Consider the following 51,822-nt stretch of genomic DNA (forward strand, 5'->3'; position numbering starts at 1 on the left):
ATTATTTTTCGCCAGGTTAAAACTCTCTTTCAACTCGCTGATACACTCCATATCACCTTCTTTGGTCGTTCGAGATGATCTGATTTTTAGAGTAAATCAACGAATTATCTCAACGTATTGCAGTGCCAAATGATAAATGGTTGCCCGCCTGCGCGGGCAAGACAGTTTATTTTGTCCTGTACGCGGTCTTGCCCGCGCAGGCGGGCAACCATTCATAAAACTAAATTGATGTTTAAAAGCCAGTCGGGATTATTTTTCTCCAGGTTAAAACTTTCTTTCAACTCGCTGAAACACTCCATATGACCTTCTTTGGTCGTTCGGGATGATCTGATTTTTAGTGTAAGTCAAGGAGTTATCTCAACGTACTGCAGTGCCAAATGATAAATGGTTGCCCGCCTTCGCGGGCAAGACAGTTTTTTTGTCCTGAACGCGGTCATGCCCGCGCAGGCGGGCAACCATTTAAAAAACTAAATTGATGTTAAAAAGCCAGTGGGGATTATTTTTCGCCAGGTTAAAACTCTCTTTCAACTCACTGAAATACTTCATATCACCTCCTTTTGGCAATCGAGATGATTTGATTTTTAGAGTAAATCAACGAGTTATCTCAACGTACTGCAGTGCCAAATGATAAATGGTTGCCCGCCTGCGCAGGCAAGACAGTTTATTTTGTCCTGTACGCGGTCTTGCCCGCACAGGCAAGACCGCTTTTTTGTCATGTAGAGAGTGCGATTCTATTGTTCAGGAATATTATTTTGCTCAACCTACGCCTCTAAATGAATTATTAGACTGGATATAGGCTCACGAGTTGGTATTAAAAATGAAGCAATCAAAAGACGAGAGTGATTCTTCGTAAATGGCTTAATAAACTGAATAATTTTCGCTTATTCCACTTGCTCTGAAATAAATGCAGAACTCTATACTATAATAAAATGAACCCATTAAGGATTTAGTACGCAGTTACCTTAATCAAGGAGTTTTGCTGCATTAACGGACTGCCTGGAATACGTATGGAAAAAATAATACTCTCATTACAACAGTGTAGAGCCATTAGTAAAACCTTGTCGTTAGGCGTTATTGTTCTTGGTTGTATTGGTGCATGTGGCTGGGTATTTGACATTCCGGCACTTAAGACCATATTACCAGGCATGTCTTCAATGAAATTTAATACCTCTATCTGCACTATTTTGATGGGTATTGCCTTGTATTTGGTCGTTTCCAGGAGTTTCGGCAGGCTCAATCGCTTTATTACATTCAGTATTGCGGCATTAGTATTGATTATCAGTTTATTGACTTTATATGAATACATCTTTGCTGCTGATTTGGGGCTTGATCAGCTTTTTTTTAGTGAAATCCCCATTAATCCTTTGTATTTTCCGGGGCGCATGGCCTTTAGTACTTCTCTTAATTTTGTTTTTGCCAGCATGGCTGTGTTGTGTATTGATTCAAAATCGCTCCCTGATTGGACTTATCAGGTTTTTATGTGTCTGGTTTTTCCGATTACCATGTTCAGTGTTTTATATACTGTAGCGAATGTTGAACCTGATTATGTGATCGTAACTTATATTAATCTGGCCATACATACCATCCTTGCTTTTTTGCTGATCAGTGCGGCTTTATTGTTTGCCCGACCTAATGTTGGTGTCAGTTTTATTTTATTGGCGGATAATATGGGTGGGCGATTAGCCCGAATTTTATTACCAGCGCTGTTTATTGCATCTATTGTGATCATTGAGTTAATTACTTTAGGAGTTAAATACCAGCTTTATGGTAATACTTTTACCATGGTTGTTGCGATCATCGTTTTTTTAATTATGATCACTTTTCTTTTGTTTATCGGTATTTTAATCATGAGCCGGCTTGAACACTATTCCGATGAACTCCAGCAACAACTGATAGCACGAGAACATTTGTTTACTGAATTTACTGAAAATATTGATCTGGTTTTATGGCGAATGCCTGTTGATTCAAATGAATTAACCTATGTCAGTCCAGCCTTTGAAAAAATTTGCGGCCAGTCTGTTGATTCGTTATATCAGGCGCCGGATAGCTGGTTGAATATGATAATTCCTGAGGACCGCCCCAGGATTCTGGATGCAATAGAACAAATTAAGCGCGGTGCTTCTAATATTATTATAGAAATTAAAATTTTGCGTGCAGATGGAGTTATTCGCCAAATCTCAGATCAGATTTTTCCCCTAAAAGATTCTAATGGAGAGGTGTTGGCCATACTCGGCGTTGCTACAGATGTGACTGCTAAATACAATCTGATGATGCATCAGCAACTGTTGGATGAGTTGCATAAAAATCTGAGTGAAACTCAGGACATCAGCATTTTTTCACAAAATATTTTAAAAGCAATTTGTCAGGCTATTGGCTACGATATTGGTGAGTTTTGGTTGTTGGATGATAAAGACAATACCTTAACTTGTCTGGCTCATTGGCTGAGTGAGGATTTGGCCATAAAACCTAACTCATTAAGAACGTTGTATTTGAGCGCTGATTCAGAACAAGCTTTTCAAATCAGGTGCTTAAGACAGAATACAATTCAATACAGTATTGATCCCGTTAATTTGAATCATCTTTACCAAAACATGAATGGTCAGGAGTTAAAGCTAAAAGAAGTTGTCGGAATTCCTTTAATGGTGTCCGATCAGACTATTGGGGTTATGAGTTTTTATAATCGAATGGAGCTGAATCTGAATATTGATGTATTTAAAATTCTCATGGAATTTGCTGCCAACTTTTCAAAATATATTCAAAATGTCTTATTGATCAATAAAATGAAATTTATTGATAATTACGATCCTTTGACAGGATTATATAATCGTTATTCATTTATTAAAAAAATTGATGAATTTATTGAACATAAAGTTTCATCCTTTGTGGTTATTAAATTGCAAGTAAATAATATTCAGCTCATTAATAATACTATGGGTTATGATGTAGGTAATAAACTGTTCCAGAGTTTGGCTAAAAAATATTTTGATGCTTCATTATCAAATGTTGACATGATTGCCATTCTTCAGCCTGGTGTTTTTGGCTTTTTATCCCACACGCTCAAAGAGACAAATTCGATAACTCTCTTTGTAAAAACATTACTTGAAATCACTCTCAAACCTTTTAGAGAAAATAATTTGGAATTATTTTTAACCACTAATATTGGCATCAGCCAATATCCAGAGCATGGTACTTCCAGTTCTCAGTTATTGAGCAATGCGATATGGGCGCTTATTGAATCAACCAAGGAAGGAAGTCATCAGTTCAAATTTGCCACTTCAGAAACGCTCACACTTCCTGCACGGCAGCTAGAAATTGAAAGCTCCATGCATGCGGCTATACTAAATAACGAACTGGAGCTTTATTATCAACCGCAAATTTCGTTGAAAACTGGCAAAATTACTGGTGTTGAAGCTTTAGTGCGCTGGAATGATCCTACTAACGGCTTACGAATGCCTGATTATTTTATTCCTATTTGCGAAAAGTCCGATTTAATCGTGGATGTGAGTGATTGGGTTTTACGTGCAGCGTTTAAAGATATTGTCAGAAGTGAACATCCTGTCCGAACAGCGATTAATTTAACAGCACGCCAATTCACCACTTCCTATAATCTGGTGGAAAAAGTGAAGGCATTATTGGCGGAATTTTCTATTAACCCTCGATATCTTGAATTTGAAGTGACTGAAACTATATTGATGACTAATACGGTACAAACAGTAAAAATAATTAATGAATTGCAGCAGTTGAACACTCATATCACTCTGGATGATTTTGGAACAGGTTACAGTTCATTTGAGTATTTAAGAGATTATTGTCCTGAAAGTCTTAAAATTGATAAATCGTTTATTGACGAACTTCCCGACAACGTTCAAAGCATTAAAATAATAAACGCAATCATTACTTTGTCCCATAGTTTGAATATCAACGTGGTTGCAGAAGGGGTAGAAACGGCTGAACAAGTTAATTATCTATTAGGCATGAGCTGTGATGAAATTCAAGGATTCTATTGTTCTAAACCATTGCCGTTCGCTGAAATCCAGGCATTAATAAAAGCGGATAAATCTTTTAAATTGCATACACAACGAAGAAAAAAAGCCTCTTTTTAACGTGTGGTTTCATCCCTTCTCAGGGGTTAAACAACCAAGAGATATTTCCGACCAGTAAATAATCGTAAGGTTCTTGATCTCCGTTTAAATGTTGAACCAGCGGTATTCCTATTTACAGATTGATCCAGAAAGCGGCTCAATCTGTAATATCTGGGTTTTTGTAGACAATAGAACCAGTGCTCAGCCATTCCTCTCTATTGTGAGCTTGAAAAATAATCCCCTCTGATGTGTTGCTGTGTTGATGAGCTTGCTTCTAAAGACGTTCTGAAAAAGGAATGATGATCCGGAGCGGAAGGCGTTCTTTGGGTTGAAGTACTTCTGCGTTCCGTTTCAAGAAACGTATTGATCTCTTGGTAATGAGCCACTTTACTGTTACAAAATGGTAGAAATCCATTTTGAGTCTGAATTCTAAGTGCTCTGGCATAGCCTTCTAATCCAAGTTCCTTTTTGAGTAGATCGGTGAAGCAAATTAATAAATCCATAGAGCCAAGTGCTGCAATTTGGTGTAAAAAGGTAAATCCTGATTTCGTCTGACAAACAAGGAATGAGTGGAACTGTTGAGTATTTGTTCCATACAATGCTTTAATTTCATTAAGATAAGCAATCAAGTTACTCTGATTATGAAATTGTTCATTACATAGCGCATTATGTAAAGGCGTTTTGCCATGCATAGGATTGGTTAAATATTGTAGATAATAATCAGGTTGATCCGCCATTTTTTGTTTTGTTGTGTCAAGAAAAATAGCAAGCTCATCGGGTGTTGCACTGATTAGCGCACTCGTGATTGAGTGAAATGTTCTGTTGCCGCTGGTTTGGCTTGAGCTTGAACTAGGACTTGAAGAAGTTGCCTTAGTACTTAAGGTTCTTCCCCGGATCCCATTTTCCATTTGATCAATAAATTGTGCTGAAACAAACTTGGCTTCTCTCAAGTTGGCCATCCATTTGTTTACCAGTTGCTCAATAGCACAGTCCATTGATTCTGGTGGAATGTAAATCGCTATTTGGCTGACCAGATTCGATAGAATGTGTTTAAATTGATCTTGAGTTAACGTTTCAGTTGCTCCGGTTTCATTTTGGTGTTGCACACTGAATTTTTCATAATCGTTTAACTGTCGTGCATAGCGTTCTTTGAGTTTTCCTAATTGAACATTAAGGTGATCAAGTAACCTTGGTTCAGTATCTCTACACAGCCTGAGAGCACGCTTGATTAAATCATAATCCATGATAATTTTGTTACTGTTATCCAGGTCTTTAATTGACCAGATTGCTCGAGCCAGAGCGCCGAGCATTGCAGCAGTAAATTTTCTCGAGGTAGGTTCTTCTGGTTTCAGCACTGAGGATAAAATGTTAACAAAAGATGATTCCATCAATGATTGAGGATGCTCGGTGGGGTCATCATCTCTCAATCTGGGCTTTTTGGAAGTATGGGTTGCTGTTTCTTTGCTGGAGGAAGAAGATTCTGTTTGCTCCACTTCACTAAAATGAACCCGTTTCTTTTTGAGAATTGAACGTGCTGAATTAACAGTGTCTCGAGATTGAGTTATAAATTGAGTAATTGGCAGTAACTGTTCCGGTTTATCACTGTAGAATAACTTAGCGCATCGGGCAAGAAGTTCTAAAAAATCATCATCGCGACATAATTCATATCCGGCATGCAATTGGTTAATGTAGTTTTTTTTGTCTTCATCTGACCATTCGAGGAGGGGGAATACGTTAAGTACTTTATTAAGCGGACTGAGGATATTGAAGTACCATTGTTGTTTATTATATACCGTGGCCCATTGATTTCTTTGGATCTGTTCAATGGTATTATCCAGCTGTCTCTTCATAAAGAGCGCTACTTTTACATCGATTTGATGTAATACCACGGAAATCATGGCGATTGAGTCAACAACCTGTTCTTTTTGTGCTTCCTGATTTAAGGCAATTAATCGCTCCTTGATAGGGTTAAGCGCTTCAATCAAGTCATTGTATTCAGTAAAAGCCTCCAGTTTCAAAGAATTAAAACGGTTAAGTTCTTCATCAATTTTTTGTCGAAGCTCTCGAGAGAGTAAAATACCACTGAGTGTTTTTAGTGCTTCTTTAACATCAGCTGCTTTAGCTGATGGCGTCGTTCCAGAGGTTAATTGATTATGGAGTTTTAAAATTCTTCCGAAGGTAATCCAGGCGTGATCTAACGGAAGCTCACCGCTTTCATGCAGTGCCTTAGTTGCTATGTTGAGCAGCAGAATAAATTCACTATCAACTATCTTAGTAATCAGAGGATTGTGAAGTTCAGATAAATAGGACTGTATTGTGCTTTGTATTTTAATGATTTCAGCCAGATAATCGAGAGTAGTGTGTGCTGTTTTGATGTTTTGTAATGTCGGGCTGTTAAGGCTTTTTTGTATGGCATTCAATGCGGTGCCTAATATGAAGGGCTTGAATGATTCCTCGGCCTCGTGAAATTCTTTTTCTCTTAATTGAATGTAGGCGATTAATTGATTTAACTCTTCGTTAAGAGCAATGCTGTCACTTTCTTGAGGAATCAGGGTAGAATCATGTTGTGCTATCATTTGTATTTATGACCATAAAGGTTAAAAAAAAGCCATGCTAGCACAGGGTGAAATTTTAATCAATTAGTTGTGGATTTGACTTTGAATAATCCTCAAAGGCAGAGGATTATTCAGTTAGTTTAAAGAAAAGTATGCTTATTAGATGGTTGCAGTATTGATTAGTTCAGATTCATTGCGCTCAGCTTCTGAAATATGCTTGAGTAAGCTGTTAAGCCAAAGATCTTCATCATTTGTAAATTTATTGTTTGGAAAGAATCCAAATGGCTGGGCTGGTTTTGCGGCGCTGACCTGAGGACGATCATCAGTTTGGCTTTCAATGGGGATTAATGCCTGCGTACTGGATTCATTCTCTAATTGCTGTGTTGGTTTGATTTTCGGACGCAATGAATCCATTATAGAATCCAACTCTGTATTCAAACTTGATTGCATTGAACTTAGAGGGCTTTTGTTGCTCAGTATAAAAATAATCGAATCCAATATTTCAATTGCTATATTTAGGCTTAATCGCACCATTAAATTAAAGCTGCCTTCAAAAAGGGAGAATGCTGCATGAGTAGGGGATGTGTTGCTGTTTGGCAGCAGTGATAATAATAGATTTATACCTGAAAACAATAAAATAAAACCATTGGTTAGGAGTTGATAGGTTGCCTTTAAGCCAATCCATGCAAGAGGCAGACTCAGTTGAAGCGCAAGGTTAACGGGGAGCATTAAAGTACTGAGCAGCAGCATGGGCAGGGCGGTTAATAAAAACTGAATCCAGCCTTTGTGTTGAATGATTGTCTCAGCAATTACTTTTAGTGCATTAAAGAATTTGGGCAAACTGGTCGCGGTAAACAGGGTTGAGATGAAAAAAACACTCATAATGTTGTTCCATGTGGGCATATTCGCAATAAGTTGTGGCCAAAATCCGAAGATGTATTGAATCTTATTAATTAACTCATCAGTCAGAGTGGTTTTTAATTCTTGACCGGCTTCTGCTATCGCCAGAAGCAGTTCATCCAGTTTTTTCTGTTCTACAATGGAATCAAGAAGTTCTGGCGACAGTTCTTTGATATGGGTAAGAATTTCATCCATGTTGATTTGTTCGGCACTGCTAATATAATCTCTAAGAATCAGTAAAAATACCGCAACCGAACTGCCATCTAAATCCTTTATATAGGGGCGAATAGCAGCCAATTGTTTGGAAAAGGTATTAATATAACGAAAATTTAATTGCCCATCCGAATAGGTCGACAGCGGTATGGTTACTAACAGACTGCTGCTGAAGAAATGCAGCCAGCTTATTGTCTGTGTCAGGGTAGCTGAACTGTTTTTTGTTGCTTTCAGCATATCTGTAAGGGCACTTGCCCAGTCTGAAGGGGTAAATTTAGCAAGATTGTCTTTAAATGCTTTTCCTGGAATGTTGTCTTCACCTGCTAGCATATAATCTCTGGCTAATAAGATGTCTCCCATGAGTGCATTACAGATTGGTTCCGGAATGGGTTGTGCATATCTGCTTTGTTGGCCATCCGGATGAAATCTTATCGCTCTCATTCGATACGCTTTATTAATTTCGGCTGGGCTAAAGCTAAGATTGGGTCTTGATAAATCAAGATTTAATAATTCGCACAAATCTTTTTTAGTGATTATGTTCGGGCCATCAAAAATACTGTTGTAGATAAAGGGCATTAGAATCACCTTGAAATAGAAGTTTCTGTTCTAAAAGAGGGCATAGTATATAAATCGAGAATCAATAAAGTCAAATGTGCTATGATGATGGTGTGCTATTGAATCAAGAGGATTTATCGGAGCTTATTCATTCATTACTCATAAAAAGCAGGTACCCTTTGCATAGGGTACCTCGTCTTTCTACAATAAAGCATATTACGGGCTAAACGGTATATTGTACACCAATTAACAGAGCGTTCAGTGTTGGATTTTGAGTATCCATGTTGATATTTCCAGTAGAATTATTCAGATTAAAGGTTCCTGTTGTTTTAGGACTTGCCCCTAACGCGAATAGATAAGAACCGGTTAAAGCCCAATTTTCATTAAAGTTATAAGCCGCACCTAATTTTATTTCAGGTAATACCGCTGTCTGATTGTTCTTCTCACTGTAACTATTGATTAGCGGAGATGCAAAGGCAGGAGAGTACAAAGAGGTTGTATGTGTCTGCATGTTTTGTATCATGGCGCCTGCCTTGACGGATAAACTGTAGTAAGGTTGCATGTAGGCAACACCTAATAACACATCAAAGCCTGATATTGTGTGACTCATGGTAAAGGATGCGGGAAGTTGAGTGGTTACACCGTTTACTGCGGGATTAATCGTGGTTTTTCCATAATATCCCCAGCCTAACTCTCCAGTCGCTCCAAATTGATCTTCAAACATACTGACCATTCCAACTGCTAGACGGCCAGTATATTGATCGTTGGTTATAGCAGAAGTGATCACTGTATTGGCGCCAATCAGTGCAAAGTCATATCCATCAATTGTATTCCAGGTATATCCACCTTCAAGCGCAAAAAAAGTAGAACAGCAGGAATTAGAATCGCCCATACCACCGGCATGGATAGTAGAACTCAAGGATAGTGCAGATAATAAAGAGAGCAGGGTTGATTTTTTCATGATTTAGTAACTCGTTCCATGTATATTATTATTTTAAAAACAGCGATAATTTAAAACAGTTGGCCTTGAATTGCCAGTAAAATTATTTAAGTTTTGTGAACTCTCTGTACATGACAAAAAAACAGTCATGCTTGCGCAGGCGCAGTAGTATCCGGGGAAAATGAACTTCTTTCGATCAAATCTCCTCTCCACTGCGAGCAGCGTGGGGGCGAGTTTAGGGTGAGGGGGGTAAAATACTATCGCGCAAAAGCGCGCTCCTTACTTACTCAACACCTTTCATTTTAAAAGGAGTATTATGAATCACCTTGATTGGTTAGCTAAATTAATTGCTTTCGATACAACTTCGCGCTATTCGAATTTATCACTCGTTGAATTTTTGGCCAATGTTTTAACTGATCATAAAATCAATCCAATTTTAATTCATGACAGCAAGCAACCCAAAGCCAATTTATTCGCTACTCTTCCAGGTAAGAATGGAAGGATTAATGGTGGAATCGTCTTGTCCGGTCATACCGATGTTGTTCCCGTTGATGGGCAAAATTGGGACAGCAATCCTTTTGAGGCAACCATTAGAGAGAACCGTGTTTATGGAAGGGGGGCTTGCGATATGAAAGGATTTATCGCTGTTGTTATGGCTTTAATTCCGAAATTGCAAGGCATGAATTTAGATTTTCCAGTTCACTTAGCCTTTTCATATGACGAGGAAATAGGTTGTTTGGGTGCCCCTTATCTAATAGATAAAATTTTAGAGCTGAATTACAGGCCTGATGCCTGTATTGTTGGTGAGCCTACATTGATGCAGCCGGTTATTGGGCATAAAGGGAAACAATCATACCGCTGTCAGATACATGGGGTTGCCGCACATTCTTCTTTAACGGATCAAGGATCCAATGCTATCGAACATGCGGCCACTATGATCAGCTATTTGAGGGGCATTGCTACTGAGTTTAAAAACAAGGGATTTCGGGATCCTGCCTACGATGTACCCTATACCACATTAACTACCAATTTGATTCAAGGGGGAAACTCCTATAATACCTTACCCAGTTTATGCGACTTTATTTTTGAATTTAGAAATTTAGCTGTAGATAACCCCATTGATCTGGACCAAAAAATCAATTCTTTTGTTGATGAGCATTTAAGACCCACTTTGAAACAGGAACATGCAGAAGCCGATGTGAGCCTGGAGACTATTGCAAAAGCACCCGGTTTGGATACTAATCCATCTGAGCCAATTGTTCAGGCAGCACAACAGATTTGTCATAGTGATAAATTGCACAAGGTTGCTTATGCAACAGAGGCTGGATTATTTCAACAAGCACACATCTCAACCATAGTCTGTGGTCCTGGCAGTATCGAGCAGGCACATCGTGCCAATGAATACGTTGCTATAGAGCAGTTGGTATCTTGCGAACAGTTTATAATCGATTTGTTGCAATCGCCATTTCTTCTGAACATCCCGTCTGATAAGTGACTAAGCAGAGCTGTTTTCTTTGTTTATACAAGTACTTTTACAGGCTATTCACAAAGTTATGCACAGAATTTGTGGATAACCTGTTCTGCAAGGGGATGGAACATATCTTTTAAAATCTGTTATTTATCAATAAATTAATTTAAATGTATATTAATGATTGATCTTGCTGAAAAAGTATGAATCTAATTTATCCACATCAGAATTATTCAGTTATTTGTTTATTTGGGCATCCCGATTAAACATTTTGTACGGATTCAAAATAGTCTATTGTAATTTATTTTAGCAAGAATATAATGCCTTCTTTTTGTCCAAAAGGGATTGTTATGCCTAAATTTATTTTTGTAACTGGAGCAACGGGATCCGGAAAATCAACGGTAGCCGATGAAATGGAATTCTTGATAAAAGAGAAAGGATTCAGTGTTGCTACTTTGAATCTGGATCATTATTATCTTCCTCAAAGCAAACTGGATCCTGATAAGCCAAAGAATTTTGATGTTCCGGAAGCTCTGGAGCAAGAGTTGATTATTGCCCATCTAATTGCTTTAGAATCAGGCAACGCTATTGAACGACCTACCTACGATATGACAGTCAGTGATCGAGTCCCTAGGGGTGAAGTTACTTTTTCTCCGCAGGATGTCATTATTGTTGAGGGAATTTTTGCCGGAGAATACAAACGTTATCTTAAAAGAGATACAGAACGATTAAGTGTTTATTTACACTCTCCACAATTAAATGATAATTACACTAGAAAAGCTGATCGAGACAGTGTTGAAAGGAAAAAAACACCTGAGCATATCAAGGCTATGAGAGCGAATCAGATGTTTTGTTTATTTCATTATGTAGCGCCACACATGACTTCATCTGATATAGTAATTGATAACAGTTGGCAGCCAGTGGCCAGTTCGAGTGACAGTCCCTCTAAAGTACCAATGATTATTGAAGATAAATTGGACCGGCTGATGAGCTTTTTATCTTTAGAAAAGTCATCTACTTTGGGTTTTTAATTTATTTTTAAGGACATACAAGTCAAAGGATTGATTTATGGCAAAGCATTATGCTTTTCGTACACTGACTCAAATCCCATCAGGAATATGGATATTGGGTTTTGTGAGTATGTTGATGGATATTTCCTCGGAAATCATCCATAGTCTTTTACCTCTATTTATGGTGACTGTGCTGGGAGCGAGTATGGTCACTATAGGAGTTATTGAGGGTATTGCTGAAGCCACCGCATTGATTGTACGCGTGTTTTCAGGGGTACTAAGCGATTATTTAGGTAAAAGAAAGGGTATCGTTTTATTAGGTTATGGCTTAAGTGCTTTAACTAAACCATTATTTGCTTTGTCTTCATCGGTGGGTTGGGTTTTTGCTGCTCGTTTTATGGATAGAATAGGTAAGGGAATAAGAGGAGCACCCAGGGATGCATTGATTGCTGATTTGGCTCCAGCGGATTTGCGCGGTGCGTCTTTTGGTTTGCGGCAATCGCTTGATACGGTCGGTGCCTTGCTCGGCCCATTGCTTGCTTTCGGCTTGATGATTTTGTTTGCTAATCAATTCAGAGTCATTTTCGCTTTCGCTTTAATTCCAGCTTTAATTGCTGTTCTATTAATTATAATCGGTGTTGAAGACGTTCAAACGACCTCTGAGCGTGAATCGGCTAATCCTGTGAGCATGAAGTACATAAAAAAATTACCTGAGGCTTACTGGTGGGTTTGTATTGTGGGAGCCGCAATTGCACTGGCTCGATTCAGTGAGGCTTTTCTGGTTTTACGGGCTGTTCAGGGTGCGATGCCCCTCGCAATGGTTCCATTGGTTTTGGTTATCATGAATCTGGTGTATACCTTATCTGCTTATCCAGTAGGGTGGTTGGCAGATAGAATGCGGCACGTCAATTTATTGGTCTTGGGATTAATTATTTTAATCGCTGCGGATTTGATATTGGCTCTTGGTAATCAGTGGTATATTGTTTTGATCGGTTCGGGTTTTTGGGGACTGCATATGGGATTTACTCAGGGATTACTTGCCGCGATGATTGCAGAAACATCCCCTTCATCTGTACGCGGAACAGCTTATGGGGTCTTTAATTTATTAAGTGGAGTTGCTTTGCTTTTGGCTAGCATTATTGCCGGGCTTTTATGGGAGCAATTTGGGGCGCCCTATACTTTTTGCGCAGGAGCTGCATTGTCGTTGATCGCTTTAACAGGATTGCTGTACGTAAAATATAAAGTAGTGTGAATAGTGCTTCATCTATTTAACTTGCGATTTATTTACCCAGCTTATTGATTGCTCAATTTGCTTAAAGTATAATTTTTAATCTCTAAGTTCATCGGGGTTCAAAAATGTCCAAAAATGCTCTTTTTAATTTAATCAATGCTCGAAAACAGTTTGCGCATTTTGCAATGCCTGATAATGTTCATTTATTAGAACGAACTCATAAATCGGGCACTCCATATTTCTTGTTCGAACTGCCTTTAAAGGAACAGTTGGTAATAGGGGGCTATCGTTTAACCAATCATCACCTGAGCGTGTATTCGGATGCTGTTGGAAAAATAGATTATAAAAGCCAATATCACTATACTGCTTATTTCGAAAAAGAAGGAATTGAATACCGATTACATGTTTTTTTTGATTCTCGTGATTATTTTTTTTCTCACCCCCATTTTGCGGAAATTAAATCGGAAAATGAATTCGTAACTGTAAATTGTCAAGAGCACGATGCTGCATTTACCTTACTGGCTGACACAGCTACCCGTGAGCTTGTTGAGAAATTAAGAGCATTTCAGGCCATGGTTATTAAATCATTGGAAGCGCTTTACGAAGAGCTGGAAGCCAGGATTCTGGTTTTATCTGAAAACATACATCTTAATAAGAAAGCATATATTGAAGCCATCAAACGGCAAAAAGAGGTCTTAAATCAAATAGTCCTTTATTCGAATCATCCTGGACCAGTATTTCGTAAAATGAGCTGGTTAAACATGACACTAGCTAATGTCATGACTATCGATGCACCTTCTGCTGCGTCGAAGGAAGAAGCGACGTCCAGTGATAAAGCGGAGCGCGTTGAACGAAAATCACGTTCTGCCAAAAAAGGCACTGGTTATCAAGCCACCCATTTTAAACAGCATGCCGTCCAAAAATCAGCACTTGCAGAAGACGTCGCCAAGCATAAAGTTGCCCCAAAAGAGAGTTTCGCAGCAGCAATTCAGCAGTTAAAATTGCGTACTGACGCCTATCAATCGATGACTGATGAAAAACTGATAACTCAAATAGAAGAACTCTATCTTGATGTCTTGGGACTCGAGTGGACTTTGGAATCCAGACACAATTATGAGGTTACTCTAAAGGATTTAACTAATTTAAGAGTCCTCGAAGATCGAGTCAAGCAATTGGGTATTGGTTTATTGCAAAGAGCGTTAATTCGAGAGCACTATGAGCAAGCTGCTCAATTAAACTCGTTTCACTCGATGTTGCCAGAAACTATCGTTTTATTAGCGTTACAAAACTTTAAAGCTGAATTGTTGGACTTTTTGCTGAAACATAAAATTATGCCTATTAATTTCAAAGGATTTGTAATTGCGCACAAAGAATACCCATCTTTAGTTGATTATTGTTTCAAAAACTCAACTAAAGAGGTTCCGGCACTAAAGTGTCTTAATATTTTGGTTAAACATGGTGTTTCCCTGTTGGATATAGAGAGTAGTTCTGGTTTGCCCTACGCGGCAGTTCTTCTTTTGAAACCCGGCCATCCTTTGCGAGAAGTACTGGAACAAAATGCCGGACTTACGATTAACAATCCTTTATTTTATAAACAGCTGAATCAGGTTCTGCGTCTGGTATTGGATAAATCAACCTGTGCCCCTGAGTTAAAGAGTCAGGTAGCTGAGTTAATCCTGTCAAATCAGCACAAAATTGAATTATTAAAACATCACATTCATTCAACTGAACCCATGAGCGTGCCTTCATATTTAGAAGAAACTTTGGGTGAGCAGATGATACGACAACTACTTGATGATCCACAAATTCGTTTTTATAAACAATCAATTGAACGCAAAGTTGCTCAATTAATTCGAAGATTACCACGTGCGCAGCATAAAGCGATTGCTGGTTTTACTAAAGTCGATTTTGAATTAATCAGCAATTCATTAAACAGAATTGAGAATCTTGCAGAAGTCCCTTCATTTGAAGAAATTAAAAAAGATGTGGTAAGACAACAAATTTTGATACTGGAGTTTGTTGAGCTTAGGGATGAAGCGATTGATAAAGAGGAGTTACTGAGTTTCGTCATCCAGCTTAAACGAAAACTCACAAGGGATGAAAAGAAATTATTAGCTCGTTTAAATATGATTTTGAGCAGGATGGGTGAAATTGAGAAATTATTGCTGAACAGGGAGCATGATCCAATTCAGGCAATAAAAGATAAAGTCTCAGCTTCACTTTCAGAAATAAGTAATGAAAACAGTGATTTGAAACAGATTATTTCTGGTCTGATCAAAGAATCATCTTCCAGCAGTTCTGATGCACCAAGGCCTGAAATTGGTTTGGCCTTTGGGATGTTTTATAATATGTTTGAAACCGCAAGCTCTGATACCACTGCAAACACTTCAGGTGAAGAACCTGATATGACAAATATCTGCAGAATCTCCTGATTTGCGAGTGAAGGAAAATTGATTTGCTTACTTTGAGCTAGAGTAGCAAGTGTCTTGATTTTTAATCCAAAACATTTGCTACGTTCGCTGGATGGATTAAATACTCGGACATTTTGACACAGTATCTAGTTCATCGGGTGATTGAACCAGTTCCTGATAGAATTGATCTAAATCTTCCAGTAGTTCAGCCAGGCTGTCACAATAATATGTCCCTGATTGAGCATTTTCAATTAACTCTTTGTATTGGTCTATGTAAATATCGTACTCATCAGTCAAGTCAGTATTGTTAACATGCTCATGTTCTTTGATTTTAGTTAATACATCATCGATTTTTATTTTAATATGCTTAAAGTCCTTCTTGGTACCTTGAACTGGAGGAGCTGGTTGTTCCGCTTTTTTCCACTCATAGATAAAAACCAATGCAATGATCGTTAGAGGAATTAGTGTAATTAATCCTAAATAAAACATTGAATTTGTAGAAGGGTCTGGAGGAGTATAGCGTTCCGGGCATTCATGGGGATGAGTCTGACAGATTGGTTCAGTAAGTGTAGATGATGTTGGTGGGAATAACGAAGAATAATGTGGGGTAGGAGTGTGAGCTGTGATTGAGTTTATTTGCGGTTTAGCCGTTTGGAGAACTCGAGTTAAAGGTTCGGGAGCGCTGGGGCCTATTCGTCCTTGTTTAGTATGTTGATGTTTAACCCAGTGGTGCATGGATCCCATAAGTTTGTCCAATTCTTGCGCCTGGCCTGCAATAGCTTCGAAAGAAGTGTCTTTTATTTGAGATGCACTGAGATGAGTGATTACCTGATTGACCTGTCCTTTAAGTGCCTTATTGGTTTTAAGCAAATCAGAACTGCTGGAGGGAAATTGGGATAAGGTATCATGGTTTTTTCTAAAGGTTTGTAATTTTGCCTGCTCCGCTGTAAATAATCGTTTCCAAACAGATAAATCCTGTTCTTGCTGTATGGCTTTATGATATGCCTGGGTATTTTTTTCAATAATTGCATCAATATGGTGCGACGATTCATCGATAAAAACATCAATTTGATTGAGCAGGGAGAGCATTTGCTCTTTGAATTGATGGATAGTATAGACTTCTCCGGCTTGTCCCAAAAGATCCATGATTTGAGCGACTACTTTCTGAAATCTATCCAGTTCATCCAAATCTGAAACGGCATTGGCATAGTGATTTAAAATATCTTCATCCATGGCAATTAAATGAAATTTTGGACAGTTTTTTAATTGCTCCATCTGAAATCTATCCAGTTCATCCAAATCTGAAACGGCATTGGCATAGTGATTTAAAATATCTTCATCCATGGCAATTAAATGAAATTTTGGACAGTTTTTTAATTGCTCCATTGTTAAATGAAGGACAGGGGCTGAATCAGCAACTAATTCTGTAGCGTGTTTTCCGCAGTTTTTTGCTACCTGTGTAGGATATGCACTGGAGTCTGTAATGTGCTCCAGTGTAAAATCATAAGGATGTGGGTTCACTGGACTTATATTCAGAGCAAAATGTAAAATTCTGTTTCTGTCTGTTGATAGTTTTTTTATGGTTTTTGATAACTCTCCAAGACGTTCTCTGAGGAGCTGCGATTCCACTAAATGGGTTAAATAAGGATGAATTTTGTTATCAATCACTCCACGAAAGTTGGCCAAAAACAAACGATCCGATCCCTCCAGTGGTGAAATGTTTTTTTCAATGGTTCGTAAATAATGAGTGAGTAATTCCAATTGTTCCTGGACTTGTTGGATGTTGGTATTTTGACTTAAGCCTTTTAAAATATTATTTACATCCAGAAGAACATAATTCATCGGTTGGTTTAAATGTTCTTCTGGTAATTCCTGATTTCTTAGCAAAAGGTAGTCACCTACATTTTGCATTAAATCATACAAGGATGGCCATTGCAGTCTTTGGCTATCAATGGGCTGTACATGAAAATCATCGCGGGTTAATACTTGACGAGGTTTGAACGAATCGGAGTAAAGCCACGCGTGCTCATAAATATTAATCAAAGCCTGATCTGAGTCAGCAAACCACGAACCCTGGTTGGTCAAATAATCCGGATGAATGCCTGATTTGGAGCGAATCGCTAAAACCCAGTCACGAAAATTTAATTCCTGCTCTGTATAACCGTATTCAGAATGAAGCCAAAATCGTGCTTTATTAGGTATTGGTCTATAGGATGCCAAATGTTCCTTCTTTTCCTTTCCCATACTTCTCACTCCTTGAGAAAGCAAATAACCCTAAGGATATTGCCTGGTTTATGATAGGTTGTTTTACAGCCTGGTAATAATATCCATAACCAACTAGGTTACTTTTATACCAATTAATTTGATAACATTCTTTCATTTAATAAGCAATAGTTCTTAAGTTGCACATCAATCCAATCTTCCACCGACACCTGAATTTTGCTAAATTAGGACTTTTGATTTTTATAGGTGTGCTATGCCATCATTTGATATTGTTTCTGAAATAAATGAAGTTGAGTTACGGAATGCTGTAGATAATGCGACGCGGGAAGTTGGGACCCGTTTTGATTTTCGTGGTGTTGAAGCAACAATTGAACTTAAAGAACTCACTGTTACCCTGCGATCTGAATCGGAATTTCAGGTGCGTCAGCTTGAAGATTTATTTCGTACTCATTGCACCAAGCGTAATCTGACTACTGCCGGGGTTGATATTGAAGATAAGCCGGTTCATATCGGAAAATTTTACTCTCTGAACATGACGTTTAAGCAGGGGATTGATCAACCTACGGCCAAAGAAATCATTAAATTTATTAAAGACAGCAAGGCGAAAGTTCAAACATCCATCCAGGGGGAGAAAATTCGGGTTACCGGGAAAAAACGCGATGATCTTCAGGATACAATCGCTTTATTAAAGAAATCTGATATTGAATTACCACTGCAATTTGAAAATTTCCGTGATTAACTTGTTTCATGCGTTCGAGCTGGTGCCCGCTGCTTGCCAACTTTTTCAAGGCTTGGTGATAGCGGATTCTTCTGCTTTTTTTTAAAAATCAGCTCAGCTTTATCCACCTGATTCTCGCGCTTATGCCGCGGGATTTCGGTTAATGAGTGATGTCCCTACATGGTTTATACCGATTTTTCTGAGAACGAGTTATTCTCTGCTGTCTGTTCAAAGGCAAGCACTTCAAACAGATCTGGTGGTAAGGGTTTACTGAGGAGAAACCCTTGTCCAATGTGGCATTTTTTTGAAATAAGATATTTTAATTGATGTGTCGTCTCTATTCCTTCTGCAACAATGCTCATTCCCAGTTCGTGAGCTAATTTGATAATAATATCTACCAGGATGACCTTGTCTTTTTCATTATGTATGTCCGATATAAAGTCTTTATCAATTTTTAATGTGTCTATGGGCAACATTTTAAGCCGGCTGAGAGAGGAATAGCCCTTACCAAAGTCATCGAGTGAAATTTTTATGCCTATGCTGGAGATGCCATTAAGCACAGAGCTCACTTCATCATTGTCGCCCATTAACAGGCTTTCTGTAATCTCCAATTCCATGTGTTCAGATGGAAAGCTGTTGTCTTTCAATGTGCTTTTAAGGTTTTTAAGAAATTGATTATTGGCTAATTGAATGGGCGAGATATTAATGGAAAATGACAGTTTTTTGGGGTGTTTAAGCATCCATGACATGATTTGCTCAGCGGATTTATTGATAATCCAGAGTCCCAGGTCAATAATTAAGCCAGTAGCCTCGGCAACAGGGATAAATTCATTTGGGGATACCTCGCCCAAAACGTCGTTGTGCCAGCGTAATAACACTTCAGCACCAATAATTTCCATAGTCAACAAATTGAACTTGGGCTGATAATTTAGCTCAAATTCGTCATTTTGGAGCGCTTTACGGAGATGCGCCTCAATTTCTGATTCTCTATGCTGCAGATAACTGAGTTGCTCAGTATAAAATTGATAGGTGTTTTTTCCACTGTGTTTTGCTTTGTACATGGCCAGATCTGCTCTGATCAGCAAATCTTCGGCACTCCTGCTGTCCTCAGGATAGATTGAGATGCCTATGCTCACTGTTACGGTAATCAATTTACCGTTTATTGGATAAGGACTGTTTAATTCATTTAAAATACGCTCTGCGAGTTGGCGAGCGGAGGAGTGGGATTTCAAATTGGGTGAAATCAAGGTAAATTCATCACCACCTACTCTGGAGAGAATGTCTCCTTTTCGGGTTAGTAAAACCAGTCGATTGGAAAATTGTCTAAGAAGCTCATCACCATGAACATGACCAAAGGTATCATTGGTTGATTTAAAGTTATCAAGATCAATAAGCAAAAGGGCGACTGAACTATGTGTTCTCGCTGCGTTTGAAATTGATTTATCCAGCAAGACTTCGAATTCACGTCTGTTATACAGATTGGTTAATGAGTCATGAGACGCGATATAGGCTAGCTCCTCCTGTTTTCTTTTTAATCTTTTTTGTGCTTTCAAAACAGCGGTATACGAAAACACATAATTAATAACTAGACAGGTGCAGGGTATAAAATAATTAACAAGCTTGAGCACGTAAGCAATATTGTATGCGCTGTCATAGGGGGAGCTGGACAGTATCATGATATAAAACGAAGTGACTATCTGAGTTACAGCCATATAGAAAATGCTGTCAACCAAAATGGTTGGGTGTGCTTTATATGCTTTGGGGTAAATGAATAGTATTAACATTAAATAAATAAAAACAGAAATTAACTCATAGGGGCGAGATAGAGTGCAGTCAGAAAACCACATTTGCGGGAGTTCATTTACTTCAGTTACATAATAAATGATAGTGATGGCACTCAGTACCAGTAGAGTGGTGAGTAAAATAAAGGTAGTAAAACTTACATTGTGCTTGTCATTCGAGGTAATTAATATAATCAAGCCAATAGCTAATATTAACCCGCTGATGCTGTTGGAGAAGATCCAGATCAAGGCATCCAGATTATTTTTTTGGGTGTATTCCAAAGATAAGCCATCAATAACCAAGGTATGTAGTGCTTCCGTGGATCCGGAAAATAAAACAGCCAAACCTATAATTAAAGCGACTTTGTCGTTGCTTAATCTGTATTGAGTAAAAGCCAGTAAAATAGTGACTGCAGCTAGTGAAAAACCAGACCATTGCAATAATGTTTGTCTGAAATAACCACGAATCTGAGATTCGAAAAAGAACGCATTAACTTCCGTTTGGGGATTTAATTTATTGGCAATTGAGCTGAAATCCAGGCCGAAATACAAACCAATATAGGGTAGACCTAATAACAGGATAATGATGAGAACCAAGAATTGAGGTATTCGTTTTAGAGTAACTTCATTAAATACAAATGAATGTTCCATGTAATCAGATCTCTCTGTTTAAGCATCTGGCAGATGATTAAAAGTCCTTTATATAAAAAATAGCATATAAAATTGGGAATATCCTTGAAACCTGAAGGAAATCATCAGGTAACAGGCTATTTCAAGGGGCAGAAGAGTTCCTCTCTGACTGAATGAATCGTATTTAGATTACAATTGAGGGTATGCTTTGGTCTTTAATATCGATTTATAAGGCCCATTGGGTTGATTGATTATCCAATGCGCAAAGCTCTGATTCGGGAAAATTCCATTATGAATATAGGTGTAAAATAATTTAATAAAATCAGCCCTGGCTTGATGAGATTGACTTTTCCAGGGTTGGGCTGATATGGAATCCGAGGGTGCTAATACATTGATTCCCCCCAAACGCATTTGTCGATTGATGATATCCATAAGGTTCACTTGCGTTCCATTGGCCATAATGTCGTGCATCACCATAAAGGTGGTTGTTCTGCCTTTTCCAGCCGCGCAATGATAATGTAGCCAGGCGTTTGCTGGTAATTTTTTCAATAAAGCCAGGTAGTCATCTACCTGTTCAGGAGCGGGAGGATGGTAGTCTGGTACAGGAATTCTGAAATAACCTATCCCGCTAAGCTCTGTGGTTTGCTGTTCTGTACGGGTATTTTTAATTGAAATCATTATTGGTTGAGTGGGCTCTTTAAATCCTGAAACGGGTCGACCCAGAATATGAATTAGTATGGAGTTTGTTCCTGAGAGATAGTTAGCCCAGTTTTGTTCTTCTTTATTTATTTCAACCAAGGTTTTGCCCCAGTTAATTTCATCTTTTTTATAAAAAATACTGATGGGTAAGCCATTGAGATAAAGATGAGTTTCTTGTCTCAGATCGATAATAAACAGTTGATGATCAGTTCCATATTGTTTTTTCAACCACATCATATTGGCCAAAGTGGGGTTAGCACTCCCTGAAATGAATAAATGGTCTAAACCTTTTGGGTTAATTTCTTTTTTAACTGCATCATTGATTCCGGTTGTACTTCTCCAATGAAAAGGCACTGCTTGTGTTGTCTGGGGGTTTTTGCGCCAATGATTGTCTATCCAGAATGCTCCGGATGGTATTTCAGGACTTTTTGTTGAATTAAACTTATTACCGCCTGAGGACTCAGCTGCGAGAGGTGCACTCAGTAAAAGAAATACTATGAATAGACTAATGTTGATTTTTTTCATGCAGTGCCCTTGATTTACCAGGATTTGTGGACATTTTATCTATTTACCCCTTCCTTTTAAATACACCAATACAGTACAAGAATCTGAATTCTAATTAAACTATTTGTTTATTACTAAATATTATTTAATGATTTCTGTTGTATAGCGCTGAGCGTTCATCTCTGCTGACCAAAAATGGGCAGGAAGCCCCATTTTTAGCTTTAAATGCTCAAGAAATTCATCGGTGTTGTTTATGGATTCCCAAACAGACGGTAAAAAGGTTGCCTGATGTTGTTTATAGGTCAGGAGTAATCCATCAACTCCCTTTCGTATCTGGGATTTAAGTTCGTTTTCACTGTCAAAATACAACTTTTCCAGCGGGCTTAAAATGGATATAGACACAGAGATATCATTTAATTCTTCTGTGGTTAATTTGGGAAAACGTGGATCAATGAATCCGGCACGAATGGCGTTATTGATTACGTTCTCGGCCAGCATCTCCTGAGAAAACAGACTTCCCATGCATCCTCTGAGCATTCCTCTCTTTTTTAGCGTAACAAATGAAGGCATGCGGATATGTAATAATTCATTGTATTGCATAGGATTAAATTCAAGGAGTTTATTTTCAGTCGCCTGAAGCCGGAGTGATTCTTTAGCTAGATAAAGTAGCTCATCAGCACAATGATCAGTAAATTTAAGATCTTGATAAAAGTGATAGGAAGCATATCCGACTACTCTATCTTTTGTGCCCGATGTGTCTCCAGAGTTTTTTAAATCCAGTAAGCGTCCACATATTTGGTTTTGACGGGCAAAATGTAACAATCCACGTAAAGGATAATAACCGCATGCATCCTGCTGATGTAACGATTCTGGATTTAAGGTGCTGATGGACAGGCAGGTGTTTCTGTCTTTTTGTTGTGCGGTGTCGTAAGGAAGATAATGACTGAGATCACTACTGATTATAATCAGAGTTTCCTCTCCTCCCCAAACCTGTTGTAACAGATCCGCCACGTCCTGTTCACTGGTTTCGCCAACCACCAAAGGCAGTACAGTAAATTCGTTGAATAGTTCCTGACAAAATGGCAATTGCACTTCCAGACAGTGTTCCTGTTGATGGGCCTGACTTAAGGCGTGAACATAAGGAAGGGTACTTATTTTGGTTATCAGCTCCTGATTTTGTGCGATTTCTCCTAATGGAGTGGCAAAGTATTTGACTGGATCATAAGCAATTCCTCGTAGATGCACGGTGTGCGCCGGGCCTAGTAATACAATGTTTTTGATCCTGTCTCTTTGTTGGATTAACGAAGCGTATGCTAAGGCTGCTATGGAGCCTGAGTAACGATATCCCGCATGAGGAACTAGCAGAACTTTGGGAGGAAGACTGCTCTGTTTGCTCTGACTTAACAGGTGCTGAATTGTATTGTGAAGTGTGAACTGATCGCCAGGATAAAAAATCCCTGCTACAGCCGGTTGCCGAACAGTCATTAACAAACTCCAGTTTTCATGCAGGTACTATACTTATAAGTATAGAATAGTGTTTCACCGCAGGTGTGTTTGATGACCGATATTATTCCAACTCATTACTGGCATAAGCTTGAAGATGGGCGTATTCAATGTGATGTATGCCCACGTAATTGTAAATTGCGTGAGGGGCAAAGAGGATTATGTTTTGTCAGAGCTAATAGGGACAATCAAATAAAACTGACTACTTATGGCAGGTCGAGTGGTTATTGTATCGATCCGATTGAAAAAAAACCTTTAAATCATTTTTTGCCAGGGACTCCGGTTTTATCTTTTGGGACTGCTGGGTGTAATCTGGCCTGTAAATTTTGCCAAAATTGGGATATCAGTAAATCTCGGGATATGGATACTTTAGCGGATAGTGCCATGCCTGCAGATATTGCCTATGCCGCAAAAGATTTGCAGTGCCGGAGTGTTGCTTTTACGTATAACGATCCCGTGATTTTTATGGAGTATGCAATCGATGTGGCTAAAGAGTGTCATCAACTGGGTATTTACTCCGTTGCGGTCTCTGCAGGTTATATTAACCCGGAACCACGCAAGGAGTTTTATACCTATATGGATGCTGCGAACATTGACTTGAAAGCTTTTAGCGAAGAGTTTTACTACAAAATCACAGGGGCTCATTTACAGCCAGTATTGGATACTTTGGAATATTTAAAAAAAGAGACGGATGTGTGGTTTGAAATTACCACTTTGCTTATCCCTGATGAAAATGATTCCACAACCGAAATGGAGAACATGGCAGCCTGGATAATGGATCATTTGGGGCCAGATGTTCCTTTGCATTTTACTGCTTTTCATCCTGACTGGAAAATGAAGGATAAATCGCCAACTCCTGCTTCAACCCTCCAAAGAGCCAGAGAAATAGCTCTAAAGTCAGGTTTACATTATGTCTATACCGGTAATGTGCATGATACTGTTGGTAGTACTACCTATTGTCCAAACTGCAAGAGCCCGGTGATTGTCAGAGATTGGTACCAATTATTAAGTTATCGTCTCGATGAGATGGGACATTGCCTTCATTGTGGAGCGCAGATAGCTGGCGTTTTTAAAGGTCTTGCAGGAACCTGGGGACCAAGAAGAGTGATGGTTAAATTGGGTTTAAACCCACTATAAGGGCTATCACGCAAAACGTCGTTGAATAATCCATCATTTAATAGTTCGATGTTCTTATTAATCGGGTTGCTTGAGAGGTATTGTTGAAACTCTTTTGTGACTGATTTAGTAGAGTTTCAATGTGCTCCCGGTTTCTTTGAGCTTTTTGCATGTTTGGCAACGTCCTTTATCAGGGAACGTAACCACTGATGGGCAGGATCTTCATTGTCCTTCTGATGCCAATATTGATAGCAGCTATAAACGTCAATTGGAAAGGGGACGGAAGCTATACTGAGATGAAGATAACTGTTTAATTTTTCTGCTGCTGAACGAATCGTCAGAGTCAGGTAATTGGTGCCAGGTAGGGTGATGAGGGGAACTAAACCATGCCCTACACTGATTGATACCCGTTTGGCATAACCCAGCTTGGCCAGATATCGATCGAAGTAATTGTGAAACGGTGTGCCGCTTAAGGACAATTGAATCAAGGGATATTTGAGGATGTTTTCCATACTGATCGTTCCGTTTTCAAAAGCAGGGTGATCTTTACACCCAACAATGACCGCTTCATCATGAAACAAAGATTGGTGTTTTAACCCCCCTGGTGCACCTTCAAACATACCTACCATGACATCCAACTCACCTGACTCAAATACATCGGATGATGTCAGATACCTTGGGTGTACTATGTTGACTTTGATGTCAGGAGCCAATTCTTCCATTTTGTGTATCAAGTTTGGAGCCAATAAATACGAAACCAGATCCGACATGCCAATACGAAAAGTTCGGGTATCTGTTGCTGGATTAAAGGGTTGGTGGCATGAAAAAATGGCATCAATCTGCGACATGGCAATCCGGGTTGGCTCAATCAACGATGAAGCTAATGGGGTCAGTTGCATGATGTTATGCCGTCCAGGCACCAGAAGGGAATCATTATAAAATTCTCTTAGTTGTTTTAATGAAATACTCATTGACGATTGACTTACGCCAATTTGTTTGCTGGCAAGGGTAACATGCCTGCATGAGAGCAGAGCATACAGAGCGCGTAATAAATTTAAATTTAAATGTTTGATGCTCATTGAGATTGGTATTTATGTAAGCTTATATAGCATATAGCAGATGTATTAATTTTTATCAAGAAAGTTCAATGGGTTAGCCATACTACTCATCAATGGTGTTGCCTCATTGAACTCTTGGTTTGAAAAAAATAGCTCAAATGAACTTTTATTTTTATGGTCCCTTAGGCGCTTCCTCCAGATACGCAGTTGCTCTTTCCTCTTTGGATTTGGCTTCGTTAGGAGTAGATTGATATTGAGATTGATTTATATCACTCATTAAACTGTCTATGCTATTTGATTCGCCCATGGGTTGCATTTGACCAAAAACAGGATTCTTATTTTCTGAATTTTGATTGCTTTGCAGGTCATCCCGCAGAGATTCCAGATCAGCTAATTTGTCTTCTTGATGAGCAATTGCCTCCTCGGATTCGCTAATTCGTTCTTCAAATACATCATTAATATGGTTGTTAAATTCTGTATTATCAGCAGCGGTATAAACGGGTTCCTTATCCTTACCAAAAAGCCAATCAATAAAGGATGTGATCAACTGCATTATAAACGAGCCGCTTGATTTTGAACCAGAAGAGACATGGGGGGCTTGTTCTATCGCATTAAATAAGTTGCGTGCGGATTGATGAAATTCTTTGTCAGAATGTAAATCATCGACGTATTCTTCTTTATTTTCAATTTTTTCATCCAACAGTTTTATAAATTCTGAAACTTCTTTAGGAGACAATTCTGAAATTAATCGAGCTTTTTCTTTGTTGGATAAATCTTTGTCTCTAAGTGCTTTTAGCGTTTCATTTAGTTTTTGATTTGCATCTTTTTGCTGGGTTTCTTGTGATTCACTTGCTTGTTCTGATGCGAGAGTTTCTTCAGGTTCATCAGCATCTTCTGCCTCATATGTTGCTTCAGATTGATAATCTTCTGCAGCCTCATAGGTGGGTTCAGATTCATAGGCACCTTGAGACTCATAAGTTTGTTCTGGTTCATCCGATTGTTGTGGTTCAGGAGACTCGTTCTGTTGATAGAAGACCTTGCTCCCTTTATCATCGATTAATCCATTATCATAAGCTTTGCGATTATTTTCATCACTTAAGATTTCGTGCGCGAGGTTTATTTCTTTAAACAGCTCCGTTGCTTCTTCTCTCTTGTCTTCAGCGACCTTATCCGGGTGATTTTTTAATGCCAGTTTATAATAGGCTTTTCGAATCTCTTCAGGTGTGGCAGTTTCGCTAACACCCAGAACCTCATAAAATTTCTTTGCCATTGTAGCCTCTCATGCAGATGAATTGCAGCGCACTTGTACATATAGAGTATAATACATTATGAGCAATAATGAGTCTTTTTGGTTTTTTTTGACCTATAACCAACGGGATTTGGATCAATTCATGGTACTACTTATTGTGCTATAATTGAACAGTGTTGTGCAGGAGCTATTATGAAACGATTTCTTTTTACAGCTCTAATCTTAACCGCCCTGGTATTTCCAGGATGGGCTTTGGATTTTGATTCCCATAGAAGCTCTCAGGAGCAATTGAATTCTCAGGATAAGGCTGAGGATGGTGATGCCCAATCGCAACTGGAGCTAGGAATTAGTTATGAGAAAGGGGATGGGGTAGAACAGGATTATAAAAAAGCTGCTTTTTGGTATCAAAAGGCTGCTGAGCAAGGAAATGCTGAAGCTCAAAATAACCTTGGGTTATTGTATCTGAATGGTCAGGGAGTGCCTCAGGACATCAAGCAGGCAATGATTTGGTTAAAAAAAGCAGCAGATCAAGGTTTAGCCCTGAGCCAAAATAATGTGGGAATACTGTATGAAAATGGGAATGGCGTGGAAAAAGATCCACAACAAGCCTTCGTTTGGTATAAAAAAGCAGCTGATCAAGGGAATTCTGATGGACAGTATAATTTAGCTGTTTTGTACATGAACGGTACCGGCGTTAAAAAAAATACGGCACAGGCCATTTTCTGGTATGAAAAAGCAGCTGCTCAAGGCGATTTGGACGCACAAAATAATCTTGGTGTCTTGTATGAACGGGGTGATGGGGTACCAAAGGATTTAACAAAGGCCATTTATTGGTATACCAAAGCAGCCAATAACGGCTCAGCGTTATCTCAAACCAATCTGGGTGTTTTATACATGGATGGCGATGCCTCAGTTCAAAATACTGAACAGGCGTTGTATTGGTTTGAGAAAGCTGCAATTCAAGGAAATATGAAGTCGCAAAATAATCTGGCCTTCATGTATGAGCATGGACAAGGTGTGTCTAAAAACATGGAATTAGCGATTTCCTGGTATTCAAAGGCCGCAGAGCAGGGTTTTGCCATGGCTCAAAATAATCTTGGCATAATTTATTCTAGCGAGGGACAGTATAAAGACTATCAGCAGGCATTCAAATGGTTTAAGAAAGCAGCAGAGCAAGGTGATGCTGAAGCACAAAATAACCTGGGTTTAATGTACATGAAAGGCCAGGGCATGCCCGTAAATTATAAGGAAGCTGTTTCCTGGTACAAAAAGTCTGCGGAACAGGGTTTACCCTTGGGGGAGCACAATCTGGCTGTGATGTATATGAATGGCCTTGGGGTTAAAAAGGATAATAAACAGGCCATTAACTGGTATCAAAAAGCAGCTGAACTGGGACAGCCCTTAGCTCAGAATAATCTTGCCGTGATGTATATGAATGGTGAAGGCATTCAACGCGACATCAATAAAGCCATTTACTGGTATACTAAAGCAGCAGAACAAAACCTGACCCTGGCGCAGATCAATCTGGGTTTACTGTATGCTGATGGAAAGGGCGTCAAGCGAGATCTGGCCAAAGCGAAATATTGGATAGCCAAGGCCAAGGATAATGGTTCACAGGATGCGCGCGACATTTGGGTGTCCTATAAATTATGGAAGTATTGAGCTCCGTTGCTCTATCGCAAAACTCATTTTTATGGTTCTATACTTAGATACATCTTAAATAACCAGAGGCTGTGGACAATTGTGCGATTACCCCAACATGGTGAGGCTTGACCGTGCCATTCAGAAGACCACAAAATACAGCAGACAAGCCGCGTTATATATATGTTTGCGAGTAACTAAGTCAGTTAATTATCAACAGCCCCGGATGGGTTAGTTCCATGTCTATTCACCTGATGAACAATCCAGAAGACAGACAGTGGCGAATTTTATTGGTTTATGATGTCTATAGGCTGCTGAGCGTTATTTTATTACTGGTGATGTATTTTTTTAGTTTTATTTATCGTCCTCACTCGCCTTTATTTTACAGTATTCTTGTAGTTTATTTTGTTTTCTCATTGCTTTTTTTAGCTTTTTGGCATCACAGAATCTTAAGCTTTGACAAGCAAGTGTTTCTCTCTGGAACTCTCGATGTCATTGCGATTTCGAGTATGCTGAGCATTATAGGAAATATGGATTCAGGGTATGGAATTCTCCTTAATGTGACCATTGCCGCTCTGAGTATTTTGGTTCCAGGTCGTTTAGCGATTTTTTTTGCAGCCCTTGCCAGCTGCCTGCTGCTATGTGGCAATGTATTAAAATTCTTAATAGATAATCAACGAGATTTAATTACGTTTTATTACAGTGGAATTTATGGCGCCGGCTTCTTTGCTACCGCGATTACAGCCTGGTATCTTTCCAACTGGGTCCGTCAATCGGAGCATTTGGCTCGTCATCGCAGTTATGAATTGGCCAGTATGCAGCGAATTAACGAATACATTGTGGAGCGGTTGCACTCAGGAATCATTTATGTGGATGAGGCAAAGCACATTAAACTAATGAATTCTGCTGCACGACAATTTTTTAATGTTAACAAAAAAAACAATCCAGATAATTTACACCAACTTTCAGAGCAAATTGCCAGTAAGTTTGATCATTTTTTAATGAAAAATAAAATCAATGAAGGTGTGGCCCAGACTTTAATTGAAGAACCTCACTTAAGAGTCCATTTTTTTTCAACAGATGTGGCCAATAATCCTGAAGTGCTTATTATTTTGGAAGACATGTCATACATAGGGCAACAGGCACAGCAACTCAAACTGGCTGCATTAGGTCGATTTTCGGCAAGTATAGCCCATGAGCTACGTAATCCTCTGGGAGCCATTGCTCATGCAGCCCAGTTATTTGGCGATGACCATGGTTTGAATGAAGAAGACGCTCGTCTGAAACAATTAATTATTAATAATTGTGAACGAATGAATGGGGTTATTAAAAATGTTTTGCAATTGACCCGACGTCAACAGTCTCATCCTCAGGTTTATGACATTGCCAGTTTATTAGATCAGTTTCAGCAAAATTTTTGTCATAATAATCGTTGTAATTTATCCATTAAATTACCCAGAAACAAACAGGTTTCATGTGTATTTGATAAAAGCCAACTGGAACAGATATTGGTGATACTTTGTGATAATGCAATGCAACATGGACGTGATGAACAAGGAAATGTAGATATTGTGATTGCAGTAAAATCGTCATCGAATAAAACCATCATAACCGTTAGTGATACAGGTCCCGGGATTCCAGTCGAGAATTGGGAAAATGTGTTTGAGCCATTTTTCACAACGCTGAGAACAGGAACAGGTATGGGCTTGTTTCTGGCCAGGGATTTATGCGAAATTAATCAGGCGCGATTAGATTTGGTGAAGTGCAGTAAAGGAAGTTGCTTTGCTATTACTTTAAATCCATCGGAAGAGCTATTGATATGACAAAAAGTACTGTTCTGGTAATTGATGATGAGCCAGATATTCGGGAGTTATTAAGCCTTACTTTGTCACGCATGGGCTTGAACTGTGATACCGCTTCTAACCTTAAAAAAGGGATTGAATGCCTGAAACACAATGATTATGCACTTGTCCTTACGGATATGCGTTTACCCGATGGTGATGGCATTGAGCTGGTTAAATACATACAAAAATACAAACCGCAGTTACCTGTTGCTGTGATTACTGCTTATGGAAATGTTGAAGGAGCCGTAAATACTTTAAAAGCAGGGGCTTTTGATTATGTTTCAAAACCCGTTGACTTAATGATGTTGAAAGATCTTGTAAAAACAGCGTTGGCCATGCAAAACACGCAAAATAATGATCAGGATGATACCTTGGTTGGTACAAGTTCTATAATCAATCAACTTAGAGAGAGTATACATAAACTGGCACGGAGTCAGGCTCCGGTATTTATTCAGGGTGATTCCGGTGTGGGAAAAGAGTTGGTCGCACAATTAATCCATTCCAATGGCCCAAGAAGAGATAAACCCTTTATCCCTGTTAATTGCGGTGCAATACCCAGCGAACTGATGGAGTCCGAGTTTTTTGGTCATAAAAAGGGAAGTTTTACAGGAGCAATAGCAGATAAATCTGGTTTGTTTGTTGCCGCACAAGGCGGGACTCTGTTTCTTGATGAAATTGCAGAGCTTCCATTGGCCATGCAGGTTAAATTACTGCGAGCGATTCAGGAGAAAGCGATTAAACCAATTGGTGAGTTGTATGAAATTCCTGTTGATGTTCGAATTCTAAGTGCCAGCCATAAAAATCTGCTGGAAGAGATTAGTGCAGGAACATTCAGACAGGATTTGTATTATCGAGTCAATGTCATTGAGCTGCGTGTACCCACTCTGGCGGAGCGACTTTCAGATATTCCTGTTTTAGTCCGAGCAATTTTAAAAAAATTAGCTAAAAATCAGAACAGAAGCCCAGTCACGATAAGCGATGAATGTTTAAAGCTGTTACAAAACTATCATTTTCCCGGAAATGTCAGAGAATTGGAAAACATTCTGGAACGTGCCATGGCCATGAGTGAAGGCGAAGTAATCGAGCCAGGTGATCTGCTTTTACCCAAAACTCCCTCTACAGTAGCCTCACCTATAATGACTGGATCTGCTAATTTAACCGGATTTATCCAGGATCAAGAAAAAGAGCTGATATTGGATGCGCTGAATAAAACGAAGTGGAATCGTACGGCTGCTGCCCGGTTGTTGGGGGTGAGTTTTCGGACTTTACGTTATAAATTAAAAAAGCTGGATCTTGATTAAGGCATTAATCTTGTCCCTTTGTTCTGCTCCACTTGTTGCGTCATAAATAAATGTTACCGAAGGAGCTTTTTTTATATTTCTCATTCGTTGAATTCTCTTAATTTATAGTCTAACTTTATATGACGCGATGAATTTTATTCAACGCGCTTTTTCATAATTAAATACTAAGGAAAGTAATAATGAACTCATGGAATAGTATTGTTTTCTTAAAGACAAAAAATGCGTGGTCAGACTCTTCTTCAATAGCCAAAATGAATGGCGTTCAGAGCCTCTGGTCTACTTCTGGTGATTGGGATTGGTGCATAAAACTGGATCCTAAGCATTCAACTCCAGAAGAAACAGCAGTTTTTGTTAAAAATTTAAGAAATGCTGATTGGGTTGCTGAGACCAAGACAAGTTGGTGGAAAGAAGTTCCTGTCCGATAAACGGGCATCTTTGGTGAATCTTGAGAGATCGCCATCCTAAAAAAATGCTCATGCACTTATGTGCACTGCGCTTTTTTTAGAATGGCGATCTCTCAACCTTCACGCAAATCTACCCATTTATCACCTGATTTGGATTTTTGATTTATTCCGGTATTTCAACCTGATGTACACCCCGCATTTTTTAGGATGACGATCTCTCAACCTTCACGCAAATCTATCCGTTTATCACCTGATTCGGGTTGTTTATCTATTCCGGCATTCGAACCTGCTGTGAACCCAGCCTTACCCCGATCTACTCCCTCTCCCGCGAAAGGAATTCGAATAAAAGGATTATGCCCGTTCGCGGGAAGAGGGCTGGGGAGAGGGAATGGAAACCATCTACACCTTGACCAAGCTCTAAATAAACCTCAGGAACATGAATAGACCTATTTAATTTTGCAGTAGCTTTTGATATACCGTCGAAATGCGTGAGCCGTCCCATACATAACTGAAATGAGAGCCTTGCTGGCACTGATGAATTGAATTGGGTTTAAACAACGCGAAATTTGTCCCTTCAGCTCGAACGGAATGATAGACGATACCTTCCTCCTGCTGTTCTTTAATTTGAGAACCCAGGAATTGACTATGCGTATAATTACTCGATGAATATAGGGGGTGGCTGTTTTTATCCAGCAAGGTTAAATTAAATAAATCAGCACTAAATTCAGCAATCAAGCTTCTCATTGCTAACTCCTGAGCGGGTTCCTGTGTGTAGGATAGAAATTGCTCTTTATGATAGACGGTTTCTGCAATAGCTGTCGCGATTGATTCAGCAGCATAATATATCCCATAGTCACCATTGGAAAATCTGCTTCCATTGGGATTAATGTGTGTAAACGCTGCCATAACATAACCACAGCCTGGAACAGCATACAGTCTTTGATCCCTGGGTATTTTTTCCACCAGGCCAATTTCTTCCTGAATTCTTGGATTGGTAAGCATTTGTACCGCAAAAACGGCTTCGAATTCCTCCGGATTAGCGACATCTTCAAATAAGTGAATTGGTGGAAACTGAGAGGGAATGATGCGATAGCAACGTTGTTTCACAAAAGCTAATTTATTGAGTGAATCCAGTGATTCCATTAAGCTTTTCCACCGCGCTCTGCATTAAGCCTGCTGGAAACGGACCATAAATCAACAACTCGTCCCTGAAGCATCACATCCATTGCAGATCGGCCGTTATAAAATGGAGCCGTATTGGGTTTCCTTACCCATTGGTATACAGAGTCTTGATTGGAAAACAGTATTCTTAATGCGGCATGTATATTTAAAATGTACGATATACGTTCTGTAATGTCATGGCTGAAAGAAGCATGTTCCGGGGAGTTTTTGTATTTGAACCAGGTAGAACGTTTCAGGCCTAACAATATAAGCGCTTCTTCAGTAGTGCAATGCCATTTATCAAAAATATTCAAAACCACTTTAAAAGCCGTTTGGATGTGCTCTTTGGCTAGCGTGGAATTCGTTTTATCTGGAATCATAATAATGTGCCCTGATTCATTGCCTAGTCTAAATATAGACTAATTTCACCTAATAGTCTATATCTAAACTTTTATGGCTCGCTTGAATTCAATCCTCAGGCATCAAGCGCGGAAGGTAAAGGGAGCAATTGGCAACAAACTCTAGTTTTCGGTCATGAATTTGATTTCATCGATTTTTGCGGTTATTCGCGCCAAGAGATATGGATCATTTTTTGATAAATTTTTTGCGACCTTTAATTGTGCTATAGCCGCTCGATGTTGGCCTTCAAGCACTAAACATTGAGATTGGGTAAAATAAGCATAATTTTTTTGATGCGATTCTGCCTGAGCTCGAGCCAATTCTCTGCATAAAGGCAAGTCCTCTTTATATATTCTGCTGCCTTTAAGCAATACGCTGGTCGCTTTCTCTGCCTGGTTGGCAGAAAGTAAACCCTGGGCATAAGCCATTAGCGCGGCGTAATTATCCGGATAGTTTTTTTGTGCATCCGCCAAGCGGTTTATTGCTGCTTTATTTTGTGACAAACCCAGCTCCGCTTGAGCCATAGCGATTTGAAAGTATAAGTTGTCTGAATACTTGTCGAGAACGGGCCGTAAACGCTCCGCTGCTTTTGAGTATTCATTGTTATTTAACAACGCGAGTACATATCCATATAGGCAGGCAGTGGAGTTATTTCTTTTGTTACATTGATGCTCATAGTAATCCAGTATTTGTTTGCTCTGTGGCGTCACGGAAACACGTATCAATTCTTTAAACAAAGAATAGTCCAGTGAATCAGAGTATCGTTTTTTCTCAAGGCGGGCCGTGCGGTTCTCTGCTTCAGCAATACGATCTGCGTCCATGGGATGGGTACGAAGAATAGCGGGAACATCCGCAGAATAATAATAACGTGAATTTTCTTGCATTTTTTGGAAAAAAGCCGCCATGCCGCGTGGATCAAAGCCTGCTTTAATCAGCATGTCGATGCCTATCCGGTCTGCTTCTTTTTCTTTGGATCGGGTAAAGTTAATATTATCCTGAGAAAATCCGGAAATTGATGCCATCATAGCTCCCATTCCTACCGTGGGATTCATCGCACCAAGGGCTATCGATGCCAACATAGAGGCTAACATCGGTACTCGCATCTGTTTCTGATGCTCAATCATACTGTACAAGTGGTGAAGACGAACGTGAGCTATTTCATGGGCCATTACCGCAGCGAGTTCACTTTCATTTTGGGTCGTTAATATAAGCTGGGAATTAATTCCAATATACCCTCCAGGCCCTGCAAAAGCATTAATTTCCCTGGATTTGACTATGAAAAAATAGGGGGATTTGATACGTCCATAGTATGCGAGCTTTTTTCCAATATGATTGATGTATTGACTGGCCAAGGGGTTGCGTTCTACGCTGTCCGATTGATTAATCAATTGAATGAATTGATGTTCCAGTTGTTCCAGCTCTTTTGTTGAATAAGGCGACAGCCCTTCAGCGAAGGAAGGTTGACTCAAAATAAACAGTATAAATAACCTTCCCAAGATAAATAATCTGGAAATAATTGGTTTTTGCTTATATTTTAAATTCAATTGAATCATTGGGCTACTCATAAATTGAATAATTTGTTATCATTCGTGCACTTTTAAAAGGTGGTTAATCGATGCACGAACAGTTTTTGCTTGCGGCACTTAAACAAGCCAAACTAGGTCAGGGGAGCTGTGCGCCCAATCCCAGTGTTGGAGCCGTAGCTGTGCAAAATGGAAACATTATAGCACAGGACTGGCATAGAGGTGCAGGTTCGCCACATGCAGAACAACTATTGTTAGCACAACTTACCCCTAAAACGCCAGGGGTTAGTTTATATATTACTCTCGAACCTTGTAATCATTGGGGGAAAACGCCCCCCTGTGTTAATGCGATTATTAATTACGGTATAGAAGAGGTGTATTTTTCTTATCTGGATCCTAATCCTCTTGTAGCCAAGAATAATTCTACAGCTCTTTTACAGGAGCATGGTATAAAAGTTACTCATTTGCCTTTGCCTGAAATTGATGAGTTTTATAAAAGCTACGCTTATTGGACATTAACTCACAGACCACGAGTTACCGTTAAAATAGCTCAATCTTTAGATGGTAAAATAGGGCGTTTGAGTCATGATCGGGTGATGTTGTCAAATTCCTTGTGCGATGAGTTTACTCATCAAATGCGTGCCGCAACTGATGTGATATTAACCAGTTCGAGAACAGTAGCGCTGGATAATCCCCGATTGAATGTCCGATTAAATCATCAGATCCAGGCAAAACCGGTGGCAATTATCGATCGTGATCTCAAGCTGAATCCAGAATCTTTAGTCTTTTCCAACGCCAGTCATTGTCACGTGTATTTCGACGAACACTGTTTATCACGTGATATCGATAAAAATAAAATGGATTCCGCGCACATTTATCCGGGCAGCTCTGATTCTCTTTATCCTAATACTACATTCCATGCAATGCCTTTAAAGTCAGGGAAAATGGATTTGAACTCCATTCTCAACCATTTGGGTGCGTTGGGTTTCCACGACGTCTGGGTAGAGGCTGGGGGAGCAATTTTTAGTGCATTGCATCAAGAGGGTTTGGTACATAGAACCTATTTATACCTGGTTCCAATCTTTTTAGGTACTGAAGCCGTTTCAGCTTACCAGTTCAGTGAATTATTTGATCGTGAACATAAAGTTTCCTGGCATGAAATGGGTGACAATATGATAGCATGTATCGATTGGCAGGAGGTTTAGTGTTTACTGGTTTAATAGAAAAAACAGGTAAGGTGCTTGCGAATCATGAAAATAATGGTGGAAACAGACTGATTGTTTCCTCATCTTATGAACATCTGCAGGTTGGTGAAAGCATTGCCGTCAATGGGGTATGCCTCACCTTATTACCGTCTGAATGTGGTGAGTTGCATTTTGATGTTTCTCCTGAAACTTTAAAAATAACCACTTTAGGCAGTTTGTCGGTCGGTAATCTTGTTAACCTTGAGCGAGCCATGGTTGCCTCAACACGTTTTGGTGGCCATTATGTGAGTGGTCATGTGGACATGACGGCTTTAATAAAATCCATTCATTCTCTTAATGAATATATTGAAATGGAACTTGAAGGATTTAATTCACACTCCATGTTTTATTTGATACCCAAAGGCAGCATTACAGTGGAAGGTGTAAGCCTGACCATTAATGAGGTTATAAACCAAACCATTAAAGTAATGCTGGTGCCCCACACTCTGTTACACACTAATTTAGGGTCGTTGCGAGTGGGGCAGCAAGTTAATATAGAATTCGATTATCTTACCCGTATTGTTGCTCATCAGCTTCAAATTGCCGGGAAGTTGAACTATGAGGTAGAGTCATGAAGCATTCATTAGTCAGTATAGAACAGGCAATGGAAACCCTGAAAGCCGGTAAAATGATCATTTTAATCGATGATGAGGACAGGGAGAATGAGGGCGATTTGGTAATGGCTGCCGAATTTGCGACGCCAGAAGCAATAAATTTCATGTCACGTTTTGGTTGTGGATTAATTTGTTTGCCCATGGCTGAAGAGTTAATTGATAAAATTCAATTGCCGATGATGGCTCATAATAATAAGTCGCCTTACGGCACCGCGTTTACTGTTTCAATTGAGGCAGCAGAGGGTGTTTCAACGGGCATCTCCGCAAAGGACCGAGCTCAGACTATCAAAGTAGCCATCGATCCTGAAAGTGGACCGGCAGATATTATTTCCCCTGGTCATGTATTTCCCTTAAGGGCAAGACGTAAAGGGGTCCTTGAACGGGCTGGACAAACTGAAGGCAGCGTCGATTTGGTTCGGATGGCGGGATTAATTCCTGCTGCGGTAATTTGTGAAATTATTAATGAAGACGGTACCATGAGCCGTCGTGATGAGTTGATAGCTTTTTCAGAAAAACATCAAATTCCGTTAGTGACGATCAGGGATTTGATTAATTATCGAATTAAACACGAACAGTTAGTTACTCCCGCAGCGACTACCCGGATACCGTTAAAAGACAATGGTCTGTTTGACATGACTGTTTTTGAAAATGAATTGGATACTGCAGAGCATTTTGTTCTGGTTAAACCTCCTTTATTTGGTAATCGTGTTCCTCTGGTTAGAATCCATTCGGAATGTATTACCGGGGATGTTTTTGGCTCCTGTAAATGCGATTGTGGCAACCAATTACATGCTTCTCTGGCGCAAATTGCAGCAGAAGGGGGAGTATTAATCTACCTGAGGCAGGAAGGAAGAGGCATTGGATTAGCGAATAAACTCAAAGCATACGCCTTGCAAGAGCAAGGATACGATACCGTTGATGCGAATTTAAAACTGGGTTTGCCTGCTGATGATCGCGATTATGCGATTGCGTATCAAATATTGAAGCATTTAGGTATTGATTCCATACGCATGTTAACGAACAATCCTTTAAAAATATCAGCTATGGAGCACTATGGTATTTGTGCTGAACGCGTTTCTCTGGAGGTTGAACCTACAGATGAAAATCGTGGTTATTTAAAAACAAAAAAACAAAAGCTGGGACATTTGTTGGCTATAGATTAGGATAGAAATGAGATTAATTAAAGCACGTTGCAATGAAATAAAAAGTTCGTTCCCTATCGCAGTTGTGGTTAGCACATTTAATGACGCGATTACGAGTGCCTTAAAGACAGGAGCTTTGGAGCGTTTGGCAGAACTTGGCTTTAAAGAAACGGATATTACCTTGGTTGAGGTGCCTGGAGCTGTTGAGATACCTTTTGTTGCGCAAATTTTAGCCAAGAATAAACAAGTCGATGTGGTAATCGCATTAGGTGCTGTGATTCGAGGTGAAACCAGTCATTACGATTATGTGTGTGACCAAGTGAGTCAGGGATGCCAGAGAGTGATGCTCGATCATGATATTCCGGTTGTTTTCGGTGTTTTGACTACTGAAAATGAAGAGCAGGCTTGGGAACGATTGGGTGGACATCATGGACATAAAGGAAGAGATGCGGCAGATTGTGCGGTTGAGATGTACTTGATCAGCCAGCAATTACGTTAATTTCTTCATTAATTCGGGAGAATTGACCTCTCAAACGTGATTAGAAATGAAGGTTTTGTCCTATAGAGGAGAATTTTTCCGGTGTTCAGGAACAATTATCTTTTCAGGACAACAATCACTACGCTCTAAATGATGACCCTGTTAAGCTTTTATAGGGTAGTTAGTGTATTTATTGATCCGGATTTTAATCGCTTGAGTCAGGTCATTATCAAGCGATCCTGAAGCCCAGAGAATAATTTTATTAAATTTGTGTTATTTATAGTCTCATTTTGGTAGAATTAAATCCCGTTTACATGCAAATTTAATTTAGCGCCAATTTGGTGGATTCGGCATTTTGAACGGGGTCAAAAATGACAAATTATATTTTTATTACCGGCGGAGTTGTCTCTTCTTTAGGGAAGGGTATTGCAGCCGCATCTCTCGCAGCCATTCTTGAGGCTCGAGGTCTTAGTGTTACTCTCATAAAACTTGATCCATACATCAATGTAGACCCTGGCACTATGAGTCCATTCCAACATGGAGAGGTTTTTGTTACTAATGATGGTGCAGAAACTGATCTTGATCTGGGTCATTATGAACGTTTTGTTAAAACGACTATGACAAAACGTAATAATTTTACGACCGGAAAAATTTACGAAAATGTGATTAAAAAAGAAAGAAAGGGCGATTATCTTGGAGGAACGGTTCAGGTAATTCCCCACATAACCAATGAAATCAAGCGATGTATCAAACTCGGTGCAGATGGGTTTGATGTGGCGATGGTTGAAATTGGGGGTACGGTTGGTGATATTGAATCACTGCCATTTCTTGAAGCCATCCGGCAAATGCGTATTGAATTAGGTGCTCAACGAGCATTGTTTATTCATCTCACTTTAGTGCCGTATATCGCAACTTCAGGTGAAACCAAAACCAAACCGACCCAGCACTCAGTAAAAGAATTGCGATCAATTGGTATACAGCCTGACATTTTAATTTGCCGTTCAGAGAAGGCCATTTCTTCGTCCGATCGTGCCAAGATTGCATTGTTTACAAATGTCGAAAAGGAAGGGGTCATCGCGCTCGAGGATGCCAAAAGTATTTATCAAATTCCGATGATTTTACATGAACAGGGATTGGATGAAATTGTAGTCAAAAAATTAGGTCTGACCGTTAATCCTGCTGATTTAAGTGAGTGGCAGCGTGTTGTGGGTATGCAGGCCATTCAGACCATGACGGTAAAAATTGCCATGGTAGGTAAATACACTGAATTGAATGATGCTTATAAATCAATTAATGAAGCACTTCTTCATGCCGGAATTCATACGCAAACAAAAGTAGACATCATTTATCTGGATGCGGAACTGATCGAAAAACACGGTACAACATTGCTTGAAGGAATGGACGCAATACTTGTTCCTGGTGGTTTTGGAGAGCGGGGTGTTGAAGGAAAAATTAAAGCCATCCAATATGCTCGTGAACAAAGAATTCCTTTCCTGGGCATTTGTCTGGGGATGCAAACTGCAGTGATTGAGTTTGCCCGAAATGTTGTTGGTTGGGCTGGTGCAAATTCTACGGAATTTAATAAAGAAACTCCTTATCCGGTTTTAGGCTTGATTAGTGAATGGATGGATGCTGATGGCAGCAGACAAGTTCGCTCTGAAGACACCGAACTGGGTGGAACAATGCGGCTTGGAGCTCAATTATGCCAATTGGAAGAAGGAACTTTAGCTCGTAGAGTGTATGATAAGTCGCAAATTATAGAACGGCATCGTCATCGATACGAAGTGAATAATCGCTATGTACATGATTTAGTACAGCATGGTTTGATTATTTCAGGGCGATCCGCTGATGGTTCTCTTGTGGAGATGGTTGAGTTAGCCGATCACCCCTGGTTTCTGGCCTGTCAATTTCACCCTGAATTTACGTCAAACCCCAGAGAGAGTCATCCTCTGTTTAAACAGTTTGTACTTGCAGCTCGAAAAATACATCAAGAAAAGGAACTTGCATGAAACTTTGTGGATTTGAAGTAGGTATTGATAAACCATTATTTTTAATCGCTGGTCCTTGTGTTATTGAAAGCGAAGAATTGGCTTTGGAAACAGCCGGATATTTAAAGGAAATGTGCAATCAACTCACAATTCCTTTTATCTATAAATCTTCATTTGATAAAGCAAACCGATCCTCGATTTCGAGTTATAGAGGGCCTGGTTTTGAAAAAGGGTTGTTGATCCTTGAAAAGGTAAAATCTCAAATTGGCGTGCCGGTGTTGACGGATGTTCATGAGGACACTCCTTTACTTGAAGTGTCCAGTGTTGTTGATGTTTTGCAGACGCCTGCTTTTTTATGCCGACAAACCAACTTTATACAGAGGGTTGCTGCATTGAATAAGCCTGTGAATATTAAAAAAGGACAATTTCTGGCGCCTTGGGAAATGAAACATGTCATTGCAAAGGCTAAAGCTGAAGGCAATGAATTGATTATGGCCTGCGAACGCGGGGTCAGTTTTGGTTATAATAATCTGGTTTCAGATATGAGATCTTTGGCAATCATGCGAGAAACAGGTTGCCCTGTAGTTTATGATGCGACTCATTCTGTACAATTGCCAGGAGGAAATAATGGCGTTTCAGGCGGGCAGAGAGAGTTTATCCCCGTTTTAGCCAGGGCTGCTGTAGCAGCCGGGATTTCCGGTATTTTTATGGAAACACATCCTGATCCTGATAAAGCTTTGAGTGATGGACCGAATAGTTGGCCTTTAGCAAAAATGAAACAACTGTTAGAGTCCTTGAAAGCTATTGATGAAGTGTATAAAAAAACGGGAGAAATAGTTTAATCCCGAACACTGAGGATGACTCATTGAGCTAAGGAAAGCTCATTCCCAAGAATAGATCATGCAGAGCTCAGCGCGCGCGTTCCTGAATAGGAGACCGAGTCTGTAAATTCAATTAAGATATGATCTTGCGTTAGGCTCTGAATTTACAAGGCTGTTGACAACAGGCTGGCAGTGCAAATCAGTGGATCTCTCAGGCATTAACCGCGGAATTGTAGCCTGTTTGCTCGCAAACAGGATCATGGTTTCTCAAGCTTTTAAATCTGACTTTTCTCCAAGATTCAATATTTGTGACCAAGAAACAGTTGCAAGCAACCAGGCTTAACTGAGACATAGTTGATCCAGTAAAAAAGCTGGGGTGATATCCCGGAGATGTGTATAAAATTCGGAAACACGTCGCGTAAAGACGAAATCGAAATCTGCTTCGTATTATAGGTTTATGAGTGTTGTTTTTAATGACGTTCTAAGTATATTCTTTCAAAAGGTATTTGATGGGATTAATTTAATTTCAAGAAATGAGTATCAAGACTTGGCGGAGAGGCAGGGATTCGAACCCTGGGAAGGTTGCCCTTCAACGGTTTTCAAGACCGCCGCATTCGACCGCTCTGCCACCTCTCCGACAGCCAAGAATACTATCCTAACGCTCGATGATTTGCAAATGGTTTTTGAAATTTTTATTGTACTTTGGCTAATTGGAATGATAAAAGTACATCTGTTTTATGCTCTTGATATTTTAATTAAAGAATCAGCAAGAGAGTGTTCGCAAATGAGTACGTCATAGGTATAATGTCCCAAAATTTCCTGTCACTGTTGTTGAATACAACAGATACAAAAAATAGGTGTAGTTTATGAAACGATTTCAAATAGTGTTCCTCGTCAGTCTTATCGTTGCTTTGTCCTCTTGTGCCAAATGGAATAAAGATGACGAAGAAAAAAATCCATACAAAGGAATGACCGCAAAACAGCTTTATTCCGCTTCACAAAAATCCTTACAAAAGAAGGAATACGCGACAGCATCGAAACAGCTTGAAGCGATGGAATCCATGTATCCGTTTAGTGATTATACAGAGCAATCCCAAATGGATTTAATTTATGCTTATTATCAAAATGAGGATTATCCATCTGCCGCTGCAACTGCCGAGCGTTTCATTCATCTGTACCCGCGGGCTAAAAATGTTGATTATGCCTATTACATGAGAGGTTTAGCTAACTTCCAGCAGACCAGGGGTGTTTTTGCCAAAGTATTACCTATGGATGAGTCATGGCGTGATCCGGGTACGCAAACCCAGGCTTTCCTAGATTTTGCGACATTAATTCAAAAGTTCCCCAACAGTAAATATAAAGCGAATGCCTTACAGCGCATGGTTTATTTACGCAATATGTTCGCTCAACATGAACTTAATGTGTCTCAATATTACTTCAAACGTAAAATGTATGTTGCCGCTATAGAGCGCGCCAATTACCTGGTAAAGACCTATCCACAGGCTCCAAGTGCTCAACAAGCTCTGGTGATTATGTACGATGCCAACATGGCTTTAGGACTTAATAAGGCCGCTGAAGACGCAATGGCGGTTTACCAAGCCACATATCATACGTCCAATATGGTGCGGGTCGCATCATAATTTGACCGGAGGGGAATGAAGAGTTCCCCTCCGGGACTCCTTCTAATTGAATAATAAAGACATTGACTACCTGAACTAAAGATAGATTTTCTCAGGGCTTTGGCTCTACTGGGAGGTAAACCCGGGTGGAAGCGATGCTCGAACCCGGTTTGTTTAGATAGGGTATTGATTAGAATAAATTATGGCTCAATTAAACTAAAGCTTCTTCTGCTGCTTCTTCTTCGGTGCTTACTGAAGCCAATGATGTAGACGAAGGAAGCAAGGCTTTGAGAAGATCATTAGTCAGCTCTCTTAACTCACCGCCCAATAACGTTAACGCTGCGTCCTGGCGTTGGTATTCTTCATCAAGTTCTCTGATTTCATTAAAATCATCAATCAGATAGTCAAGGCTTTTCAGTTTTTTAAAAGTAAAATCATGAGTTAGTGTGAATTGAATTCTTTCTTTCCATATTAATGAAATTTCAGCTGTCGCCATTCCCTGCGAGAGCAAAGTTAATATTTCCTCAGCAGGTAATTCATATCCCTTACAATGTATTCGTTTTTTTTCATCATCCAGGGAAAACAGCAAACAGTCAGAAGCTAACTTAAAATCTTCTGGTAAGGTTTCAGGTGAATGAATCCATTCTGCAAATCGTACTGCCAGATTTTCGGTATGAGTAAGGGGCTCAATAGTAATGCCTGCAACTGATTTTCTCAAAAGTGAGGTAAGCTGAGAGGCTTGATTATTACTTGATGCATTAACGATGATGCGTTTACTGACCGTATCAAGAATAGCTGGCAATCTTTTTTGGACACAAAATGACTTGGGAAGTAATTCAAATTCCAGATCTTCTGCAATTTGAGATTTTTCAGCCCGTTTTACTGTACGGCCGTGCTGTATTTCGATCATTTGAATTTTTTCTTCAAGCATTTTGTTAATTACCCCACGAGGTAATATACGCTCTTCTTTGCCCATGCAAATGAGTGCACAACCAGCAACTTCATGAACCATCTCATCTCCCAATGCAGGTAGCCATCCGTATATAAATCGTGCATGAGGAGGACATGGTTTTAGAATTTCTTCAGCTAAAGAAGCATTTAAATCAGTTGCTTCATCCAATTCGTATTGATATATAAGAGCATTATTAAACCACATGTTATATCCTTTAAATAAAAATGAAATTTTACCATGAAATAGTGCACGCTGCGATCTGAATCCTGATCAACAAGCGCACTGGATGAAGGGAATAACTGATCTGTTGAAACAGTTTATAAAATACAGTACGTCCCAATAGCAATAGTTCGGTTGTAGGGCAATTTGAAAAATTCGATATTCAAATTTGCTGAATAATTGCGCATTAGGAAGGAAAACAATCGCTCCTGAGTATAGAATGTTAGCGATTTTTTGGCTTTTGAAGCCATTACATTTGGGATTTCAACCATATAGGTGGCGTGATCAATATTTAATTTGAACGGCAGAAAATTTTTTTCACTGGCTTTTTCTAAAGCTCGAGGCAGTGAAATAGTTTCCATAAAACCATAATGTAAGGTCAGTTTACACACTCGTTCGTCAAGGCAGGCAATTTCATAACGTTGGCTGTAATGAACGTAGGGAATATTTTCAACGACATAATTAACAATCAGCACGTTTTCAGGCACTGATCTGCTGAGTTTTAAAAAATGAAGAAAGCTTCCTCCGCTTTTATCATAAACGTCTGTGATGAAAATTGCAGTCACACCCGGTAGTTGGTTCAGGCTTTTATATTGAAGCTGTTTTAATATTTTTGAAATATCTTCTTTATTAAGATAGAAGTTGTTTCTTAAATACTCTAGTCCATACTTCCAAGTGTACATGATAAAGGCGATGAATAAGGCAAAAATGACCGGTACCCAGCCTCCTGTAAAGAATTTATGGAAGTTAGCACCCAAAAATGCGAAATCCACCGCAATGAATAAGCCAAAAATTAATGCCACTTTTAGTTTAGACCAGTTCCAGATGGATATGGCTGCATAAGCGACCATCGCATCGACCAAAAGCATATCAATATTGACGGCAATACCGTATGCATGTGCCAAATTGTCTGAAGTCCTGAATGTCAGAGCAAAAAACAGGGTACCTACAAAGAGAATGAAATTGATTTGCGGCACGTAAATTTGCCCTGAATGTTTTCGGGACGTTTGTATGATGGGTATACGTGGGCACAAACTTAATAATACGGCTTGTTTGGTTAATGAAAAGGTGGCTGAAATGACAGCCTGGGAAGCAATGATGGTGGCGAAAGTGGCAATGATAATTAATGGTAAATAAAACCAGCTCGGAGCAATCATGTAAAATGGGTTGCTTATCGATTCGGGATGGGATAATAAATTAGCGCCTTGGCCAAAATAATTAAGCAGCAGACAGGGTAGAACTACAAGAAACCAACTGGCTCTTATGGGTTTTTTACCAAAATGCCCAATGTCAGCAAAAAGTGCTTCTCCTCCAGTCATAACCAGGAAGATTCCACCTAGTAATAAGTAGCCTCGTAATCCTTCATGATATAAAAACGAAATGCCATAGTATGGATTTATCGCTTCAAGAACCAAAGGCAGTTTGATGATTTGAACTATGCCAAGTATCGCTATAGTAAGAAACCAGATAAGAATGAAGGGACCAAAGAGATAGCCTATGCTTTCCGTGCCTCGAGATTGGATCATAAATAGTAGGATAAGCAAAATACAGGCTGTAGGTAAAATGTACGGAGTAAAGGTCTGTGATAAAGTTCCCAGACCTTCAACCGCACTGATAACGGAAATCGCAGGAGTGAGCATGCCATCACCCAATAAAAGCCCTGCTCCAAAGATGGCTACAATATAGAATAACGGTTCGTACTTGGTGCTTTTATGCTTCATAAGAGCTAACAGAGCAAGAATTCCTCCCTCCCCATCATTATCCGCACGAAATACAATAATCAGGTATTTGTATGAAATAATGATGATAAGACACCAAAATATCAAAGATAAAACCCCTAAAACAGCAGACTGGGTTATAGGAAGATTAGCTAAAGTTACTTTTAAGGCATATAAAGGGCTGGTGCCTATATCGCCGTATACGACACCCAATGCTCCCAGCGTAAGCCCATATGAGAATTTATTTTTTTTTTCCATAGTCGTATTAGCCTTTATTGATTACCAAAATGCATTGAGTGCTAACATATAGGTCATGAAGTGAGACGTGTTTTTCCCACTGACAGGAAACCATACACCACCAATGATACCTACATTTGCGTTAAAATTATATTCCAAAGCTGGTGCCAGTGCCTTTTCAATATAAGCACCATTACCTATATTGACATTTGTGGGTGGACTTCCTACATTCCCAATGTCGAGGATACCGTTAAAACGAGTATTTTGCCCCTTAGCAATGTATCCTTCCATGACTGCAACCCAATTTTGCGTTAGGGTGTATTCAAATGCGAGATCGTAGTCTGTTTCAGCTCCGATCCTTATTCTTCCATGAGTGGTTGGTGTGCCACCAAAACTACTAAGTCCATCAACATAAACGCTTGTGGCAAAGATTCGGGAAATGATAAATCGAGTACGTAAATAATGAGTTTTAAAGACTGGGAGCAAATACTGTAGATCCAGATTCAATTGTGTTTGGTAAGCGCCAAGCCCAGTTGCATCCGTACCAGCAAGTTCGGGATTGAGATTGTCGTATCGACCTGTTGGAATGGTTTCCTGGAGTAGTACACGGGTGTCAATACGATTAAGAGCGCCTTTTTGTTCAAATAGTTGAAATCCGGCTGCAACGGAGACGTCTCCCAAGTGATTCGAATGAACCCCACGTGTGGAATTGAACGTGTAAGGAACCGTCAATTGAATATCCAGCCAGTCAGTATATCCATGAGTAAGAATTGGATTGATATTAAATGATCTAAAGAGAGGGGTGCGAATGAGATCACCATCGGCATTGTAGGAGCCATTGGTAAATACATCGATTCCATAAATTTCAAAGTTCGTGTGACCTTTAGGTATGGTATGCCCGGCAGGGGCAAGCAGGGGGCCAGTAAACCAGGGAGCTGCGGATGTTAATGAACTAAAAATTGATAAACATAAGATGATGAATATCTTTTTTATAGAGTGCAGCATAATTGTTCTTCTCTCCATTGCAGAAATATCATTCAATAGTGTAGATTAGCCGACTTTTGGTCTGTGGGAAATAGAGATGAGTGCTAAAATTTTTTTAGTAGCAACAAAACAAAATACGGTATTACGAGGACATCCCTGGATTTTTCCAAAGGCTATTGCCCGCAATATCGGCAAACTGGTTACCGGTCACTTGGTGGCGATCCATGGCGCAGAAGAAGAGTACATTGGTGTTGGCGTTTACAATGAGCATTCTTTATACCGGGTTCGAGTTTTAGCCTTGGCAAATGAGCCATTCGATAAAAGTAATTATAAATCAATCATTTCGCACAGACTCCTCCAGGCGCAAAGAGTGAGACAGAGTTTAAATTTACCCAGTGAGCAGACAACAGCTTATCGATTATTCAACAGTGAGGCTGATGGTCTTTCCGGACTGACTATCGACCGATTCAATCAGATCACAGTCATTTCCAGTTCTGCATATTGGGTTGAATTGAATAAGGAACTCATTTCTCAAGTGCTTCACGAATTGCTTCCAAATGATCAACTGATATGGATTTCGCAAAATAAGCCATTAGCGCAAGATGGCTGGAAGAACGTTGACGATCGGGAGATCAAGCAAACAGCAGAAGTACTGGAAGAGGGGATTAAATTTCAAGTTGAATTTGCTCATGCGCAAAAAACCGGTTTATTTATTGATCAAAGAGAGAATCATAAACGCATAGCTGGGTTATCCAGAGGTAAATCTCTTTTGGATCTCTATAGTTACACCGGTGGTTTTGCTTTGCATGCTGCCAAAGCAGGAGCTACGCGAGTAACTGCTGTTGATAGTTCTGCTCAAGCAATCAACCAGGCAAAACACAATGCCGAATTAAATGACATTAGCACTATTGATTTTATAGAGGCCGATGCGCGTGATTATCTCGTAAAGGCTGGTGAGTATGATATTGTTGTTCTGGATCCGCCAAAATTAGTTCCTTCACAACGGCACGTGCAAAAAGCAAAGAATTATTATCGTTTTCTGCACAGGGAAGTGTTTAAGCATATGAAAGAAGGTTCGCTGTTAATGACTTGCAACTGTTCGTCAGCACTTTCATCGCAGGAATTTTGTTCCTTGGTCAGTGCACAAGCTGGAGCCGTAGGTAAACAGGTGCGAATTCTCGGTGTATATGGTCCGGCAAGTTGCCATCCGACTTTGGCTTCTTTTCCTGAAGGAAATTATCTGACAGCGGTTTTATTTGCGGTAGTCTAGGTCCTGTGAACACTATTCATTTATTGCATAAAAACAAATTATTTCGAGCATAAGCTATGCAATACAGAGCGAATCTTCGCTAACATACTGTATTGCTTCACTTCATTCGTTACGACGTCCCTTGTATTGTTTACTGGGCGTCGAAATTTCAGTTATGAAAACACTCTGAAATAAAACATTATGCAAGTTTTTTATTTATCTTCTAATCTTAATATCAGTACACATAATAAAATGATTAAACAAGGATTCATCCGTGGATACTAACTGGATAAAAGGATGTTTAATAGTGATCATTTTAACAGGGGTTCTTATGGATTCTGTAACTTCTCATGCGGGAAATGGTCGAGGTGATGTTCATACAGTTTATCAGGGGCAATCAGTCGATGATTTAATCATTCGGTATATGGATGAAAATAATGTACCGGGATTAACTTTGGCTATAGTTCAAGCCCCATATATCACTCGAGTTGTAGGATATGGCCTTGTTGATACCGATAGCAGGCGGTTGGCTGCCACGAGAACTGTTTTTAATATCGGTCAGATAACCAATGCCTATACCGCAGTTGCAATAATGCAATTGAAGGAGGAGGGGAAAGTGCAGCTTGATACTTCCCTGGGCAAGTATCTTCCAAATATACCGGATCGCTGGCAACCTATAACCATCAGACAGCTTTTAACGCACAGTTCAGGACTGCCAGACTATACCTTAGCTACCGGATTCAATTATGCCAAAAACTATCAAACCCGGGACATTTTGAATTTAATCAGTGATAAAGAGCTGCTGTTCAAGCCAGGATCCCAGATGCGGAGCAGTGCATCCAACCCTTATTTATTGGGCTTGATCATCGAACAAGTCAGTGGGATGAGTTATCAGGATTATGTGACCAAGAATCAAATTGAACGTTTGGGCTTAAAACATACCTTTTTTATCTCCAATGCTCAATCCATAGCAAATGAGATAACAAATGGAACGAATCCTTTTAAACACAGCGCATTTCTCCACAAACCAGTGTTTATAGATCCGGTTGAAGCCGCTGTGGGATACAGTCAATCGGAACAGGGCCTTGTTGCAGTTCCATCACCAACCTGGTCTGCTACTTTTGCTGCAAGCGGCATTATCGCCTCTGCTGAGGATATTAGCTTATGGGATATCGGCTTGGCGGGAGATATTTTAGTTAAAGACACGGCTGATAGGAGTTTCCTGTACAGTGCTCCAACAATTAATAATCACTCGGTGCCCGGTAATGCGGGATGGTTTTTCCCCGGGCATAAGGGATTGATGGAGATTAAGGGAGCCATTCCTGGTTATTCTGCGTTTTTAAGTCGATTTACAGATCCTTCAGAATTACTTTGTGTTACCCTATTGGCAAATAAGGGTAATTTGCCGGATTTGGATAGTTTAGCACGAAAAATTGCGGCTTCATTTGATGCGAAGCTGGGGACGCCCGTGGGTTCAGACTGGTCTGAAACGGTGCAAAGTCCTTATTCCGTATCAGAAACACTGGATCGCGTTTCCAGCTTGATTAAAAAAAATGGAGGGACTGTCTTTGCTCGTATTGATCATGCATTGGAAGCGCATCAGACGAATCAGCTACTTTCTGATACTCAGGTAATCATTATAGGCAATCCTGCCAAGGGTACTGCGCTGATGCAGGCCAATGCTGCTTTTGCTCTTGATTTACCATTGCGTATTATGGCAACACAGGATGCCTCTGGGCAAGTCTGGCTTAGTTTTACTGATCCACTTAAACTGGCGAGTGAGTATCAACTGAATGCGCAGCAAATACCTGTATTAAAACAAATGAGCCTGGGATTAAGGACTCTTTGTCAGCAAGCGATTTCAGCTCAGTCAGAATTGTAATTGATGTTGCTTCTATATAGAGAAATGAATTGATTATTTACCGAATTGTTCTTACTGTTTTTTTAGGCTTATCGACTTCCTGTTTGGATGCGGCAAAACCAACGCTTCGCGATAAAATAGGGCAAATGTTGATACTTGGATTTCAAGGGAAAGAGATCAATGCACAGTCACCGATAGTTCGATCAATAGAGCAAGATAATATTGGTGGGGTAATTCTGTTTGATTATAACCAACAGTCACAGAATTTTGATAAAAATATTGAAAGCCCTGCACAACTGAAAAAGCTCAATCAGCAGTTACAAGAGTTCACTGAAAAAGCCAATCAAGTACATCATAGAGTTCATCTGCCTCTATTTATTTCAGTTGATTATGAAGGTGGTCAAATAATACGATTGAGTCCATTGTATGGTTTTCCCGATATTCCCTCCGCAAAAAAAATGGGTACTATGTCACTTGCTGAAGCTCAATCCATTGCAAAATTAATGGCCATGACCATGAAATCAGTAGGCATTAATTTGGATTTTTTTCCGGACCTGGATGTTGATGTGAATCCCAATAATCCTGTAATCGGGAAAAAAGAGCGTAGTTTTTCTCCAGTTCCTGAAGTGGTGTCGCAGTATGCTTCAGTATTTACATCGCAATTTTTGGAGAATCACATTCAATGTGCTTACAAACATTTTCCCGGGCATGGGAGTTCTTTGGAAGACTCTCATCTGGGCTTTGTTGATATAACTGATACCTGGACTGCACAAGAATTAATTCCTTTCGCAAAGCAAATAGAACAACCCAGGCATTGTGGTATGGTGATGATTGCTCATATTGTGAATAGAAAACTGGATTCAACCGGGCTTCCTGCCTCACTTTCATCCAGGATGATTACAGGTCTTTTACGTCATGAATTAAAATTTGATGGCTTAGTCATTACCGATGATCTGCAGATGAAAGCCATTACAAATCACTATGGTTTGGCTAAGGCGCTTACTTTGTCGATTAATGCTGGCGCGGATATGTTGATATTTGGAAATCAGTTGGTAGAACGATTTCAGGATCCTAAAGAAATCGTTGATATTATTGAGCAGAAAGTTCAAGTAGGTGAAATTTCAGAGCAACGAATTAATGAGGCCTATCAACGTATTGTTCGTATGAAAAAATCACTGTGTAAGTAGGTGCTTTTGGCAGTTGTTCTATCCCCACTTCTTATTGATCTTAACATTTCTAGACCCCCCGCCTTCGCGGACTGAGTGATCCCCTGATATTTTTTGAACAACTAGAATTTACCATTTTCTAGCCAACTCCTGCTCCATCAGGGTTGGCAAGTTTTCATAGTCAATATTGAGCTCTTGTAGCTTATCAAATTCAATCATCAACTGCCCCAGATAGAAATAAGAGAATACTTTTTTATCTCTGACGGTGTTTGCCTGAAAAACGCGTTGGTAATTTTGGCTATGGGCGATGACCCCGATAATCCAAAACATCAGTTGAACAATAGCAGCCAAAAGCATCTTAACTCCCCAACGATAAATGCTTTTTGTGTGCGCATAACGTGCTGATAAACC

Annotated in this window: 36 protein-coding genes, 1 tRNA gene and 1 pseudogene; 21 read left to right on the plus strand and 17 right to left on the minus strand. The window is 39.6% G+C overall.

The window, feature by feature from the left end:
- The first annotated feature begins 1,007 nt into the window (after positions 1–1,007).
- Complete coding sequence (locus tag G543_RS0113615; protein ID WP_028385006.1) at positions 1,008–4,103, plus strand: bifunctional diguanylate cyclase/phosphodiesterase; 3,096 nt, start codon at positions 1,008–1,010, stop codon at positions 4,101–4,103.
- 194 nt (positions 4,104–4,297) lie between these two features.
- Here the strand turns inward: G543_RS0113615 and G543_RS0113620 are convergent, their stop codons facing one another.
- The 3 genes from G543_RS0113620 to G543_RS0113630 all read right to left on the minus strand — a co-directional run bounded on the left by G543_RS0113620 (position 4,298) and on the right by G543_RS0113630 (position 9,266).
- Positions 4,298–6,658, minus strand: coding sequence for a hypothetical protein (locus G543_RS0113620; RefSeq protein WP_028385007.1), 2,361 nt, complete (start codon positions 6,656–6,658; stop codon positions 4,298–4,300).
- Positions 6,659–6,796: 138 nt separating this feature from the next.
- Positions 6,797–8,326: a hypothetical protein gene (locus G543_RS0113625; protein WP_028385008.1), complete on the minus strand. Its 1,530-nt coding sequence runs from the start codon at positions 8,324–8,326 to the stop codon at positions 6,797–6,799.
- Positions 8,327–8,528: 202 nt separating this feature from the next.
- Positions 8,529–9,266 carry a membrane protein gene (locus tag G543_RS0113630; RefSeq protein ID WP_028385009.1) on the minus strand — a complete coding sequence of 246 codons (738 nt, stop codon included), beginning with the start codon at positions 9,264–9,266 and terminating at the stop codon, positions 8,529–8,531.
- A 295-nt stretch (positions 9,267–9,561) separates the two neighbouring features.
- On the opposite strand from G543_RS0113630, the gene argE reads away from it, so the two are divergent.
- The 4 genes from argE (at position 9,562) to G543_RS0113650 (ending at position 15,386) form a co-directional block, all read left to right on the plus strand.
- Positions 9,562–10,740, plus strand: coding sequence for an acetylornithine deacetylase (argE, locus tag G543_RS0113635; RefSeq protein ID WP_028385010.1), 1,179 nt, complete (start codon positions 9,562–9,564; stop codon positions 10,738–10,740).
- A 323-nt stretch (positions 10,741–11,063) separates the two neighbouring features.
- The gene (locus G543_RS0113640) at positions 11,064–11,744 is read left to right on the plus strand and encodes a nucleoside/nucleotide kinase family protein (protein WP_028385011.1); all 681 of its coding nucleotides are present in this window, start codon (positions 11,064–11,066) and stop codon (positions 11,742–11,744) included.
- A gap of 37 nt (positions 11,745–11,781) precedes the next feature.
- Entirely contained in the window at positions 11,782–12,975 is a 1,194-nt protein-coding gene (locus G543_RS0113645; RefSeq protein ID WP_028385012.1) for an MFS transporter, read from the plus strand.
- Positions 12,976–13,079: 104 nt separating this feature from the next.
- Positions 13,080–15,386: a hypothetical protein gene (locus G543_RS0113650; RefSeq protein ID WP_028385013.1), complete on the plus strand. Its 2,307-nt coding sequence runs from the start codon at positions 13,080–13,082 to the stop codon at positions 15,384–15,386.
- A gap of 96 nt (positions 15,387–15,482) precedes the next feature.
- On the opposite strand, the gene G543_RS0113655 is transcribed toward G543_RS0113650, so the two are convergent.
- The gene (locus tag G543_RS0113655; RefSeq protein ID WP_028385014.1) at positions 15,483–17,609 is read right to left on the minus strand and encodes a hypothetical protein; all 2,127 of its coding nucleotides are present in this window, start codon (positions 17,607–17,609) and stop codon (positions 15,483–15,485) included.
- Positions 17,610–17,841: 232 nt separating this feature from the next.
- Here G543_RS0113655 and G543_RS0113660 point away from each other — a divergent pair, with 232 nt between their 5' ends.
- Positions 17,842–18,327 carry a YajQ family cyclic di-GMP-binding protein gene (locus tag G543_RS0113660; protein WP_028385015.1) on the plus strand — a complete coding sequence of 162 codons (486 nt, stop codon included), beginning with the start codon at positions 17,842–17,844 and terminating at the stop codon, positions 18,325–18,327.
- Between the two features lie 164 nt (positions 18,328–18,491).
- On the opposite strand, the gene G543_RS18015 is transcribed toward G543_RS0113660, so the two are convergent.
- The 3 genes from G543_RS18015 to amrB all read right to left on the minus strand — a co-directional run bounded on the left by G543_RS18015 (position 18,492) and on the right by amrB (position 23,405).
- The gene (locus G543_RS18015) at positions 18,492–20,738 is read right to left on the minus strand and encodes a putative bifunctional diguanylate cyclase/phosphodiesterase (protein WP_051190718.1); all 2,247 of its coding nucleotides are present in this window, start codon (positions 20,736–20,738) and stop codon (positions 18,492–18,494) included.
- 168 nt (positions 20,739–20,906) lie between these two features.
- Entirely contained in the window at positions 20,907–21,941 is a 1,035-nt protein-coding gene (locus tag G543_RS0113670; protein WP_028385016.1) for a phosphatase domain-containing putative toxin, read from the minus strand.
- Between the two features lie 120 nt (positions 21,942–22,061).
- Positions 22,062–23,405: an AmmeMemoRadiSam system protein B gene (gene amrB, locus G543_RS0113675; protein ID WP_028385017.1), complete on the minus strand. Its 1,344-nt coding sequence runs from the start codon at positions 23,403–23,405 to the stop codon at positions 22,062–22,064.
- Between the two features lie 72 nt (positions 23,406–23,477).
- Between amrB and amrS the strand changes: the two genes are divergently transcribed.
- Positions 23,478–24,560: an AmmeMemoRadiSam system radical SAM enzyme gene (amrS, locus tag G543_RS0113680; protein WP_028385018.1), complete on the plus strand. Its 1,083-nt coding sequence runs from the start codon at positions 23,478–23,480 to the stop codon at positions 24,558–24,560.
- A gap of 116 nt (positions 24,561–24,676) precedes the next feature.
- Here the strand turns inward: amrS and G543_RS0113685 are convergent, their stop codons facing one another.
- Together G543_RS0113685 and G543_RS18505 are read right to left on the minus strand one after the other, a co-directional pair.
- A complete protein-coding gene (locus G543_RS0113685; RefSeq protein ID WP_035922345.1) occupies positions 24,677–25,618 on the minus strand; it encodes a LysR family transcriptional regulator in 942 nt (313 codons plus the stop codon).
- 151 nt (positions 25,619–25,769) lie between these two features.
- Positions 25,770–26,867 carry a J domain-containing protein gene (locus G543_RS18505; RefSeq protein ID WP_028385020.1) on the minus strand — a complete coding sequence of 366 codons (1,098 nt, stop codon included), beginning with the start codon at positions 26,865–26,867 and terminating at the stop codon, positions 25,770–25,772.
- Positions 26,868–27,038: 171 nt separating this feature from the next.
- On the opposite strand from G543_RS18505, the gene G543_RS0113695 reads away from it, so the two are divergent.
- From G543_RS0113695 to G543_RS0113710, 4 genes are all read left to right on the plus strand, one after another.
- Positions 27,039–28,508, plus strand: a complete 1,470-nt coding sequence (locus G543_RS0113695) for a tetratricopeptide repeat protein (RefSeq protein WP_028385021.1) — start codon at positions 27,039–27,041, stop codon at positions 28,506–28,508.
- A 218-nt stretch (positions 28,509–28,726) separates the two neighbouring features.
- Complete coding sequence (locus tag G543_RS0113700; protein ID WP_028385022.1) at positions 28,727–30,310, plus strand: sensor histidine kinase; 1,584 nt, start codon at positions 28,727–28,729, stop codon at positions 30,308–30,310.
- Positions 30,307–31,632: a sigma-54-dependent transcriptional regulator gene (locus G543_RS0113705; RefSeq protein WP_028385023.1), complete on the plus strand. Its 1,326-nt coding sequence runs from the start codon at positions 30,307–30,309 to the stop codon at positions 31,630–31,632. Before G543_RS0113700 ends, G543_RS0113705 begins: the two co-directional genes overlap by 4 nt.
- A gap of 179 nt (positions 31,633–31,811) precedes the next feature.
- Positions 31,812–32,057: a hypothetical protein gene (locus tag G543_RS0113710; protein WP_028385024.1), complete on the plus strand. Its 246-nt coding sequence runs from the start codon at positions 31,812–31,814 to the stop codon at positions 32,055–32,057.
- 429 nt (positions 32,058–32,486) lie between these two features.
- Here G543_RS0113710 and G543_RS0113715 read toward each other — a convergent pair whose 3' ends face one another.
- The 3 genes from G543_RS0113715 to G543_RS0113725 form a co-directional block, all read right to left on the minus strand.
- Positions 32,487–33,179, minus strand: coding sequence for an RES family NAD+ phosphorylase (locus G543_RS0113715; protein WP_051190719.1), 693 nt, complete (start codon positions 33,177–33,179; stop codon positions 32,487–32,489).
- Entirely contained in the window at positions 33,179–33,577 is a 399-nt protein-coding gene (locus G543_RS0113720; protein WP_028385026.1) for an MbcA/ParS/Xre antitoxin family protein, read from the minus strand. The genes G543_RS0113715 and G543_RS0113720 overlap by 1 nt, the downstream gene beginning before the upstream one ends.
- Before the next feature lie 141 nt (positions 33,578–33,718).
- Positions 33,719–35,149: a M48 family metalloprotease gene (locus G543_RS0113725; RefSeq protein ID WP_028385027.1), complete on the minus strand. Its 1,431-nt coding sequence runs from the start codon at positions 35,147–35,149 to the stop codon at positions 33,719–33,721.
- 62 nt (positions 35,150–35,211) lie between these two features.
- Here G543_RS0113725 and ribD point away from each other — a divergent pair, with 62 nt between their 5' ends.
- The 6 genes from ribD to kdsA all read left to right on the plus strand — a co-directional run bounded on the left by ribD (position 35,212) and on the right by kdsA (position 41,427).
- On the plus strand, positions 35,212–36,324 hold the full coding sequence (gene ribD, locus G543_RS0113730) for a bifunctional diaminohydroxyphosphoribosylaminopyrimidine deaminase/5-amino-6-(5-phosphoribosylamino)uracil reductase RibD (protein ID WP_028385028.1): 1,113 nt from the start codon (positions 35,212–35,214) through the stop codon (positions 36,322–36,324).
- Positions 36,324–36,938: a riboflavin synthase gene (locus tag G543_RS0113735; RefSeq protein ID WP_028385029.1), complete on the plus strand. Its 615-nt coding sequence runs from the start codon at positions 36,324–36,326 to the stop codon at positions 36,936–36,938. Before ribD ends, G543_RS0113735 begins: the two co-directional genes overlap by 1 nt.
- Positions 36,935–38,140 (plus strand): bifunctional 3,4-dihydroxy-2-butanone-4-phosphate synthase/GTP cyclohydrolase II, encoded by a 1,206-nt coding sequence (locus G543_RS0113740; protein ID WP_028385030.1) that lies wholly within the window; start codon positions 36,935–36,937, stop codon positions 38,138–38,140. Before G543_RS0113735 ends, G543_RS0113740 begins: the two co-directional genes overlap by 4 nt.
- Before the next feature lie 7 nt (positions 38,141–38,147).
- On the plus strand, positions 38,148–38,618 hold the full coding sequence (gene ribH, locus G543_RS0113745; RefSeq protein ID WP_035922350.1) for a 6,7-dimethyl-8-ribityllumazine synthase: 471 nt from the start codon (positions 38,148–38,150) through the stop codon (positions 38,616–38,618).
- 350 nt (positions 38,619–38,968) lie between these two features.
- Positions 38,969–40,606 carry a CTP synthase gene (pyrG, locus tag G543_RS0113750; RefSeq protein WP_028385032.1) on the plus strand — a complete coding sequence of 546 codons (1,638 nt, stop codon included), beginning with the start codon at positions 38,969–38,971 and terminating at the stop codon, positions 40,604–40,606.
- Positions 40,603–41,427 (plus strand): 3-deoxy-8-phosphooctulonate synthase, encoded by an 825-nt coding sequence (gene kdsA / locus G543_RS0113755; protein ID WP_028385033.1) that lies wholly within the window; start codon positions 40,603–40,605, stop codon positions 41,425–41,427. Before pyrG ends, kdsA begins: the two co-directional genes overlap by 4 nt.
- 527 nt (positions 41,428–41,954) lie before the next feature.
- Here kdsA and G543_RS0113765 read toward each other — a convergent pair.
- Positions 41,955–42,042 (minus strand) — tRNA-Ser (locus G543_RS0113765).
- Positions 42,043–42,272: 230 nt separating this feature from the next.
- On the opposite strand from G543_RS0113765, the gene G543_RS0113770 reads away from it, so the two are divergent.
- The gene (locus G543_RS0113770; RefSeq protein ID WP_028385034.1) at positions 42,273–43,046 is read left to right on the plus strand and encodes an outer membrane protein assembly factor BamD; all 774 of its coding nucleotides are present in this window, start codon (positions 42,273–42,275) and stop codon (positions 43,044–43,046) included.
- A gap of 190 nt (positions 43,047–43,236) precedes the next feature.
- Here G543_RS0113770 and G543_RS0113775 read toward each other — a convergent pair whose 3' ends face one another.
- The 3 genes from G543_RS0113775 to G543_RS0113785 form a co-directional block, all read right to left on the minus strand.
- Positions 43,237–44,181: a recombination-associated protein RdgC gene (locus tag G543_RS0113775; protein WP_028385035.1), complete on the minus strand. Its 945-nt coding sequence runs from the start codon at positions 44,179–44,181 to the stop codon at positions 43,237–43,239.
- 113 nt (positions 44,182–44,294) lie between these two features.
- Positions 44,295–46,172, minus strand: a complete 1,878-nt coding sequence (locus G543_RS0113780) for a potassium transporter Kup (protein WP_035922354.1) — start codon at positions 46,170–46,172, stop codon at positions 44,295–44,297.
- Between the two features lie 21 nt (positions 46,173–46,193).
- Positions 46,194–47,156, minus strand: a complete 963-nt coding sequence (locus G543_RS0113785; protein ID WP_051190720.1) for a hypothetical protein — start codon at positions 47,154–47,156, stop codon at positions 46,194–46,196.
- A gap of 76 nt (positions 47,157–47,232) precedes the next feature.
- Between G543_RS0113785 and G543_RS0113790 the strand changes: the two genes are divergently transcribed.
- From G543_RS0113790 to G543_RS0113800, 3 genes are all read left to right on the plus strand, one after another.
- The gene (locus G543_RS0113790) at positions 47,233–48,405 is read left to right on the plus strand and encodes a class I SAM-dependent rRNA methyltransferase (RefSeq protein ID WP_028385038.1); all 1,173 of its coding nucleotides are present in this window, start codon (positions 47,233–47,235) and stop codon (positions 48,403–48,405) included.
- Between the two features lie 253 nt (positions 48,406–48,658).
- Positions 48,659–50,266 carry a serine hydrolase gene (locus tag G543_RS0113795; protein WP_238584697.1) on the plus strand — a complete coding sequence of 536 codons (1,608 nt, stop codon included), beginning with the start codon at positions 48,659–48,661 and terminating at the stop codon, positions 50,264–50,266.
- Between the two features lie 29 nt (positions 50,267–50,295).
- On the plus strand, positions 50,296–51,432 hold the full coding sequence (locus G543_RS0113800) for a glycoside hydrolase family 3 protein (RefSeq protein WP_115343526.1): 1,137 nt from the start codon (positions 50,296–50,298) through the stop codon (positions 51,430–51,432).
- Positions 51,433–51,540: 108 nt separating this feature from the next.
- Here the strand turns inward: G543_RS0113800 and G543_RS0113805 are convergent.
- Positions 51,541–51,822: pseudogene (locus G543_RS0113805) on the minus strand (hypothetical protein); the annotation flags it as partial.

It is taken from the genome of Legionella moravica DSM 19234, from assembly GCF_000423305.1.
Taxonomy (GTDB): domain Bacteria; phylum Pseudomonadota; class Gammaproteobacteria; order Legionellales; family Legionellaceae; genus Legionella; species Legionella moravica.

What these genes read in the sequence shown, in the direction of transcription:
- G543_RS0113620 (WP_028385007.1), bottom strand. Translation starts at nt 6,658, where the DNA reads ATGATAGCACAACATGATTCTACCCTGATTCCTCAAGAAAGTGACAGC.
- G543_RS0113720 (WP_028385026.1), bottom strand. Translation starts at nt 33,577, where the DNA reads ATGATTCCAGATAAAACGAATTCCACGCTAGCCAAAGAGCACATCCAA.
- G543_RS0113625 (WP_028385008.1), bottom strand. Translation starts at nt 8,326, where the DNA reads ATGCCCTTTATCTACAACAGTATTTTTGATGGCCCGAACATAATCACT.
- ribH (WP_035922350.1), top strand. Translation starts at nt 38,148, where the DNA reads ATGAGATTAATTAAAGCACGTTGCAATGAAATAAAAAGTTCGTTCCCT.
- G543_RS0113695 (WP_028385021.1), top strand. Translation starts at nt 27,039, where the DNA reads ATGAAACGATTTCTTTTTACAGCTCTAATCTTAACCGCCCTGGTATTT.
- G543_RS0113640 (WP_028385011.1), top strand. Translation starts at nt 11,064, where the DNA reads ATGCCTAAATTTATTTTTGTAACTGGAGCAACGGGATCCGGAAAATCA.
- G543_RS0113715 (WP_051190719.1), bottom strand. Translation starts at nt 33,179, where the DNA reads ATGGAATCACTGGATTCACTCAATAAATTAGCTTTTGTGAAACAACGT.
- G543_RS0113700 (WP_028385022.1), top strand. Translation starts at nt 28,727, where the DNA reads ATGTCTATTCACCTGATGAACAATCCAGAAGACAGACAGTGGCGAATT.
- argE (WP_028385010.1), top strand. Translation starts at nt 9,562, where the DNA reads ATGAATCACCTTGATTGGTTAGCTAAATTAATTGCTTTCGATACAACT.
- G543_RS0113705 (WP_028385023.1), top strand. Translation starts at nt 30,307, where the DNA reads ATGACAAAAAGTACTGTTCTGGTAATTGATGATGAGCCAGATATTCGG.
- amrS (WP_028385018.1), top strand. Translation starts at nt 23,478, where the DNA reads ATGACCGATATTATTCCAACTCATTACTGGCATAAGCTTGAAGATGGG.
- G543_RS18015 (WP_051190718.1), bottom strand. Translation starts at nt 20,738, where the DNA reads ATGGAACATTCATTTGTATTTAATGAAGTTACTCTAAAACGAATACCT.
- G543_RS18505 (WP_028385020.1), bottom strand. Translation starts at nt 26,867, where the DNA reads ATGGCAAAGAAATTTTATGAGGTTCTGGGTGTTAGCGAAACTGCCACA.
- G543_RS0113660 (WP_028385015.1), top strand. Translation starts at nt 17,842, where the DNA reads ATGCCATCATTTGATATTGTTTCTGAAATAAATGAAGTTGAGTTACGG.
- G543_RS0113670 (WP_028385016.1), bottom strand. Translation starts at nt 21,941, where the DNA reads ATGAAAAAAATCAACATTAGTCTATTCATAGTATTTCTTTTACTGAGT.
- G543_RS0113630 (WP_028385009.1), bottom strand. Translation starts at nt 9,266, where the DNA reads ATGAAAAAATCAACCCTGCTCTCTTTATTATCTGCACTATCCTTGAGT.
- kdsA (WP_028385033.1), top strand. Translation starts at nt 40,603, where the DNA reads ATGAAACTTTGTGGATTTGAAGTAGGTATTGATAAACCATTATTTTTA.
- G543_RS0113785 (WP_051190720.1), bottom strand. Translation starts at nt 47,156, where the DNA reads ATGCTGCACTCTATAAAAAAGATATTCATCATCTTATGTTTATCAATT.
- G543_RS0113655 (WP_028385014.1), bottom strand. Translation starts at nt 17,609, where the DNA reads ATGGGAAAGGAAAAGAAGGAACATTTGGCATCCTATAGACCAATACCT.
- pyrG (WP_028385032.1), top strand. Translation starts at nt 38,969, where the DNA reads ATGACAAATTATATTTTTATTACCGGCGGAGTTGTCTCTTCTTTAGGG.
- G543_RS0113790 (WP_028385038.1), top strand. Translation starts at nt 47,233, where the DNA reads ATGAGTGCTAAAATTTTTTTAGTAGCAACAAAACAAAATACGGTATTA.
- G543_RS0113650 (WP_028385013.1), top strand. Translation starts at nt 13,080, where the DNA reads ATGTCCAAAAATGCTCTTTTTAATTTAATCAATGCTCGAAAACAGTTT.
- ribD (WP_028385028.1), top strand. Translation starts at nt 35,212, where the DNA reads ATGCACGAACAGTTTTTGCTTGCGGCACTTAAACAAGCCAAACTAGGT.
- G543_RS0113775 (WP_028385035.1), bottom strand. Translation starts at nt 44,181, where the DNA reads ATGTGGTTTAATAATGCTCTTATATATCAATACGAATTGGATGAAGCA.
- G543_RS0113710 (WP_028385024.1), top strand. Translation starts at nt 31,812, where the DNA reads ATGAACTCATGGAATAGTATTGTTTTCTTAAAGACAAAAAATGCGTGG.
- amrB (WP_028385017.1), bottom strand. Translation starts at nt 23,405, where the DNA reads ATGACTGTTCGGCAACCGGCTGTAGCAGGGATTTTTTATCCTGGCGAT.
- G543_RS0113725 (WP_028385027.1), bottom strand. Translation starts at nt 35,149, where the DNA reads ATGATTCAATTGAATTTAAAATATAAGCAAAAACCAATTATTTCCAGA.
- G543_RS0113780 (WP_035922354.1), bottom strand. Translation starts at nt 46,172, where the DNA reads ATGGAAAAAAAAAATAAATTCTCATATGGGCTTACGCTGGGAGCATTG.
- G543_RS0113645 (WP_028385012.1), top strand. Translation starts at nt 11,782, where the DNA reads ATGGCAAAGCATTATGCTTTTCGTACACTGACTCAAATCCCATCAGGA.
- G543_RS0113615 (WP_028385006.1), top strand. Translation starts at nt 1,008, where the DNA reads ATGGAAAAAATAATACTCTCATTACAACAGTGTAGAGCCATTAGTAAA.
- G543_RS0113685 (WP_035922345.1), bottom strand. Translation starts at nt 25,618, where the DNA reads ATGAGCATCAAACATTTAAATTTAAATTTATTACGCGCTCTGTATGCT.
- G543_RS0113740 (WP_028385030.1), top strand. Translation starts at nt 36,935, where the DNA reads ATGAAGCATTCATTAGTCAGTATAGAACAGGCAATGGAAACCCTGAAA.
- G543_RS0113770 (WP_028385034.1), top strand. Translation starts at nt 42,273, where the DNA reads ATGAAACGATTTCAAATAGTGTTCCTCGTCAGTCTTATCGTTGCTTTG.